The 53464-nt window shown below is 69.2% G+C and carries 49 protein-coding genes and 4 pseudogenes (1 of these 53 only partly in view); 27 read left to right on the top strand and 26 right to left on the bottom strand.

Annotation, left to right across the window (positions count from 1 at the left end):
- The first annotated feature begins 359 nt into the window (after nt 1–359).
- The 3 genes from fusA (at nt 360) to QMO76_RS22010 (ending at nt 4965) form a co-directional block, all read left to right on the top strand.
- The gene (gene fusA / locus QMO76_RS22020; RefSeq protein WP_306363203.1) at nt 360–2378 is read left to right on the top strand and encodes an elongation factor G; all 2019 of its coding nucleotides are present in this window, start codon (nt 360–362) and stop codon (nt 2376–2378) included.
- A 972-nt stretch (nt 2379–3350) separates the two neighbouring features.
- A complete protein-coding gene (locus QMO76_RS22015) occupies nt 3351–3983 on the top strand; it encodes a TetR/AcrR family transcriptional regulator (RefSeq protein ID WP_306363202.1) in 633 nt (210 codons plus the stop codon).
- Nucleotides 3984–4104: 121 nt separating this feature from the next.
- Nucleotides 4105–4965: an alpha/beta fold hydrolase gene (locus QMO76_RS22010; RefSeq protein ID WP_306363201.1), complete on the top strand. Its 861-nt coding sequence runs from the start codon at nt 4105–4107 to the stop codon at nt 4963–4965.
- Here the strand turns inward: QMO76_RS22010 and QMO76_RS22005 are convergent, their stop codons facing one another.
- Nucleotides 4966–7017: a prolyl oligopeptidase family protein gene (locus QMO76_RS22005; RefSeq protein ID WP_306363200.1), complete on the bottom strand. Its 2052-nt coding sequence runs from the start codon at nt 7015–7017 to the stop codon at nt 4966–4968.
- A 92-nt stretch (nt 7018–7109) separates the two neighbouring features.
- Between QMO76_RS22005 and QMO76_RS22000 the strand changes: the two genes are divergently transcribed.
- Nucleotides 7110–8084, top strand: coding sequence for a dipeptidase (locus QMO76_RS22000; RefSeq protein ID WP_306363199.1), 975 nt, complete (start codon nt 7110–7112; stop codon nt 8082–8084).
- Nucleotides 8085–8121: 37 nt separating this feature from the next.
- On the opposite strand, the gene QMO76_RS21995 is transcribed toward QMO76_RS22000, so the two are convergent.
- A complete protein-coding gene (locus tag QMO76_RS21995) occupies nt 8122–8868 on the bottom strand; it encodes a TetR/AcrR family transcriptional regulator (protein ID WP_306363198.1) in 747 nt (248 codons plus the stop codon).
- A 99-nt stretch (nt 8869–8967) separates the two neighbouring features.
- Between QMO76_RS21995 and QMO76_RS21990 the strand changes: the two genes are divergently transcribed.
- Together QMO76_RS21990 and QMO76_RS21985 are read left to right on the top strand one after the other, a co-directional pair.
- On the top strand, nt 8968–9927 hold the full coding sequence (locus QMO76_RS21990; RefSeq protein WP_306363197.1) for an ATP-binding cassette domain-containing protein: 960 nt from the start codon (nt 8968–8970) through the stop codon (nt 9925–9927).
- A complete protein-coding gene (locus QMO76_RS21985; protein WP_306363196.1) occupies nt 9927–10748 on the top strand; it encodes an ABC transporter permease in 822 nt (273 codons plus the stop codon). Before QMO76_RS21990 ends, QMO76_RS21985 begins: the two co-directional genes overlap by 1 nt.
- Nucleotides 10749–10824: 76 nt before the next feature.
- Here the strand turns inward: QMO76_RS21985 and QMO76_RS21980 are convergent, their stop codons facing one another.
- Nucleotides 10825–11154 (bottom strand): rhodanese-like domain-containing protein, encoded by a 330-nt coding sequence (locus tag QMO76_RS21980; protein ID WP_306363195.1) that lies wholly within the window; start codon nt 11152–11154, stop codon nt 10825–10827.
- A 92-nt stretch (nt 11155–11246) separates the two neighbouring features.
- Between QMO76_RS21980 and QMO76_RS21975 the strand changes: the two genes are divergently transcribed.
- Complete coding sequence (locus QMO76_RS21975; RefSeq protein WP_306363194.1) at nt 11247–11705, top strand: MarR family winged helix-turn-helix transcriptional regulator; 459 nt, start codon at nt 11247–11249, stop codon at nt 11703–11705.
- 86 nt (nt 11706–11791) lie between these two features.
- Here QMO76_RS21975 and QMO76_RS21970 read toward each other — a convergent pair whose 3' ends face one another.
- Both QMO76_RS21970 and QMO76_RS21965 read right to left on the bottom strand, forming a co-directional pair.
- Nucleotides 11792–12847 (bottom strand): NADP-dependent oxidoreductase, encoded by a 1056-nt coding sequence (locus QMO76_RS21970; protein WP_306363193.1) that lies wholly within the window; start codon nt 12845–12847, stop codon nt 11792–11794.
- Nucleotides 12848–13110: 263 nt separating this feature from the next.
- Nucleotides 13111–14127, bottom strand: a complete 1017-nt coding sequence (locus QMO76_RS21965; RefSeq protein WP_306363192.1) for an AraC family transcriptional regulator ligand-binding domain-containing protein — start codon at nt 14125–14127, stop codon at nt 13111–13113.
- 161 nt (nt 14128–14288) lie between these two features.
- On the opposite strand from QMO76_RS21965, the gene lpdA reads away from it, so the two are divergent.
- From lpdA to QMO76_RS21950, 3 genes are all read left to right on the top strand, one after another.
- Complete coding sequence (gene lpdA, locus QMO76_RS21960) at nt 14289–15692, top strand: dihydrolipoyl dehydrogenase (protein ID WP_306363191.1); 1404 nt, start codon at nt 14289–14291, stop codon at nt 15690–15692.
- 101 nt (nt 15693–15793) lie between these two features.
- Nucleotides 15794–16495 carry a DUF2993 domain-containing protein gene (locus QMO76_RS21955; RefSeq protein WP_306363190.1) on the top strand — a complete coding sequence of 234 codons (702 nt, stop codon included), beginning with the start codon at nt 15794–15796 and terminating at the stop codon, nt 16493–16495.
- Nucleotides 16496–16856: 361 nt separating this feature from the next.
- Nucleotides 16857–17252 carry a nuclear transport factor 2 family protein gene (locus QMO76_RS21950; protein ID WP_306363189.1) on the top strand — a complete coding sequence of 132 codons (396 nt, stop codon included), beginning with the start codon at nt 16857–16859 and terminating at the stop codon, nt 17250–17252.
- 17 nt (nt 17253–17269) lie between these two features.
- Here QMO76_RS21950 and QMO76_RS21945 read toward each other — a convergent pair whose 3' ends face one another.
- Nucleotides 17270–17674: a helix-turn-helix domain-containing protein gene (locus QMO76_RS21945; protein ID WP_306363188.1), complete on the bottom strand. Its 405-nt coding sequence runs from the start codon at nt 17672–17674 to the stop codon at nt 17270–17272.
- Nucleotides 17675–17771: 97 nt separating this feature from the next.
- Here QMO76_RS21945 and QMO76_RS21940 point away from each other — a divergent pair, with 97 nt between their 5' ends.
- Nucleotides 17772–18620, top strand: a complete 849-nt coding sequence (locus QMO76_RS21940; protein ID WP_306363187.1) for an SDR family oxidoreductase — start codon at nt 17772–17774, stop codon at nt 18618–18620.
- Here the strand turns inward: QMO76_RS21940 and QMO76_RS21935 are convergent.
- The gene (locus tag QMO76_RS21935) at nt 18617–18739 is read right to left on the bottom strand and encodes a hypothetical protein (RefSeq protein ID WP_306363186.1); all 123 of its coding nucleotides are present in this window, start codon (nt 18737–18739) and stop codon (nt 18617–18619) included. The genes QMO76_RS21940 and QMO76_RS21935 overlap by 4 nt on opposite strands.
- 22 nt (nt 18740–18761) lie before the next feature.
- A complete protein-coding gene (locus QMO76_RS21930; protein WP_306363185.1) occupies nt 18762–19139 on the bottom strand; it encodes a VOC family protein in 378 nt (125 codons plus the stop codon).
- 126 nt (nt 19140–19265) lie between these two features.
- Between QMO76_RS21930 and QMO76_RS21925 the strand changes: the two genes are divergently transcribed.
- Both QMO76_RS21925 and QMO76_RS21920 read left to right on the top strand, forming a co-directional pair.
- The gene (locus QMO76_RS21925) at nt 19266–20033 is read left to right on the top strand and encodes a TetR/AcrR family transcriptional regulator C-terminal domain-containing protein (protein ID WP_306363184.1); all 768 of its coding nucleotides are present in this window, start codon (nt 19266–19268) and stop codon (nt 20031–20033) included.
- A 136-nt stretch (nt 20034–20169) separates the two neighbouring features.
- Nucleotides 20170–21036: an alpha/beta fold hydrolase gene (locus QMO76_RS21920; protein WP_306363183.1), complete on the top strand. Its 867-nt coding sequence runs from the start codon at nt 20170–20172 to the stop codon at nt 21034–21036.
- A gap of 13 nt (nt 21037–21049) precedes the next feature.
- Here the strand turns inward: QMO76_RS21920 and QMO76_RS21915 are convergent, their stop codons facing one another.
- From QMO76_RS21915 to ramB, 9 genes and pseudogenes are all read right to left on the bottom strand, one after another.
- Entirely contained in the window at nt 21050–21589 is a 540-nt protein-coding gene (locus QMO76_RS21915; RefSeq protein ID WP_306363182.1) for a carboxymuconolactone decarboxylase family protein, read from the bottom strand.
- 54 nt (nt 21590–21643) lie between these two features.
- Complete coding sequence (locus QMO76_RS21910; RefSeq protein WP_372342038.1) at nt 21644–22396, bottom strand: FCD domain-containing protein; 753 nt, start codon at nt 22394–22396, stop codon at nt 21644–21646.
- A 111-nt stretch (nt 22397–22507) separates the two neighbouring features.
- Nucleotides 22508–22795, bottom strand: a pseudogene (locus QMO76_RS21905) (GntR family transcriptional regulator); the annotation flags it as partial.
- 13 nt (nt 22796–22808) lie between these two features.
- Complete coding sequence (gene urtE / locus QMO76_RS21900) at nt 22809–23501, bottom strand: urea ABC transporter ATP-binding subunit UrtE (protein WP_306363181.1); 693 nt, start codon at nt 23499–23501, stop codon at nt 22809–22811.
- A complete protein-coding gene (gene urtD, locus QMO76_RS21895; protein ID WP_306363180.1) occupies nt 23501–24322 on the bottom strand; it encodes an urea ABC transporter ATP-binding protein UrtD in 822 nt (273 codons plus the stop codon). Before urtD ends, urtE begins: the two co-directional genes overlap by 1 nt.
- On the bottom strand, nt 24319–25506 hold the full coding sequence (gene urtC, locus QMO76_RS21890; RefSeq protein WP_306363179.1) for an urea ABC transporter permease subunit UrtC: 1188 nt from the start codon (nt 25504–25506) through the stop codon (nt 24319–24321). The genes urtD and urtC overlap by 4 nt, the downstream gene beginning before the upstream one ends.
- 70 nt (nt 25507–25576) lie before the next feature.
- Nucleotides 25577–26461 (bottom strand): urea ABC transporter permease subunit UrtB, encoded by an 885-nt coding sequence (urtB, locus tag QMO76_RS21885; protein ID WP_306363178.1) that lies wholly within the window; start codon nt 26459–26461, stop codon nt 25577–25579.
- Between the two features lie 75 nt (nt 26462–26536).
- Nucleotides 26537–27817, bottom strand: a complete 1281-nt coding sequence (gene urtA, locus QMO76_RS21880; RefSeq protein WP_306363177.1) for an urea ABC transporter substrate-binding protein — start codon at nt 27815–27817, stop codon at nt 26537–26539.
- Nucleotides 27818–28034: 217 nt separating this feature from the next.
- Nucleotides 28035–29444, bottom strand: a complete 1410-nt coding sequence (gene ramB / locus QMO76_RS21875) for an acetate metabolism transcriptional regulator RamB (RefSeq protein WP_306363176.1) — start codon at nt 29442–29444, stop codon at nt 28035–28037.
- Between the two features lie 94 nt (nt 29445–29538).
- Here ramB and QMO76_RS21870 point away from each other — a divergent pair, with 94 nt between their 5' ends.
- On the top strand, nt 29539–31107 hold the full coding sequence (locus QMO76_RS21870; RefSeq protein ID WP_306363175.1) for an ATP-dependent DNA ligase: 1569 nt from the start codon (nt 29539–29541) through the stop codon (nt 31105–31107).
- A 155-nt stretch (nt 31108–31262) separates the two neighbouring features.
- Here the strand turns inward: QMO76_RS21870 and QMO76_RS21865 are convergent, their stop codons facing one another.
- Nucleotides 31263–31703, bottom strand: coding sequence for a DUF4254 domain-containing protein (locus QMO76_RS21865; RefSeq protein ID WP_306363174.1), 441 nt, complete (start codon nt 31701–31703; stop codon nt 31263–31265).
- Between the two features lie 520 nt (nt 31704–32223).
- On the opposite strand from QMO76_RS21865, the gene QMO76_RS21860 reads away from it, so the two are divergent.
- From QMO76_RS21860 to QMO76_RS21845, 4 genes are all read left to right on the top strand, one after another.
- On the top strand, nt 32224–33390 hold the full coding sequence (locus QMO76_RS21860) for an N-acetylglucosamine-6-phosphate deacetylase (RefSeq protein ID WP_306363173.1): 1167 nt from the start codon (nt 32224–32226) through the stop codon (nt 33388–33390).
- Between the two features lie 82 nt (nt 33391–33472).
- Nucleotides 33473–34414 carry a hexose kinase gene (locus QMO76_RS21855; protein WP_306363172.1) on the top strand — a complete coding sequence of 314 codons (942 nt, stop codon included), beginning with the start codon at nt 33473–33475 and terminating at the stop codon, nt 34412–34414.
- Between the two features lie 521 nt (nt 34415–34935).
- Nucleotides 34936–35340 (top strand): hypothetical protein, encoded by a 405-nt coding sequence (locus QMO76_RS21850; protein ID WP_306363171.1) that lies wholly within the window; start codon nt 34936–34938, stop codon nt 35338–35340.
- A gap of 48 nt (nt 35341–35388) precedes the next feature.
- Nucleotides 35389–35583 carry a hypothetical protein gene (locus tag QMO76_RS21845; protein ID WP_306363170.1) on the top strand — a complete coding sequence of 65 codons (195 nt, stop codon included), beginning with the start codon at nt 35389–35391 and terminating at the stop codon, nt 35581–35583.
- Here QMO76_RS21845 and QMO76_RS21840 read toward each other — a convergent pair.
- The 3 genes and pseudogenes from QMO76_RS21840 to QMO76_RS35395 all read right to left on the bottom strand — a co-directional run.
- Entirely contained in the window at nt 35576–36628 is a 1053-nt protein-coding gene (locus QMO76_RS21840; protein ID WP_306363169.1) for an XdhC family protein, read from the bottom strand. The two genes, QMO76_RS21845 and QMO76_RS21840, sit on opposite strands and share 8 nt — an antisense overlap.
- Nucleotides 36625–36981: pseudogene (locus tag QMO76_RS35400) on the bottom strand (NTP transferase domain-containing protein); the annotation flags it as partial. The pseudogene QMO76_RS35400 and the gene QMO76_RS21840, both read right to left, overlap by 4 nt.
- Nucleotides 36982–37245: 264 nt before the next feature.
- A pseudogene (locus tag QMO76_RS35395) lies at nt 37246–37566 on the bottom strand (NTP transferase domain-containing protein); the annotation flags it as partial.
- A 79-nt stretch (nt 37567–37645) separates the two neighbouring features.
- Here QMO76_RS35395 and uraD point away from each other — a divergent pair.
- Nucleotides 37646–38140: pseudogene (gene uraD, locus QMO76_RS21830) on the top strand (2-oxo-4-hydroxy-4-carboxy-5-ureidoimidazoline decarboxylase); the annotation flags it as partial.
- Nucleotides 38132–38488, top strand: a complete 357-nt coding sequence (uraH, locus tag QMO76_RS21825) for a hydroxyisourate hydrolase (protein ID WP_306363221.1) — start codon at nt 38132–38134, stop codon at nt 38486–38488. The pseudogene uraD and the gene uraH, both read left to right, overlap by 9 nt.
- Before the next feature lie 45 nt (nt 38489–38533).
- Here uraH and QMO76_RS21820 read toward each other — a convergent pair whose 3' ends face one another.
- Nucleotides 38534–41167 (bottom strand): tetratricopeptide repeat protein, encoded by a 2634-nt coding sequence (locus QMO76_RS21820; protein WP_306363167.1) that lies wholly within the window; start codon nt 41165–41167, stop codon nt 38534–38536.
- A gap of 219 nt (nt 41168–41386) precedes the next feature.
- On the opposite strand from QMO76_RS21820, the gene QMO76_RS21815 reads away from it, so the two are divergent.
- Nucleotides 41387–41839: a hypothetical protein gene (locus tag QMO76_RS21815; protein WP_306363166.1), complete on the top strand. Its 453-nt coding sequence runs from the start codon at nt 41387–41389 to the stop codon at nt 41837–41839.
- On the top strand, nt 41839–42072 hold the full coding sequence (locus tag QMO76_RS21810) for a hypothetical protein (protein WP_306363165.1): 234 nt from the start codon (nt 41839–41841) through the stop codon (nt 42070–42072). Before QMO76_RS21815 ends, QMO76_RS21810 begins: the two co-directional genes overlap by 1 nt.
- Nucleotides 42073–42085: 13 nt before the next feature.
- Here the strand turns inward: QMO76_RS21810 and QMO76_RS21805 are convergent, their stop codons facing one another.
- Nucleotides 42086–43219 carry a lipase family protein gene (locus QMO76_RS21805; RefSeq protein ID WP_306363164.1) on the bottom strand — a complete coding sequence of 378 codons (1134 nt, stop codon included), beginning with the start codon at nt 43217–43219 and terminating at the stop codon, nt 42086–42088.
- Between the two features lie 481 nt (nt 43220–43700).
- Here QMO76_RS21805 and aceA point away from each other — a divergent pair, with 481 nt between their 5' ends.
- From aceA to QMO76_RS21785, 4 genes are all read left to right on the top strand, one after another.
- On the top strand, nt 43701–44990 hold the full coding sequence (gene aceA / locus QMO76_RS21800) for an isocitrate lyase (RefSeq protein ID WP_306363163.1): 1290 nt from the start codon (nt 43701–43703) through the stop codon (nt 44988–44990).
- A gap of 268 nt (nt 44991–45258) precedes the next feature.
- Nucleotides 45259–46143: a 3-hydroxybutyryl-CoA dehydrogenase gene (locus QMO76_RS21795; protein ID WP_306363162.1), complete on the top strand. Its 885-nt coding sequence runs from the start codon at nt 45259–45261 to the stop codon at nt 46141–46143.
- A 275-nt stretch (nt 46144–46418) separates the two neighbouring features.
- Nucleotides 46419–48761, top strand: a complete 2343-nt coding sequence (gene metE / locus QMO76_RS21790; RefSeq protein ID WP_306363161.1) for a 5-methyltetrahydropteroyltriglutamate--homocysteine S-methyltransferase — start codon at nt 46419–46421, stop codon at nt 48759–48761.
- Between the two features lie 254 nt (nt 48762–49015).
- Entirely contained in the window at nt 49016–49216 is a 201-nt protein-coding gene (locus tag QMO76_RS21785) for an antitoxin (protein ID WP_306363160.1), read from the top strand.
- Nucleotides 49217–49366: 150 nt separating this feature from the next.
- On the opposite strand, the gene QMO76_RS21780 is transcribed toward QMO76_RS21785, so the two are convergent.
- Nucleotides 49367–50578 carry an AI-2E family transporter gene (locus QMO76_RS21780; protein ID WP_306363159.1) on the bottom strand — a complete coding sequence of 404 codons (1212 nt, stop codon included), beginning with the start codon at nt 50576–50578 and terminating at the stop codon, nt 49367–49369.
- 74 nt (nt 50579–50652) lie between these two features.
- Complete coding sequence (locus QMO76_RS21775) at nt 50653–51705, bottom strand: NAD(P)-dependent alcohol dehydrogenase (protein WP_306363158.1); 1053 nt, start codon at nt 51703–51705, stop codon at nt 50653–50655.
- 128 nt (nt 51706–51833) lie between these two features.
- On the opposite strand from QMO76_RS21775, the gene QMO76_RS21770 reads away from it, so the two are divergent.
- Nucleotides 51834–52922 carry a S1C family serine protease gene (locus QMO76_RS21770; RefSeq protein ID WP_306363220.1) on the top strand — a complete coding sequence of 363 codons (1089 nt, stop codon included), beginning with the start codon at nt 51834–51836 and terminating at the stop codon, nt 52920–52922.
- Here QMO76_RS21770 and QMO76_RS21765 read toward each other — a convergent pair.
- Nucleotides 52919–53464: the 3' portion of a vitamin K epoxide reductase family protein gene (locus tag QMO76_RS21765; protein WP_306363157.1), read on the bottom strand. 24 nt of this gene lie beyond the right edge of the window; the window shows 546 of its 570 coding nt (coding positions 25–570); its start codon lies off the right edge, out of view — the gene reads right to left on this strand; it ends in the stop codon at nt 52919–52921. The genes QMO76_RS21770 and QMO76_RS21765 overlap by 4 nt on opposite strands.

The following is a 53464-nucleotide window of genomic DNA, read 5'->3' as shown; positions in this document are numbered from 1 at the left end:
TTCACCACCCTCCCGCTGCACCCCCGGCAGAAGAACCGCGCCCGGAAATTCGGTTTCCTCCGACCGGGCTGGTGCGTACTCTCGCAGTGCGTCTCGTGCCACACGGCACGTCGAACCAGGAGGGAGCCGGTGATGCGTGGTCAGCACACAGTCGCCGCTCGTCCGCGGTTCGAGGTGATCCTGGTGTCTTCGCTGGTCCGGTACCGGCTGCGCGGCCGGTACTGAGTCACCCGGACCCTTCACACGCACCGACCTCGTCGAGGTCGAGTCGCGCCGTCCCGACGCACACCGTGTCGGCACCGCCCCCGTCCGGGAATCGCGCTGTAGTGACCCTGCTCAGCACGAAGGACCGAATTTCCGTGCGTACCACTGTTTCCCGCTCCCAATCCGCCCGTGTCCGCAATCTCGGCATTCTCGCCCACGTGGATGCGGGCAAGACCACCGTCACCGAGCGGATGCTCTTCCTCACCGGCGCCACGCACAAGCGCGGTGAGGTGCACGAGGGCACCACCGTCACCGATTTCGATTCGCAGGAACGCGATCGCGGCATCACCATCTTCGCCGCCGCGGTGAGCTGCGAGTGGAACGGTCACCGCCTGACCGTGATCGACACCCCCGGCCACGTGGACTTCTCCGATGAGGTGGAGCGGTCCCTGCGGGTGCTGGACGGTGCCGTCGCGGTATTCGACGCCGTCGCCGGGGTGGAGCCGCAGAGCGAATCGGTGTGGCGTCGCGCCGACCGGTACGCCGTGCCGCGTATCGCGTTCGTGAACAAGATGGATCGCACCGGAGCCGATTTCGACGCGGCGGTGGCGGCCATCCGGGAGCGCCTGCACCCGGTTCCGCTGGCCGTGCAGCTGCCGATCGGCAGCGAGTCGGACTTCACCGGTGTGGTGGACCTGGTGCGCATGCGCGCACTCGTCTGGAACGCGGACGGGCTCTCGGAGCAGCCGATTCCCGACGCGCTCGCCGAGGTGGCGCGGCGTCGTCGACGTGCCCTGGAGGAGGCCGTCGCGGAGCGGCATGCGGCCGCCCTGGACGAGTTCGTCGACCGGTCGGAACTGTCGGCGGCGACGATGTCCGCGGCCTTGCGTGAACTGACGCTCGGCGGTGAGATCGTGGCGGTGCTGTGCGGTGCCGCCTATCGCGATCGCGGCATCGAACCGCTGCTCGACGCGATCGTCGCGTATCTGCCCGCGCCGCTGGATCGCGCGCCGTCGGCCGGCACCGGTCCGGTCGCCGATCCGACGGAACCGCTTGCCGCCCTGGTGTTCAAGGTGCAGGCGACCGCGACCGGACGCCTCACCTTCGTCCGCGTGTACGCGGGCGTTCTGCGCAAGGGGGACACGGTGTCGGACGTCGGAACCGGTCGCCGGGAGCGGGTGGCGCGGGTGCTGCGGGTGCAGGCCGACCGCCACGTGGAGGTGGACGCCGCGATGGCCGGTGACATCGTGGCCCTCGTCGGACCGAAGGCCGCGGTGGGCGCGACCCTCGCGGCCCCGCACGCGCCGGTGCTGCTGGAACCGCCGACGGTGGCCGATCCGGTGGTCTCGGTGGCGGTCGAACCGCGGGTGAACGCGGATGCCGAGCGACTGCGGCTGGCCCTGGCGCGGCTGGTCGACGAGGATTCCTCGCTGGTCGTGCGCACGGACGCGGAGACCGGGCAGACGCTGCTGTCCGGGCTCGGCGAACTGCACCTGGAGGTCGCGGTGGAGAAGATCCGCCGTGACCGCGGTATCGGGGTCCGCGTGGGCCGTCCGCAGGTGGCTTACCGGGAGACGGTGCTGCGCGGGGTGTCGGGAATGAGCTACCGGCACGTCAAGCAGGACGGCGGCAGCGGACAGTGGGCGCATATCGTCTTCGATGTGGAGCCGCTGGACGCCGCGGATCCGGGTGCCGAGGGGATGGAGTTCCGCTCCACGGTGGTGGGCGGCCGCGTCCCGGCCGAGTTCGTGCGTGCGGTGGCGGCAGGCTGCCGGGATGCGCTGGCGGCCGGTCCGCTCGGCGCTCACCCGGTGACGGGTGTGCGCATCACGCTGACCGACGGCATGACCCACGTCAAGGACTCCTCGGAGCTTGCCTTCCGAGCGGCCGCGCGACTCGGGGTCCGAGAAGCGCTGCGCGCCAGCGTGATGCGGCTGCTGGAGCCGATCGCCGAGGTGACCGTCACGGTTCCGGAGGAGTTCGTCGGCGCGGTGCTCGGTGACCTGGCGGCCCGCCGCGGCAGGGTCGGGGGGTCGGCGACCCGCACCGGAGTCGTGGTGGTGACGGCGACGGTGCCCCTGGCCGAGTTGTTCGGTTACGCGACTCGTTTGCGCAGCCGCACCCGGGGGCGTGGTGAATTCACTTCGCGGCCGGTGGGTTACGCGCCCGCGTGAGCTGGAGTGAGTCGAAATGCGCGGTCCCGCACCCGAACCGGGTGCGGGGCCGCCGCCGCGGGCGCGTCACCGGGTGGTGGGCACGACGGGGAGTTCGGGTGCGCACCGGCAAATTCCGAGCGGATGTCCTGGTCCCGGTCCGGAACGTCCCGGTCGCGTCCTGGACGTGCTGGCGGACCGCTCACTCCGCTCGGCTGCCGAGCGACCGCGCCCACGGGCCGGACACGAGTGTTTCACATGGCTGGAAGGGTCGTCGGGGGTGCTGCGGCAAACATGGCGAAACGGCTGTTCGCGGCCCCCTGTCCTATCCATGAAATAGTCCTAGAAAGATCCTTCAAAACGCTGCTGCACCTGTTGGACGCTCGGTATTGTCCCGATGGCAAACAGCCAGTGACAGACGCCGGCACAGTCATCGAATCGGAGTTCCCCCATGACCGACATCATCTCGGACATCCGCGTGCGGACCATCCTCGAGCTGTTGGCCTCCGGGTCGGCGGGCGGTTCGGCGAAGTAGCCGGATGATCGCCAGCTTCCGATGCTCACGCGGAAGTGCACGATGCGGTGGGGGGCTCGGTCCATGACGAGATGGACCGGGCCCTTCCTGTTTTCCGGGCGGTGCGCTGCCCGGCACTGGCGGTCGTCCCTGCTCCGCCGTGGTGCGCGACCATCGCGCCCAAATAAATTCTAGAAAAATCAGACAAAAGTATTCCGCTCGGAGCGGCCGCTCGGTATCGTGTGGAACGGCAAATGATCAGTGATCACCGGGCCACAGCGACACGGCGGCCGGGCCTCCCCCCGGGCTCGGCCGACGAACCCCGGCAGTTCCCCTGCCAATTCCCGACTGCCGTTGGGCTGGTCGCAATGCTCCGGTGCGCTGAGCCAACTTTCGGCAATCGCGCGGTATGCCGAAGGTGCAAACGAAGGGGCCGATCCATGACGAGGGGATCGGCCCCTTCGGTATTGTCTGGCGCAATGTCTCAGGAAACGAACGCGGGAAGAATGTACGCCGGGCAGCCCGTAGAAGACCGGCAGCGGCAGCGACGTGCGCGTTTTCTGGAGTCCGGGCTGACGGTATTCGCGCGGGACGGGTACGCCAACAGCTCCGTCGGTGCCATCTGCAAGGACGCCGGGCTCTCCTCTCGGCAGTTCTACGAGGAGTTCACGGGGCGCGAATCGCTGCTGCTCGAACTCTACGAACAGATCGACCGGGAATCGCGGGAAGCCGTGGCGGCCACCATCGCCGAGCATGCGGACGCCAGCGCGATCGAGATCATCGACGCCGCCGTACGCGCCTACATCGAGTCGATCGGCCGAGATCCCCGCAAGGCGCGGGTCTCGCTGGTCGAGGTGGTCGGCGCGGGCCCCAAGGTCGAGAAGTTCCGACTGGAATTGCGCCGCGCCTGGGGAGCGCTACTCGCCAGCGCCGCCGAGGATGCCGCCATGCACGGCGAAATCCCGCCCGGCGATTACGAAATGCGCGTGCTGGCCATTATCGGCGCCGTGAACTACGTGGTGGACGCCTGGAGCGGCTCCGACCCCCGCCAGCCGCTGGACGACGTCATCCGCGTGCTGCGCCGCATCATCATGGGCGCGGTCAGCGCCTGACACTCACCCACGCCCGCCACCGTGAAGACCACCCCGGCATCCGGGATGTGCGCTGCCCGGCGGGCGTGGAGCCGCGCGGCGTCGTGGACACGAATCCGCGGTGGAGCGGTAGCGTGCGCGTATGGAGACTGTGCCGATCCAGATGCCGGACGGGACCACCGTGCCGGTCCGATTGGTGCCCGCGCACGGTGCGCACCGGCATGCGATCACGCCGGACACCCCGCGCCCGGTGGTGGTGATCGTGCCGGGGCTCGGGGTGCCGGCCGCCTACTACGAGTTCTTCGCGAAGGATGTGGCGAGCCGGGGATTCGATGCCGCCATTCTGGAATTGCGCGGCAACGGCGACAGCCGCCCGAAGCCGAGTCCGTCGAGTGCCTACGGATATCAGGAACTCGTATCCGTGGATTTTCCGGCCATGTTCGAGGTGGTGCGGGAGCGGTTCCCGGACTCGACGCCATTTCTGCTGGGGCACAGCCTCGGTGGGCAGTTGGGCGTGCTGTACGCGTCGCGGATCCGAGGCCGGCTGGGCGGGTTGATTCTCATCGCCTCGGGCACTCCCTACCACCGCGGTTACGGCGGTCTGGCATCCACCGGACTGCTGCTCGGCAGCGCCGCGGTCTCGCTGACCGCGAATCTCGCCGGTTTCTGGCCGGGGGACCGGATCACCGCGGGCGGCTTCGGCCGCCAGTCGAAGGTGCTCATCTCCGACTGGGCGCGATTGGCCCGCACCGGCAGATTCGAACCCGCCGGTGCGGACATCGATTACGAGGAACGCATCGCGCGGCTGAAACTGCCGGTGCTGTCCATCACCATGACCGGTGACGACCTCACCCCGCGAGGTTCGGCCGCACACCTGCTGGAGAAGCTGCCCGGCGCCGACATCACCCGGTGGCACAATCCGGAATCGTTGGGGCACAACGGCTGGATTCCGGATTCGCGCGGCACCGTCGACTACATCGAGAAATGGTTGCGCGACCGCTGATCAGTTTCCCATGAGCCGCTGGGTGAAGAATTCGAAGATGAGCGCGGCCTGGAACGCCGACTGCTTGTTGTCGGCCGCGCCGCCGTGCCCGCCCTCGATATTCTCGTGGTACCACACGGGGTGACCCTGGGATTCCAAGAGCGCCGCCATTTTTCGCGCATGCCCCGGATGCACCCGGTCGTCGCGCGTGGACGTGGTGAGCAGGATCGGCGGGTAGGCCGCGTCCGCCCGGGTGTTCTGGTACGGCGAGTATTCGCTGATGTACTTCCACTCCTCCGGCTTGTCCGGGTCGCCGTACTCCGCGATCCAGGACGCGCCTGCCAGCAGCAGGTGATAGCGCCGCATATCCAGCAGCGGCACCTGGCAGACGATGGCCCCGAACAGTTCTGGGTACCGGGTGAGCATGACGCCCATGAGCAGGCCGCCGTTGCTGCCGCCCACCGCGCCCAACCGGTCGTGGGTGGTGATGCCGCGGGCGACCAGGTCCTTGGCCACCGACGAGAAGTCCTCGTACACCTTGTGCCGGTTGGCCTTCTGCACCGCCGTGTGCCACTGCGGTCCGTACTCGCCGCCGCCGCGGATATTGGTCATCACCCAGGTGCCGCCGCGCTCCAGCCAGCCCATGCCGGACGCTCCGCTGTAGGCGGGCGTGCGCGAGACCTCGAATCCGCCGTACCCGGACATGATGGTCGGGCCGGGCCGCCCGACCCGATCCCGGTGGCGGATGACGAAATACGGGATCATGGTGCCGTCGTCGGAGCGCGCGAAGTACTGCTCGGTCTCCACACCCGCGGCGTCGAAGAACTCGGGCTCCTTCTTGAGCAGTGCGGTCGGACCGCCCACGGAGCCGGAGAGCAGGGTGGTGGGCGTGGTGAAGCCGCTCGTGGTGAGCATGAATTCGTCACCGCCCTCGAGCGGGTCCAGATTCATGACGCTGGTGGTGGCCATGCGCGGGGCGTCGGCGAGCGGTTCGCGCACCCAGCCGTCCGCGCCGGGCGTGACGACGTAGAGCCTGGTCTGCACGTCCTCGAGCGTGATGAGCAGCAGATGGTTCTCGGTCCAGCCGTAGCCGTGCAGGGCGGTGTGCGCGTCGGGTTCGAAGATCACCTCGAAATCTCGTGCACCGCCGAGGAATTCCTCGAAATCGGTGGCAAGCAGCGCACCCGCCGGATATTCGCGGCCGCCGACCTCCCACGGCGACTTGAGCCGGACCAGCAGCCAGTCCCGGTACCAGGATTCCGAGGCGTCGGTGGGCAGCTCGAGCCGCCGCAGCGTATCGCCGCCGGTGAGCAGGTACACCTCCTCATTGAAGAAGTCGGTGGCTCGGCCGACGAAATGCCGTTCGTAGCCCGGGGTCCGGTCGTATCCGGCGGATACCGCCACATCGCCGGGCTCGCCCTCGAAGACGGTGTCCGCCGCCGCCAGCGGCGTGCCCCGTCGCCAGCGCTTGGCGATGCGCGGATAGCCGGAGTCGGTGAGCGAGCCGGGTCCGAAGTCGGTGCCCACGTACACGGTGTCGATATCGATCCAGCGGATCTCGGACTTGGCCTCCGGCAGGTAGAAGCCGCCGTCCTCGGGCGCGATGAAATCTTTTGTCTCGATCGCGAATTCGCGGACCACCTTGGCGTCCGCGCCGCCGCGCGACAGGCTGATCAGCGCCCGCTGCTGCTCCGGGCGCAGCACGGCCGCGCCGCCCCACACCCAGTTCTCGTCCTCGGCTGCGGCCAGGGCGTCGAGATCGATCAGCACCTCCCAGTCGGGTTCCTCGGTGGCGTATTCGGCGAAGGTGGTGCGCCGCCACAGGCCCTTGGGGTGTTCGGCATCGCGCCAGAAGTTGTACAGCCAGCGCCCGCGCCGTCCTGGATAGGCGATGCGGGTGTCGGTGTCGAGCATGGCGAGGATGCGCGACTCCAGGTCGGTGAAGCGGTCCGACGAGGCGAATTTCTCGACCACCACGTCGTTGTGTTCCCGCGCCCAGTCCAATGCGCGATCGCTGGTGACCTCTTCGAGCCACAGGTAAGGATCCGTCACGCTCTCGTCAACACCGCTCATGGCCCCATTGTTGCCGAGGGCGCGTCGGTGTGACCGGGAACCCTGCTCAGTACGATTGCCGGACGGATGCCGATACCGCTGAGGAGGTGTGGATGCGACCCGCACTGTGGGAACAGCACTGCTGCCTGCCGCTGCTGCCCAGCGCCGACATCCTCGCGCTGAGGCGGTACCCGGTCGGCAGTTACCTGTCGGTCAATGTCGGCTATGCGCCGCATGCCACGGCCGACGCGCTGGCGCTGGTGCGGCAGTTCCGCCGCGATGCCGCGGCCGAGCCGTGGTTCCGGCTGGTGGAGTCGTTCGCCGACACCCAGGCGGACGGGGTGATCGCGCTGGCCTTCGATCTGGAGGATTCCGGGCCGCTCGGCGGCGATCTCGACAATGTCGCGGTCTTCCACGACCTGGGGGTCCGTTCCCTGCTGCCGACCTACAACCACGCCAATGCGGCGGGCTGCGGGTGCCTCGATACCGAGGACACCGGGCTCACGGCATACGGGCGCGATCTGGTGCGCACGCTCAACGAGGTGGGCGTATTCGCCGACGGCTCACACTGTTCGGCACGCACGGGGCTGGACATCGCCGCGACCACGAGCGTTCCGATGATCTACAGCCACTCGAACTTCGCGGCGCTGTGGGCGCATCCGCGCAACATCACCGACGATCAGGCGCGCGCGTGCGCGGAGACCGGCGGTGTCATCGGCATCAACGGGGTCGGAATCTTCCTGGGGCGTAACAAGGCCGAGGACCGCGCCGCGCGGGTGGCGGCCATGGCCGACCACGTCGTCTACGGTGCGGAGTTGGTCGGCGTCGAGCACATCGGCGTCGGCTCCGACTTCTCCTTCGACGGTGCCCAGTTCAATGCCGAGATCGCCGCGAATCCGGAGAGCTTCTCCGAGGACTACACGCGCTGGGGCCCGTTGCAGTGGACGCCGCCGGAGGATCTGTTGGGGCACAGTGAGGTTCGCGGGCTGCACGAGGAGTTGGCGGACCGCGGCTTCGCGGAGTCCGAGATCGCGGCGGTATTCCGGGGCAACTTCGCCCGGGTGGCGCGACAGGTGTGGCGCGACTGACGCGGGCGTCGCACGGACCGTGCCGCGGCCTGCCCTGTCAGTCGCTCACGACCGCTCGCTCCAGTCCGTCGAGCACCCGCTGCAACCCCCAGTCGAAGTGGTCGTAGTTCGGGTCGAAGGTGTTCTCACCCATTCCCGCCAGGATCGGATAGCGCCCGGTCGCCATGGCCTGGTTCAGCGCCGGCCCCTGTGCCTGCCAGAATTCGAGGTCGGTCATGCCGGTGCGGCGTTCGGCCTCCAGCGCGTACAGCTGGGTGCGGGCGGCTCCGACCACGTAGTTGTCGATCAGCAGCACCGTGGAGATGAGTTCGCGGTCGGACAGTCCCATGGGTTTGATGCGGGCGAGGATGCGCTCCATGCCCTCCACGGCGCTCGGGCCCATGACCGGTCGGCTCTGGTTGACCTGGATCAGCCACGGATGTCGTTGGTACGTGGCGAGTGTCGAGTAGGCCACGGCTTCCAGCGCCGCGCGCCAGCCCGCCTCCGGTTCGGGCAGTCCGTCCAGTTCGGGGTCCTGTACGCGGTCGAGCATGAGATCGAGCAGCTCGGCCTTGCCGGGCAGATAGCGGTAGAGCGTCATGGTGCCGGTGCCCAGTTCGGTGGCCACCCGGCGCATGGTGACGGCGTCCAGGCCCTCGGTGTCGGCGACGTGGATGGCGGCCTCGACGATGCGGTCCAGGGACAGTCCTGGCTTGGGGCCGCGGCTGGGGCGTGGGCCGGTGTTCCACAGGAGCTCGAGAGTCCGTGCGAGATCACCGCTGCCACTGGTCTCGGTGCTGCTCATAGTCTCGAGCGTAGCGGCCGGAGAAAAAACTGGGTACGTTGTACTCGAAATGGGGTACGATGTACCCGGTTTAATCGCGAGCGATAGCGGAGGACGACGGTGGCCGACTATGCGGTACTGGCCGAGGGGCTGACCAAGAGATATGGGGAGAAGAACGCACTCGACGGATTCGATCTGACGGTTCGCGCGGGCACGGTGCACGGCCTGCTCGGACCGAACGGCGCGGGCAAGACCACGGCCGTGCGCATTCTGTCCACCCTGCTGCGGCTGGACGGCGGGCAGGCGCGGGTGGCCGGATTCGATGTGGCCCGCCAGCCCGGGGAGGTGCGGGCGCGCATCGGGCTCACCGGCCAGTACGCCGCCGTGGACGAGGTGCTCACCGGGCAGCAGAACCTCGAGATGTTCGGGCGGCTGTTCCATCTGGGCGGTCGGCGGGCGCGATTGCGGGCGCGGGAACTGCTGGAGCGCTTCGACCTCACCGACGCCGCCGACCGCGGCGTCGGCAAGTACAGCGGCGGCATGCGCCGCCGCCTGGACCTGGCGGCATCCATGATTCTCGCGCCGGAGGTGCTCTTCCTCGACGAGCCGACCACCGGCCTGGACCCGCGCAGCCGCAACGAGGTGTGGGAATCGGTGCGCGCCCTGGTCGCCGACGGCACCACGGTCCTGCTCACCACGCAGTATCTGGAGGAGGCGGATCGCCTCGCCTCCCACATCACCGTCATCGATCAGGGACGCGCCATCGCCGACGACACCCCCGACGGATTGAAGAACATCGTGGGCGGCGACCTCATCGAGGTGGTGGCCCTGGAGGTCGCCGATCTGCCCGTCGTGGCGAAGATCGTTGCCCGCGTGAGCGATACCGAACCGGAGATCGTGGAGGTCGAGCGGCGCGTGCACGCGCCGGTGGCCGACCGGGTCATGGCGCTCACCGAGGTGGCGCGCACCCTGCAGGACGAGGGCATCGCCGTCGAGGACATCGGCCTGCGCCGTCCCAGCCTCGACGATGTCTTCCTGCATCTCACCGGTCACCGCACCGCTACCGAGGAGGCCGCCTGATGAGCGCCGTCGATCTGACCCCCGCGAACCGTTCCCGCGCCTACTGGGCGGTGGCCGACTGCTGGAACATCGTGCGGCGCGGGCTGACCCACTATCAGCGCCAGCCGGTGAATATCGCTTGGCAGTTGGGGTTTCCGATCGTCTCGGTGCTGTTGTACGGCTATGTGTTCGGCAGCGCCATGGTGGTGCCGGGCGGTGGTGACTACCGCAGCTTCCTCATGCCGGGCATGTTCACCATGACCATGGCCTTCAGCTTCGTGAATACCGCGACGGTCGTGGTGTACGACGCCACCAAGGGGGTGATCGACCGGTTCCGGTCCATGCCCATGTCCGCCTCGGCGGTGGTCTCCGGCCGCGGTGTCACCGATCTGCTCGTCGCCTGCGTGGAACTGGGCATCCTCATGCTGACCGCCTTCGCCATCGGCTGGCGGCCCACCGGCGGACTCCTGAGTGTGGCGGCGGCATTCGTGCTGCTGCTGTGGCTGCGCTTCGCGCTCATCTGGGTGGGCGTGTGGCTGGGGCTGATGGTGCCGAATCCGGAGGCGGCGGGCGGATTGTTCGCGGTCGTCTTCCCGCTCACCATGATCTCGAGCATTTTCGTCGCACCGCAGTTGATGCCGTCCTGGCTCGGCACGATCGCGGCGTGGAATCCCATCTCCTCGACGGCGGCGGCGACCCGCGAGCTGTTCGGCACCCCGGTGGGCGGCGGGGATTCCTGGGTGGAGCAGCACGCCGCGCTCATGGCGGTGGTCTGGCCGCTGGCGCTCACCGCGATCTTCCTGCCGCTCGCGGTGCGGCGGTTCCAGCGGCTCAGCCGCTGACCGGATACCGCTGCGCCCCAGCGGTTATCCGACGGCCGGTGCGTCGCCTGACGGTGACGCACCGGCCGCGTCCGCGTCAGCGCCCGGATTCGACGGTCAGGCCCGCCTCCGTCCAGTCCTGGATGCCCTCGCGGTACTTGCGGACATTGGTGTAGCCCAGCGCCTCCAGCTTGCCGGCGACGGCCTGGCTGTTCTGGCAGGCCGGATTGGAGCAGTAGGTCACTATGGCGGCGTCGCGATCCGGCAGCAGGCGCGCGGCTTCGGTGTCCACCTCGGCCTCGACGAGCGCGATGGCGCCCGGCAGGTGCGCCTTGGCGTAGTACTCGCCGCCCAGCGCGTCGATCACCGTGACGGTGCCCGCGGCGATCTCCTTCTCGAGTTCCTCGCGGGTGATGAGTGCGGTCATGGGGCAACCTCGATTCTTCTCACGCACATTTTTATGTGCGTGTGCACGCTACTATTTGTGTGCGCACGCACGCAACCCGGTACGCTGGGCCGGTGCCCCACTCACCGCCCACCCCCCGCCCGGCCGCGGCCGCCTGGTCGGCGCTGCTGCGGGTGCACGCCACCCTCGTCCCAGAACTCGACGCGGAACTGCGCAGAACCGTTGGGCTGCCGCTGAACTGGTACGACGTCCTACTCGAGCTGGACGGCGTCGACCGCCTGCGCATGAGTGATCTGGGCGAGCGGGTGGTGCTCAGCCGCACCCGCGTGAGCCGGTTGGTCACCGAATTGGAAACGCACGGGCTGGTCCGACGGGACACCAACCCGGACGACGGCCGATCCGCCTTCGTCTCCATCACCGACCGGGGCCGCGAACGCTTCCGTGCCGCCGCACCGCACTACCTCGGCGGCATCGAACGCCGACTGGGACAGCGCCTGGAGTCGCACGAACTCGCGGCGCTCACCTCCGCACTCCGAAAAGTGCTCGGCCCCACCGATCTCGATATCGGATAGGGCCGAGCCGTTCGGTCCGCCCGGCCGTGACGCGCGTCCGCCGCCGGAATCCACCGGAACGCCGCGAATCCGGGCTCGCGGTTCATTCACAGCCGGACGAGCATCTTGCCGGTGTTGGCCCCCGACAGCACACCCAGGAAGGCGGCCGGAGCCTGATCCAAGCCCTCGTACACCGTTTCGCGGGTGCGAACGGTGCCGTCCGCGAGCCAGGCTGCGGCCTTGGCGATGTATTCGCCGAAGATCGGGAAGTAGCTGCTCACCAGCATGCCGCGCAGGGTGACCTCCTTGGTCGCGGCGAGATACAGATCCGGTCCGGACGACGCGGCCTCGCCGTTGTAGCCGCTGATGGCTCCGACCAGCGCCACCCGGCCACGAGGCCGCATGGCCGCCACCGCCACCCGGAGGTGTTCGCCGCCCACACTGTCGAGATAGACGTCGATGCCATCCGGAGCCGCCGCCGCGAGCTGTCCGGCCACATCTCCGGCCCGATAGTCGATCGCCGCGTCGAATCCGAATTCCGCCAGCAGCAGCCGGGTTTTCGCAGGCCCGCCCGCCGAGCCGATCACCCGGCCCGCGCCCAGTTCGCGGGCGAGCTGTCCGGCCACGCTGCCCACCGCGCCCGCGGCGGCGGAGATGAACACGGTGTCGCCGGGACGAACCGGAGCCACCTCGGTGAGGGCCGCGTACGCGGTCAGCCCCGTGGTGCCGAGCGCACCCAGATAGTGGTGCGGCGCGGCGATCGACAGGTCGATCGGGGTGGCCGCGGCGGCGTCCAGCACCGCATGCTCCCGCCAGCCCGCGAAGTGCGTGACGGCCGTGCCGACCGGGAAATCCTCCGCCCGGGAGGCGATCACCTCACCCACGGCCGAACCCTCCAGGGCCGCGCCGATTTCGAACGGTGCGATATAGGAGGGCTTGTCGTCCATCCGCCCCCGCATGTACGGATCGACCGACATCCAGGTATTGCGCACCAGGAGCTGCCCCTCGGCCAGGGGTGGGAGTTCACGCTGCACGAAGGTGAAGTTCGCGGCGGTGGGCACGCCGTCGGGGCGGGACGCCAGGTGGATCTCGCGGGTGGTGGCGGGTGTGGCGCCGGTGTCGGCGGCTGCCGGGGTTTCGCTGTCGCTGGATTGAACAGTCATGTCGCACTGACCTTTTCGTCTCCTCGTCGGGTATCTCCCGGGTCGGTGCCGATGACATTACGAACGGTGCGCGCCCGCTCCCAGGTCTTGCGACGCCAGCACCCGGTCCGAGCGCGCCACGCTGATGCGCTCGAACGCGGGTGCGCTCGAACGCGGGCCGCGCGGCCCTCGTTCCCGTGGTGCCGTGGCCGGTCGTCACGCGCTCGGCCGATGTCGCGCAGCGGTCCGGTAGTTCACCGGCACGCCCGACACGTGCGCCCCGGCTACTCCGCCAGTTCGGAGCGCAGCTGTGATGCGGTGCCGCCCGTCCACCGCCGCATGGCTTTTCGCAGCGCGCGGTCGTCGGTGAAGCCCAGGCGGGTGGCGATGGCCGCCGTGGACAGGCGGTTCTCCGCGAGTAGGCCGCGGGCCTGCGCATAGCGGGCGCGGTCGTATTCCGCGCGCCAGGTGGTGTGCTGCTCGGCCAGTTGCCGTTGCAGGGTGCGGGTGCTCACGGCCAGGCGGCGGGCCACCGCGGCCGGAGTCGGATCGCCAGCGGAGATGGCCGCGGTGAGGGCGGTGCGGAACCGCTCCAGCGGTCCGGGAATCGCACGGGCCGAGGCCAGCACCAGGTCGGCGTGGCTGCGCAGCAGATCGCCCAGCATGGGGTCGGCGCGGGACAGCGGGGCCTCGGCGTCCTCGGCCCGGAAGGTGATGCTGTCGGCCGGGGCGTCGAATTCGATAGCGCCGGTGCCGAAGGCGTCGATCAGGGCCGAATGGTCGGGCGGTGCGGGATGTCCGAAGGTGACGCGGGTCGGGACGACCCGTCGCCCGGTGGCCTCTCGCGCTCGCCGCAGGTAGTAGGCGAGCACATATTCGTTGACCACGGCCGCGACCTCTGGATCGGCCGCGGTGGTGCGGTAGCCGACGGTGAGATCCCGGTCGTGGGTTAGGTCGAAGCCCTCGGCCGACGCGGTGACCAGGCGGTGGTACGGCTGCGCGGCACGCAGCGAATCGGCCAGCGTCGGTCCGGTCGTGACCAGATAGTCCCAGGTGGTGAGGGTGCCCAGCGGTGCGGCCGCGGCGACGGCGAGTCCCGCCCCCGGCCCGGATTCGGCGATGAGCGACCACAGCCGCAACAGCGAATCCAGCGGTATCCGGTTCAACTCCCCGGCGAGCACGCTGTCGGCGGTTCCGGGGACGGCGGCTATCCGGGCGGGGTCGGCACCCAGGCGCAGCGCGCTGTCACGCACCAGGCGGAGCAGATGGCTGGATGTCGTCGCGTCGACCGGATCGTGCATCGGTCCCTCCTGCACCACACGTCCAGTCTGCCCGATGGGTGATGTGCGCGGTCACCGTCGGCGGCCCGCGCCGCCCGGCCGTGCGCGCGGTGTGTGCGAGATCTCACCGTAGCGGGGGATCGGGTGCGTGCGCCCGGGGGAACGGAGTTAGGCTCGAAGCCGTGACTTCCCACTACGATGTCGTCGTTCTCGGCGCTGGTCCCGGCGGATACGTCGCCGCGATCCGCGCCGCTCAACTCGGCCTGCGAACAGCGATCGTCGAGCAGAAATACTGGGGTGGCGTGTGCCTGAACGTGGGCTGCATCCCGTCCAAGGCACTGCTGCGTAACGCGGAACTGGCCCATATCTTCACCAAGGAGGCCAAGACCTTCGGCATCAGCGGGGAGGCGAAGTTCGATTTCGGCGCCGCCTTCGATCGCAGCCGCAAGGTGGCGGACGGCCGGGTCAAGGGCGTCCACTTCCTGATGAAGAAGAACAAGATCGACGAGTTCGACGGTCTGGGCACCTTCACCGGGCCGAACTCTCTCCAGGTCGCACTCACCAAGGGCGGCGCGGAGAACATCACCTTCGACAACGCCATCATCGCCACCGGCACCGTCACCAAGCTGCTGCCGGGCACCTCGGTGTCGCAGAACGTGGTCACCTACGAGGAGCAGATCCTCACCCGCGACCTGCCCGGCTCGATCCTCATCGTCGGCGCGGGCGCGATCGGCATGGAATTCGGCTACGTCCTCAAGAACTACGGCGTGGACGTGCGCATCGTGGAATTCCTCGACCGCGCGCTGCCGAACGAGGACGCCGACGTCTCCAAGGAGATCACCAAGGCGTACAAGAAGCTCGGCATCACCATCACCACCGGCGCGTCGGTGCAGTCCATCGACGACGACGGCTCCAAGGTCACCGTCTCCATCAAGGACAACAAGTCCGGCAATGTCGAGACCGTCACCGTCGACAAGGTGTTGCAGGCCGTCGGTTTCGCGCCGCGCGTGGAGGGCTACGGCCTGGAGACCACCGGCGTGCAGCTGACCGACCGCGGCGCCATCGCCATCGACGAGTACATGCGCACCAATGTGCCGCACATCTACGCCATCGGTGATGTCACGGCCAAGCTCCAGCTCGCGCACGTCGCAGAGGCGCAGGGCGTGGTCGCGGCCGAGACCATCGGCGGCGCCGAGACCATGCCGCTGGGCGACTACCGCATGATGCCGCGCGCCACCTTCTGCCAGCCCCAGGTCGCCTCCTTCGGCCTGACCGAGCAGCAGGCCAAGGACGAGGGTTACGACGTCAAGGTCGCCACCTTCCCGTTCACCGCCAACGGCAAGGCGCACGGCCTCGGCGACGCCCAGGGCTTCGTCAAGCTCATCTCCGACGCCAAGTACGGCGAACTCCTCGGCGGCCACCTCATCGGCCCCGACGTCTCGGAGCTGCTGCCGGAACTGACCCTGGCCCAGAAGTGGGACCTCACGGTCAACGAACTCGCCCGCAACGTGCACACCCACCCGACGCTGAGCGAGGCCCTCCAGGAGGCCATCCACGGCCTCGCGGGGCACATGATCAACTTCTGATCGCCGAGCAACGGCCCGGTACCCGGCGAACCCGCCGGGTACCGGGCCGCTTTCGTGTGCTCGACCGGGCATGATGGTGGGATGACCGGACGGGTGAGCGTATGCGCGCATTGCTGATACTGATCATCGTGCTGGCGATCGCGCTGATCGCCGGTGACCGCGCCGCGGTGACGCTGACGCAGAACGAGATCGGGCGTGCGATCGCCGGCGAGTACGAACTTCCGCAGCGGCCGCGGGTGGCGATCGGCGGTTTCCCGTTCCTGACCCAGGCGGTCGACGGGCGATACCGGGAGATCGATGTCGAGGTCGGCGACTGGCAGGACCAGGACATCCGCGTCCGCGACCTGGATGTGACGCTGACCGATGTCTCCGCCCCGCTGCGTGACCTGCTCGGCCGCCGCACCTCGAATCTGGTCGCGGCCACGGCGACGGCCACGGCCCTGGTGCCCTACGACGTCGTGCGCGATTTCGCCCCGTCGGGAGTGGAGACCATCTCCCACGGCCCGGACGGCCTGCGCGTCACCGGAACGTTCTCGGTGGAGGGCATCCCGGTCCCCGCGACCCTCATCGTCACCGTCGTACCGACCGAGGACGGCATCGAGGTCACCCCGGTCTCGGTCCAACCCGCGGCGGGCGGCCCCACGATCCCCCTCGCCCTCCTGCGCAACTCCCTCGCCTTCACCGTCCCCCTGCAACGGCTACCGCTCGGCGCGCGGCTGACCGCTATCGAGCCGACCACCGCCGGCCTCCGAGCCACCGCCGTCGCCCACGACATCCGCTTCTCCGACCTGCCACGCGCCTGACAAGACCACAGCGCGACGCTGCACCCGACGAGCATCGCCATTCGGTTCGCGTTGTCTCGGGTTCTCGACCGCCGGGTGCAGATGCCGATTGCTGATCGGCGCGACGTTGTGGTCCGCTGGCGGGCTGCTAGATGACGAGGCAGGAGCTGCCCGCGTTGATGCCGGTGCCGACTGTCAGGACGATGTCCTTGGCGGCTGCGTTCTGGGTGACGCGGATGGTGTGCGTTCCGGGGGTTGCCGGAACCCAGGTGGCTACGTGGGTTTTCGGTTCGGGGTCGGTGAGTCTCGGCAATCCGTGGCGTGGCGGCCCGCACACCGCTACCGTTCATATGCAACTAGTTGAGTATGAGAGGTGGTCGGTATGCATCCCTTCCGGGCGGCCGTCGAGGCTCGCGATGTGGACGCGATCGAGGCGCTGTTGGCCGACAATGTGGTGTTCACCAGTCCGGTGGCGTTCAAGCCGTATCCGGGCAAGGCGATCACCGCGGCCATTCTGCGCGGGGTGCTGCGGGTGTTCGAGGACTTCCGCTACGTGCGCGAGATCGCGGATGCGAACGGGCGCGATCACGCGTTGGTGTTCGAGGCGACCGTGGACGGCAAGCGGCTCACCGGGTGCGACTTCCTGCATGTCGACGACGAGGGCCGGATCGACGACTTGATGGTGATGGTGCGTCCGCTGTCGGCGGCGCAGGCGCTCGCCGCGCGCATGGGGGAGCAGTTCGAGCGGATCACGGCGGAGGCCGCCGCGCGGCAGTGAGCGGCACCGGCCGCGCGTCACTCCCGGTGGTACTCGGCCTGGGCGGCCGTGATCGTGTCGATATTCGATTCGAGGATGTGGATGAGGCCCGCGAGCTGCTCGGCCACCGCCGCGCCGAGTTCGGTGAGGGTGTACTCGACGTGCGGGGGGATGGTCTGCTGGACCTCGCGGTGGATCATGCCGTCGCGTTCCAGGGTTTGCAGGGTCTGGGAGAGCATGCGCTCGCTGATGCCGTCGACGCGACGGCGTAGCGCGCTGAAGCGGTAGGGACCCGCGCGCAGCGCGACGAGGGCGAGGACGCCCCAGCGGCTGGCCACGTTCTGCAGGACCGGGCGGGAGGCGCAGTCTCGCGCGAAGACGTCGGCTTCCAGGATGGGGTCCGGGTCCGGTTGCCGCGTGCTCATGGGGTCGAGGTTACTCATCCTGCCGAACCTTCAGGTATTGCGGGAATAGCCTGTACTAACTAATAGTTAGTACAGCTCGAAACGGTAGTTCGTTCCCGTCAACCTGGAGGTAGTCATGACCGTCGCCGTCACCGGAGCCAGCGGACAGCTGGGTCGTCTCGTCGTCGAGGCGCTGTTGCGGAAGGGGGAGCCGGTCGTCGCCGTGGTGCGCGATCCGGCCAAGGTCGCCGATCTGGCCGAGCGCGGTGCGCAGGTGCGGGCGGCATCGTACGACGATCCGGACGCGCTGGACGCGGCGCTGGCCGGTGTGGACCGGGTGCTGCTGGTCTCAGGCAACGAATTCGGCAAGCGAGTGGAGCAGCACACCAACGTGATTCGCGCCGCCGAGCGCGCCGGGGTGGAACTGCTCGCCTACACCAGCATTCCGCATGCCGAGCGCAACGAGCTGATCCTCGCGCAGGAGCACCGCGGCACCGAGGCCGTCCTCGCCGAGGCGACGGTGCCGACGGTGCTGCTGCGCAATGGCTGGTACTGGGAGAACTACACCGGCGGCCTGGCGCACGCGGTGGAATCCGGTGTGCTGCACGGCGCGGCGGGCGAGGGCCGGGTGGCCGGCGCCGCCCGTGCCGACTACGCCGAGGCCGCCGCCCAGGTGCTCACCACCGACGGTCACGCCGGGCGGGTGTACGAGCTGGGCGGCGACGAGCGGCTCACCTACGCCGAACTGGCGCAGGCCATCTCGGCGGCCGCGGGCAAACCGGTGCGCTATGTGAACCTGGCGCAAGACGATTACGCGGCGGCACTCGAGAAGGCCGGTCTGCCCGCGGGTTACGCCCAGGCGCTGGCCGACGCCGATGCCGGTATCGCCACCGGCATCCTCGATGTCGACAGCGGCGATCTGCACAAGCTGCTCGGCCGCGCCTCCACGCCCGCCGTCGAGGTGTTCCGCGCCGCGCTGGGCTAGGCCCAGCCGCCCTGCACCATCGTCTGGAACTTCCACTCGCCCCGGCACTTCACCAGCAGGTCGCCGTAGCGCACCTGCTGGCTGAAGTCACCGATCGCGATGGTCGCGTCCGTGATCACGAACACCAGGTTCTCGTCTTGTTCAGACCCACTGCACGAGTTGGATGACGATGCCGTTGGGGTCGAGTGTCTGGAAGTAGCGTTCGCCCCATTCCTCGGTTTCGATGGGTGTCACGATCTCCACGCCCGCGCCGCGCACGCGCTCGTATTCGGTGTCGATGTCGTCGACGACGAAGGCGACCAGCAGTCCCTGGCCGGCGCTGCCCGCGACGCGTTCCGGCTTGAAGGTGGACAGGCCGGTGCGCAGGTAGATGATGTTGAATCCGGCGTCGGGGCGGCTGAGCGAGACGAATCCCTCGGCCGACATCTCCTCGGCGAAGCCGAAGTGGTCGATCAGGAAGCGGGCCGACGCCCGCGGGTCCGGCACATTCAGGGAGATGGCGGAAGCGGTGATTTTCATGGGTCCTCCTCGGCGTGCCGGCTTATTGCTGTACTTAGTACACTGTACTTTGTACTGGAATTCCCGCCCGCCCGCATCGTGATGTGAGTCACAGGGATACGATCCCCGGTGGAGGTGGTGCTCGGAATGGGAGAGCGGAGCAGTGCGGGCGATCCGGCGCGCACCCTCGAACTGCTGTGGCGCGAACCCGGTCGCGGTGGCTCCGCGCGCGGTCCGAAGCAGCGGACGACCGTGGACGCGGTGGTGGCGGCGGCCATCGAGATCGCCGATGCCGAGGGCCTGGGCGCGCTCACCATGCGCTCGGTCGCGGCCGGGCTGGGGCTCACGCCGATGGCCACCTACACCTATGTGCCGGGCAAGGCGGAACTGCTCGACCTCATGCTCGATTCGGTCTACCTGCACATGGCGCGCGGCGATCTCGCCGGGAAACCTTGGCGTGAAAGGGTTTCCGTCATCGCGGCGGAGAACCGGGAGATGCTCGCCGCGCACCCCTGGGTGGCCTATGTGCCGACCACCCGCCCGCCGCTCGGTCCGGGGGTGGCGGCCAAGTACGAGCACGAGTTGAGCGCCTTCGACGGTCTCGGCCTCACCGATCTGGAGATGGACTCCGCGCTGACCTACGTGCTCGGTTTCGTGAACTCGGTGGCGCGCATCGCGATCGATACCCGCAATGCCGCCGCCGACAGCGGAATGAGCGACCACGAGTGGTGGGAGCGCGCCGCACCGGTGCTCGAGCGCGTCTTCGACGCCGAGCGCTTTCCACTGGGGGCCCGGGTGGGGGCCGCGGCGGGGCAGGCCCACGATGCCGCCTACAGCGCCGAGCACGCGTACGCGTTCGGACTGGCGCGCGTGCTGGACGGGTTGGCCGCCCTCATCGAGAAGCCCTCGCGCTGAGCCACCGACATGTTGCCCCACGCGCGCGCCATCCGTCGTGGAAAGTCGCGAAGCGACTGACTTCTCACATCCTCTTGCCGGTCGGTTCGGCATGCGGTGCAATGGCTACTCGGGGCGCGACAGGACTGGAGGGGTCGTGCGAGCGGAACTCGAACACTGGCTCACGGCGGGAAAGTTCTTCCCGTTCTCCGGATACCGCGTGTTCTATCGGCGGTCCGGCCGCGGTCCGGCGCTGCTGCTGGTCCACGGCTATCCGTTCAATTCCTTCGACTGGCACCGCATCTGGTTCCGGCTCACCGAGCGTTACGACGTGCTCGCGCCGGACATGCTGGGAATGGGCTTCTCCGACAAGCCGCTTCGGCATCACTACAGCGTGCTCGAGCACGCCGATATGCACGAGGCGCTGCTGCGGGCGCAGGGGGTCGAGGAGACGCTGATCCTGGCGCACGATCTGGGCGTCAGCGTGGTGCAGGAGATGCTGGCCCGCCGTATCACCGATCCGTCGCTGCCGCGGATTCGAGCGGTGGCATTCCTCAATGGCGGCCTCTTCCCGGAGGTCTACCGTCCCCGCCTGGTGCAGCGGGTGCTGTCGTCGCCAGCGGGCGACGTCCTCGGCCCGCTGCTGCCGCCGCCGCTGCTGCGGCTGGCCGTGCGCGAGGTGTTCGGTCCCGATACCAAGCCCAGCGCGGCCGATATGCGCGACTTCCTGGATATCGTCGAGTACAACCACGGTCGCTGGGTGAACCACAAGGTCGGCCGCTTCACCCTGGAGCGGGTGCGGTACCGCGAGCGCTGGGTGGAGCCGCTGGCCAAAGCCAGTGTGCCGCTGCGGTTCATCAATGGACCGCTCGATCCCAATTCGGGTGCGCACATGGCCGCGCGCTACCGGGAGGTGGTGCCCGACCCGGATGTCGTCTCCCTGGACCGGATCGGCCACTGGCCGCAGCTCGAGGCCCCGGAAGCCACGTTCGAGGCGGCCGACGCCTTCTTCACCGGCCGCTGACCGCGGGTGCGCGTCAGTGATCGGGCTGGATGCGCAGCGCGGTGATGGTGCTCGCCAGGCCCTCGTACTGGTTGACGAGTAGTACGAATTCGATGAGCTTGGGCTCGGAGTAGTGCTCCGCCAGCGACTTCCACGCGGCGTCGTCGAGGTCGCGGGTGGTGACAAGCTGGTCGACGGCGGTGAGCAGCGCGCGCTCCTTGGCGCTCCAGCCCGCCGCGGCGGGGCCGCGGCGCAGGCGTTCGAGGATTTCCTGGGTGATCCCCGCGCGCTTGCCCAACCGGATGTGGTGGTCGGTCTCGTATTCGCAATCGCGCAGATGGGCGACGCGCAGGATCACCAGTTCGGTGTCGTAGCGGGGCAGGGAGCCGCCCGGCATGAGTCGCCCGGAGTAGTGCAGCCAGCCGCGGAACAGGCCCCTGGCCTGGCCGAGGGTGCTGAACAGGTGCGCGTCGTCCGTGCCCGCGGCGCGGGAGAGAAGCTGCCAGACCAGCCAGTTGACGGGGCCCAGCTCTCGGAAGCGACCGGGGGCGATACGCGGCTGACTCGACACCATGCCACACGCTAACAAACTGTCCCAGCCAGCGCCTACCAACCGGTAACCTTTGGCTCAATCACGCAGTGCGCGGGCGAGTTTCGTCAGTCGAAGCGCGTGTTCGGCACGGGCCAGCACGTGATCGCGCGAGGCGGTGATATGCGTGACCAGCACCGACAGCCCCTGATCGAGCTCGCCCGCGAGCAGATGCTCCGCGATGGCGATGTGCTCGGCGGTCATGGTGGCGATCCGCTCCGGGGTGGGGATGTCGAGCGCCCGGATCGGCCGCACCCGAGCGTGCACCGTCGCCAGCGCGTCGGCCAGCGCCGCATTGCCGGACGCCGCGAGCAGCCGGGAGTGGAACCGCTCGTCGGCGGCAATGAGCTCGGCCCCCGGCTCCGGCGGATACGCGCGGAGGTCGTGCCAGATCTCGAGCTCACGTTCGATCACCGCCGCGTCGTAGCGCGGACCCGCCGCCCACCCCCGCGGTGGCCCCGGGGCACGTGGCGTCGGCTGGCGCGTCGTCGCCGCACTCCGGACGCGCGGTGCCGGGTGGGCCGCGTCCGCCGTACCGACGTCACCGGCCGCCACGCGCTGCCCGCCCGCCGGGTCGGCCAGGGCCGTGCCCGTGCGGGGCGCGGCATCCGCCGCTTGTTCCGAGCAGGCGAACGTGGGCGACGGCAGGGTGGTGGCCGATTCCGAGACAGCGGGCCACGCCGACGCGCCTGCGGTGGTGGGCCGCGCCGTTGTCTCGGTGGTTGGCCGCGCTACCGCGCCCGGGGTGGTGGGCCGCGTTGTTGTTGTTGTCTCGGGGGTCGTCGGCCGCACTGTCTCGGCGGGTGGTGCCGACGGTGGGTCGGTGGGCCGCGCGGCTGTCTCGGCGACGGTGGTCGCGACCGTATTCGGTTCCGCCGCTACGCCGACCGGCTCGCGGGTGCGGAGCCGGTGGATTCCGTGCGATTCCAGCAGGATTCGCAGTTCGTACAGGTCCGCCAGTTCGTCGAGGCGGGGTCGGTGCGGGTAGAGCCCGTCCGGCAGCCGTTCGATCAGGCCGTCGGCGAGCAGCCGCGCCAGCGCCTCGCGGACGGGGGTGCGGGACACCCCGTAGATCTCCGCGAGGCGTTCCTCGCGGAGTCGTTCGGTGGGTACCAGCACCCCCGCCGCCAGGTCGCCCTGTAGCGACCGGTACACCCGCTCGGACAACGGAATACGCCCCCTGCGCGCCATGCCGTATGTCCGATCAGATGGCCATGGCCGTGCGGACGTCGGATTCGGCTCCCGCACCGCCCGCGCCGGAGGAGGTGATCCGTCCGGATCGCAGTACGTAGTACTGCTGGGCGGCCTGCAGCGCGAAGCCGATGTGCTGCTCGACCAGCAGCACGCTCAACCCGCCGCGACGGGTGAGATCGATGATGGTGCGCTCGATCTCGGCCACCACCGACGGCTGGATGCCCTCGGTGGGCTCGTCGAGGATGAGCAGTTTCGGCTCGGTGATGAGCGCGCGGGCGATGGCCAGCTGCTGGCGCTGGCCGCCGGAGAGCAGCCCGGCCTTGCGGCTCAGCAGCTCACGCAGGGCCGGGAACAGGTCCAGCGCCTCGGCCACGAGTTCCTTGCCGCGTTTGCGCCCGTCCGCCACCACCTGGAGATTCTCCATGGTGGAGAGCTGTCCGAACGACTGCTGTCCCTGCGGCACGTAGGCGATGCCGTGGCGCACCCGTTTGGACGGCGGCAGCTTGGTGATGTCCTTGCCGTCGAAGGTGATCCGGCCCGACTTGGTTGGCAGCAGACCCACGGCGGCGCGCAGCAGCGAGGTTTTGCCGGCGCCGTTGTGGCCCATGATGGCGGCCACGCCGTCGTCCGGAACCGTCAGCGACACACCGTGAATCACCTCGGTGCGCCCGTATCCGGTGTGGATGTCCACGAGTTCGAGCATCAGCGTGCCTCCTCCGGTTCGGCGGCGCCGGAGTGCTCGGCCACCGTGGCGGTGCCGAGGTACACCTCCTGCACCTTGGGGTCGTCCTGCACCTCGGCGACGGTGCCCTCGGAGAGCACCCGCCCACCGGCCAGCACCGTCACCGAGGTGGCGAAGGAGCGCATGAAGTCCATGTCGTGCTCGACCACGACGACCACGCGGTCACCGCCGATGCGGCGCAGCAGGTTTCCGGTCTCCTCGCGCTCCTCGGAGCTCATCCCGGCGACGGGCTCGTCGAGCAGCAGCACCGAGGCGTTCTGCACCAGCAGCATGCCGATCTCCAGCCACTGCTTCTGGCCGTGTGCCAGCACCCCGGCGGGTTTGTCCCGCAGTGCGGTCAAACCCGTTGTCTCCAAAGCCTCTTCGATGCCGGGCAGGACCGATTTGCGACGCCGCAGCAGAGTGAGCGCCGACCGCCCGGCCCCGGCGGCGATATCCAGGTTCTGCAGCACCGTGAGCTGCTCGAAGACGCTCGCGGTCTGGAAGGTGCGCCCGACGCCCATCCGGGCGATCTGGTGCACCTTGCGGCCGATGAGTTCCCGGCCGGACTTCTGCGCCGATCCGGTGGCGGGGACCAGTCCGGTGATGGCGTCGATGAGCGTGGTCTTGCCCGCGCCGTTGGGGCCGATGAGGAAGCGCAGATCGCCCTGGAGGACGGTCAGGTCCACATCGGAGACGGCTTTGAAACCGTCGAAACTCACCGACAGCCCCCGAATTTCGAGGTATTCGCTGTCCATTCCGGCATTGCCGCCGAATTTGGGTTCGTGCGCGACGGTGGTCATCGTGGGAGCACCTTCTCTTCCTCCGCCGGGGATTCGGGGTCGCTCGTCGCCGCGGTGTCGGCGGCTGCGACCGAGGTGACGGCGGTGTCGGAGGCCGCTCCGCCGGACGCCCGGGACGCGGGCCGCCACCGCCCCGCGAACTGCTTTGCCAGCGGACCGAATCCGGCCAGACCGGCGGGCAGGAAGCCGACCACCACGATGAACAGCACACCCTGCAGATAGGTCCAGCCGGAGGGGAACTGTTCGGAGAACGTGGTCTGCGCCCACGCCACGCCGATGGCTCCGAGCACGGGACCGAGCAGCGTGGTGCGTCCGCCGATGGCGACGCCGATGAGGAAGGCGATGGAGGGCACCACCCCGATGTCGGCGGGGGAGATGATGCCGACGATGGGCGTGAACAGCGCTCCGGCGATACCCGCGAAGAAGGCCGCCACCACATACGCGACGATCTTGATATTGGCGGGGTCGTAGCCGAGGAAGCGCACCCGCTCCTCTTGATCGCGCACCGCCACCAGCAGTTCGCCGTACCGGCTGTGCATGAGCTGGCGCGTGATGGCCACCACCGCGAGCAGCGCACCGGCCGCGATGAAGAACAGCATCCGCCGGTTCACCGGATCGTCGAGCCGGAACCCGAAGAAGGACCGGAAGTCGCTGAGCCCGGTGAAACCGCCGATGGTCTGCTGCCCGGTGAGCAGGATGGCCAGCGCCGCGGCCAGCGCCTGGCTCAGGATGGCGAAGTAGGCGCCCTTGACCCGGCGCTTGAACACACCGAACCCGAGCGCGGCCGCCAGCAGCGCGGGCAGGATCAGAATGCCAAGCACGGCGACCGAAGGCGAGGCGAAAGGCTGCCAGTACGAGGGCAATTCGGGAATTCCCGCGATCACCATGAACTCCGGCACGTCCTCGCGGGAGCGGGCGGCATCGGCCATCTGCATGTGCATGGCCATGATGTACGCGCCGATGCCGAAGAACACGCCCTGCCCGAGGGTGAGCATGCCGCCCCGGCCCCAGGCCAGGCCGATGCCGACCGCGACGATGGCGAAGCACAGGAACTTCGCCAGCAGGCTCAACCGGAAATCGCTGAGCGCCACCGGCGCCACGCCGAACAGCAGAACGGCGGCGACGGCGAAGCCCGCCAGCGGTTTGATGGAGGAATTCGCGCTGAGACGCCCGATGATACTCATGCTGTGTCCTTTCTGGCATGACGGGGGCGCTGCGTGGTTACGCGCTGCTGCCGCCTCCGCGCCTGACCGTTCATGCCAGGCTCCTGGTGCGGACGGTGAACAGGCCCTGCGGACGCACCTGCAGGAACACCACGATGACGATGAAGACGATCACCTTCGCCACCGAGGCCGTGGTGGAGTACTCGATGAACGAGTTGAGCAGGCCCATGCCGAAGGCGGCGATGACCGTGCCCTTGATCTGTCCGAGGCCGCCGATGACCACCACCAGGAACGCGTCCACCAGATAGCTCTGCCCGATGGTGGGGCTGGTGGAGCCGATCAGGGTGAGCGCCACCCCGGCGACGGCGGCGAGGCCGGAGCCGATGAAGAAGGTGGACATGTCGGTGAACCGGCTGGAGATGCCGGAGGTCTCCGCGAGACTGCGGTTCTGGACCACGGCTCGGATGCGCCGGCCGAGCGGGGTGGCCTTGAGCGCGACGGCGAGCGCGATGACCGCGGCCACCGCCAGCACCATGATGAAGATGCGGGTCTTGGGGACCACCGTCCCGGCGATGGAGATGCCGCCGGACAGCCATTCCGGTGCGACCACGTTCTTGGCGGGAGCGCCGAAGATGTTGCGCGCCAACTGCTGTAGCACCAGGCCGACACCGAAGGTGACCAGCAGGGTGTCCAGCGGACGGTCGTACATGAAGCGGATCAGGCCCGCTTCCAGGGCCGCGCCGAGCAGGCCGCCCACGATGAATCCGACGATCAGCGAGACGATCAACGCTACGCCGGTCGCGGAGATGACCTGTTGCACGACGAAGGTCGTGTAGCAGCCGGCCATGATGAACTCACCGTGCGCCATATTGATGACGCCCATCTGACCGAAGGTCAGGGACAGGCCGAGCGCGGCGAGCAGCAGAATCGAGCCCAGGCTCAATCCCGTGAAAAGCTGTGCGACAGCTACATCCATTGCGATACCTCGATTTCGCCTCTACGGCCGGGCGCGGAATACCGCGCCCGGCCGCCCCTCATCGAAGGCTGTCGGTTACTTCAGGCCCTTGGCCCAGTCGTAGGACTTCAGATACGGGTCCGGCACGATCGGCTGGCCCGAGTCCCAGACGGTGTAGATGAGGCCGTCGGCCCGGATCTCACCGATGCGGGCGGTCTTGGTGATGTGGTGGTTGTCGCCGTCGATCACGACCGTGCCCTCGGGGGCGTCGAAGCTCACGCCGTCGGCCGCGGCCTGGATGTCGGCCACCGCGAAGGAGTTCGCCTTCTCGACGGTGTTCTTCCACAGGTAGACCGAGGTGTAGGCGGCCTCCATGGGATCCGAGGTGGGCTTGTCCGCGCCGAAGGCGGCCTTGTAGGCGTCGACGAACTTCTTGTTCGCCGGGGTGTCCAGCGTCTGGTAGTAGTTCCACGAGGTCAGCTGGCCGACGATGTTCTGCACGCCGATGCCCGCGACCTCCTCCTCCGCGATGGAGACCGAGACCACCGGCATGGTCTCGGCGTTCAGGCCCGCATTGGCGTACTCGCGGAAGAACGCGACATTGGAATCACCGTTGAGGGTGTTGAACACCGCGCCCGCGCCCGCGCTGCGGACCTTGTTGACGATGGTGGAGAAGTCGGTGGAGCCCAGCGGCGCGTAGTCCTCGCCCTTGATCTCCATGCCGTTGGCCTCGGCCCACGCCTTGATCTCGCGGTTGGCGGTCTGCGGGAAGACGTAGTCCGACCCCACCAGGTAGAGGGAGGTGACGCCCTGCTGCTTCAGGTAGTCCAGCGCCGGGAGGATCTGCTGGTTGGTGGTGGCGCCGGTGTAGAAGATGTTCTTGCTGTCCTCCAGGCCCTCGTACTGAACCGGGTAGTAGAGCAGCGAATTCAGCGATTCGAACTTGGGCTTCATGGCCTTGCGGCTGGCCGAGGTCCAGCCGCCGAAGACCGCGGCCACGCAGTCGGAGCTGATCAGCTTCTCGGCCTTCTCCGCGAAGGTCTTGGGGTCCGAGGCGCCGTCCTCGAGCACCAGCTCGATCTGCTTGCCGAGCACACCGCCCGCGGCATTGATCTCGTCGACCGCCATCTTGGTGGAGTTGGCGACGGTGACCTCGCTGATGGCCATGGTGCCGGTCAGCGAGTGCAGTGACCCGACCTTGATGGTGGGGGCGCTGGTGTCTACGCAGGACGTGGCGTTGGAGCCGGAGGCCGTATCGGTGTCCCGGGAGCCGCATCCGGCCAGCAGCAGCGCGGACAGCGCCAGCGCGGTCGGGACGGCGATCGCCTTGCGCAGGCGCCGGGACGTATCTCGGCCGAGGTCTCGAGAATCTTGCATGGGGCGGACCCTTCTCACTTCACGGTGTACCGCGGCAAGTGGCATGCCGCGACGAATACGTGCCGCGTATACAGCGGCTGTATTCGTGGCGTGAACGGTAAACGGGAAGTGTTGCGCCCGAATGTCTCTTGATGTCTGTCCGATTTCCCAGGTTGCGTACGGGTGAATTCTTCCTCACCGCGGTCGTATCACGCGGTGAGAAAGCGGTCCTACCTGGTCAGAGGATCACGTACGGAGATATGGAACTTCGGTGCTCGCTGATGTCGAGCGATTTGCCCAGCGGCGGGAAGGCGCGCTGCGGGCAGTTGGTGCGTTCGCAGACCCGGCAGCCCGCGCCGATCGGGGTGGCCTTGGGGTCCTGCAGATCCAGGCCGTCGGCGTACACCACGCGGGTGGCATGGCGCAGTTCGCAACCCAGGCCGATGGCGAAGGTCTTGCTCGGCTCGCCGTAGCGGGTGGCGCGGCGCTCCACCGTGCGGGCGATCCAGAGATATTTGCGGCCGTCGGGCATCTGGGCGATCTGCGTCATGATGCGGCCCGGGTAGGCGAAGGTCTCGTACACATTCCACAGCGGGCAGGTGCCGCCGCTCGACGAGAAATGAAAACCGGTGGCGGACTGCCGTTTCGACATATTCCCCGCGCGGTCCACCCGGACGAACGAGAACGGGACGCCGCGCAGTTTGGGGCGTTGCAGGGTGGACAGACGGTGGCAGATGGTTTCGTAGCTCTGCGTGAAGAAGGCGGACAGGCGCTCGATGTCGTAGCGGAAGTCCTCGGCCACCTCGTGGAAGTGCGTGTAGGGCAGTACCGTGGCGGCGGCGAAGTAGTTGGCCAGTCCGAGCTTCGCCAGCACGCGGGTCTCGTCGTTGGTGAAATTGCCTTCCTCGACCAGCTTGTCGATGAGTTCGCCGCATTCCAGATAGGCGAGTTCGGCGGCGAGCTTGAAGACGCGCTGGCCGCCGGACAGGTGCGGCGCGATCTCCAGGCGGCGGTTCTCCTCGTCGTAGCGGTGCAGCACGCCCTCGCCGAGGTCGATGCGCTCCACGATCTGCACACCGTGCGCGGTGTTGAGGCGGCGGGCGATCTCGCGCTTGAGGTCACCGCCGTGGAAGCGCATGCGGGTGGCGAGTTCCTCTGCGGCGGTGTCCAATTCGTGAATGTAGTTCTGCCGCTGGTAGAAGAAGTCGCGCACCTCCTCGTGCGGGCGGGAGATGGCTCCGGAGCCGCTGCCGTCGGCGAAGCGGTCCTCGGTGGCGGCGGCCAGCTGCGCGGTCGTATTGCGGTAGCGGCGGTGCATATTCACCATGGCGCGCGCCAGCGTCGGGTGCGCGGACACCATTTCGGCGATCTCGGCGGCGTCCGCCTCGATGCCGAGTTCCTGGTCCATCACGACTTCCTGGAGTTCGGCGATGAGCCGGGTGTCGTCCTGGGAGGAGAAGAAGCTGGCGTCGACGCCGAACACCTCGCTGATCCGCAGCAGCACCGGTACCGTGAGCGGACGCACATCGTGTTCGATCTGGTTCAGGTAGCTCGCCGAGATCTCCAGCTTCTTGGCGAGAGAGACCTGGCTCAGCCCCCGTTCGGTGCGCAGCTGCCGTAGGCGCGCCCCGACGTAAGTCTTGGCCATATGTCCAGGTTATGCCGGGTTTAGCAGAGCTGCCAATGGGAATTTCACAGAACTGCTGAGCAATGTGTCACACCCCCGGGTTACCGTCGAATCCGTGCTGTTGTCGGATGTGGTGCGGGCGTCGGAGTCGGTGCGCTCGACCACCTCGCGCAAGACCAAGATCGCCACGCTCGCGGCGCTGCTCGAGCGGGTGACGACGGATGAGTTGGCGCAGGTGGTGGCGTGGGTTTCGGGTGATCTGCCGCAGGGGCGCGTGGGGGCGGGCTGGCGCACGCTGACCGCCGTCGCGGTGGACCCGGCGACGGAGGCGACCCTCACCGTCGGCGCGGTGGACGGCGTGCTGAGCGAACTCGCCGCCACCTCCGGGGCCGGGTCGGTGGAGCGGCGGCGCGAACTGCTGGTGGAGCTGCTGTCGGCGGCGACCGCCGCGGAACGGGACTTCCTGCTCCGGCTGCTCACGGGGGAATTGCGGCAGGGGGCCTTGACGGCGGTGGTCGCCGAGGCGGTGGCGGTGGCGTTCGAGGTCCCGGTGGCGGCGGTGCGGCGGGCGCACATGCTCTCCGGGCGGCTGCCGGTGACGGCGGTGGCGGCCAAGACCGGCGGGGCGGCGGCGCTCGCGGCCTTCCGGCTGGAGGTGGGGCGGCCGCTGCAACCCATGCTGGCCTCGCCCGGCTCGGCCCTGGACGCCGCCCTGGCGGAGTTCGAGGGTGAGGTGAGCGTCGAGCACAAGATGGACGGAGCGCGGATTCAGGTGCACCGCGACGGTGAGCGGGTCTGGGTGTTCACCCGCACGCTGCGCGACATCACCGCCGGTGTGCCCGAATTGGTCGGGCTGGTGCGGGGATTGGACTGCACCAGTGTGGTGCTCGACGGTGAGACGCTGGCGCTGAACGACTCCGGGCGGCCACGCCCGTTCCAGGAGACTATGAGTCGCTTCGCCTCCGATCCGGCGCTGGTGGCGAGCGATCCCGGACTGGCGCGGGCGAACTCGACCCGCGATCTGCTGCTGCACCCGTACTTCTTCGACTGCCTGCACCTGGACGGGGACGACCTGCTCGACGCGCCGCTGCGGGACCGGCGTGCCGCATTGACGAAAGTGGCTCCCGGGCACAGTATTCCGGCGCTCATCGCGCCGGATGCGGAGGCTGCCGCCGAGTACTTCGACGGTGCGCTGGCCGCCGGGCACGAGGGGATCATGATCAAATCCCTGGATTCGGTGTACGCCGCCGGGCGGCGCGGTCGCGCCTGGCAGAAGATCAAGCCCACGCACACGCTCGACCTGATCGTCCTCGGCGCGGAATGGGGCTACGGCCGCCGCACCGGCTACCTGTCCAACCTGCACCTCGGCGCGCGCGACCCCGACGGCGGCGAGCCGGTCATGGTCGGCAAGACCTTCAAGGGCCTCACCGATGCGCTCCTGCACTGGCAGACCGCCGAATTCCCGCGTCATGAACGCGACCGCGACAGCACCACCGTCTACCTGCGCCCCGAACTGGTCGTGGAGATCGCCATCGACGGCGTCCAGACCAGCTCCCGCTACGCCGGTGGGGTGGCCCTGCGCTTCGCCCGCGTGGTCCGCTACCGCCCCGACAAGGAACCCGCCCAAGCCGACACCATCGACACCGTGCGAGCCCTCCTGCCGGGCACCCCGCCCGCCCCGTGAGCCAACGCGGCCGAGGTACCGCGCTGTCCAGCGCGCTCACCCGGGTCGCGCGCCCGGGCAGCCGACCGGATGGGCCGCTCCTGCCTCGACCCGTCCGTCGCACGGTCGGCGGCGCCCACCCTCTCGCGGGCGCCGCCGATGGCGGCGCGGCGCGGCTACTCGTAGTCGCTCTCGACCAGGAGGTTGGGGAGGCGGCGGCGGCCCGCGGCGACGTCTTGGGCGAGGTCCTCGTAGGCGGTGGCGAGTTCGGTGAGGCGGGTGGAGGCGTCGTGGACGGCCTCGTCGGGGCAGGTGGTCAGGGTGAGGTAGGCCAGTGCCGAGAACTGGGCCAGGCGGTCGACGACCGTGCCGACGGTCTCGGTGTGCAGGCGAGCGTCTCGTTCGGCCTTCGGTGACGCGGTGGCGACCCAGCGGTCGATATCGTGCACGAGGCGGGCGCGGTGGTGGTCGATGGCGGCGGTAGCGCCGGGGCGGGCGGCTAGGCGGCGCTCGTGCAGGTCCGCGAGCAGACCGGCGTACCGCAGCACCGGATGGTCGTCGGGAGGCAGGCCGCGGCAGGCCCGCAGCAGCAGGTTCTTGGTTGGGAGCGGGTGCACGGCGGCCATCCTGCTACGTGAATATCTCCGATCGGCAACGAAATTCGCCACCACGGAGAGTGCCGCCGACCGCCTCGTTCATGATCATCTGTCCATTCCGGGGTATCGCGGTGTTCGATCGGCGGCCGGTCCGGGGCGGCCGGACCGGCCGGATCGCCGCCGGTCGGCGGCCTGCGGAGCGGATTCGGGGCGCCTGTGGTCCTTGTCGCGGCCGAGATGTTGTATTCCCAAGGGCGAGTGCGGATGTCGCGGTGCGCATACGGTGGGAGGCGGAGAATGGGACGGTGGATGCACGGGATGGGTTGTCGCCGGGTGCGGCGGCATCGAATGTGGTGGGCGCACCCGCCGATGGACTGCTCGGTATGGTTCATCCGGTGTGCCCGGAGCCGATCGCGCGGCGCGGCGAATTCGCCCCACGCGCGCGGCGGGACTCTTGGCGCATGTGCGGATCTGTCGGGGACCGCACTGTTCGCCGGATACGGGGGAATGTCATGAATACGAAGAAGCACGGGGCGTCGCAGTGAGTGCCGAACTACATCTCGAGTTGCACCTGCGGGGCCGGGTCGTCTCCACCGGATATCCGTTCGAGGACGGCGTGGTGACGGTCTCCGGAGAACGCATCACCGCCGTGCGCTCCTTCACCGACTGGAAGGCGCAGCGGCCCTACTCGCCCACGCCGCTGCCGGTCGGCACGCTGCTGCCGGGCCTGGTGGACATCCACAACCATGGCGGGGGAGGGCACGGATTCGACACCCTCGACGCCGAGGAGGCGACGGCGGCCGCCGAATACCACCACGCGCTGGGCACCACCACGATTCTCGCGAGCATCGTCACCGCGCCCGCCGACGAGATGGTGGAGCAGGTCGCCCTGCTGCGCGAACTCGCCGCCGTCGGCCTGATCGGCGGCATCCACGTGGAAGGGCCGTTCCTGGCGCACGCCCGCTGCGGCGCGCACGACCGGCGCCATCTGCTCGCGCCCGATCCGCGGCTCACCTCCCGGCTGCTCGACGCCGGGGGCGGGCATCTGCGGATCATGACGCTCGCACCCGAACTGCCCGGGTTCGACACGGTGGCCCGGACGCTCGCCGACCGCGGCGCGATGGTGGCCCTCGGGCACAGCGAAGCGGACTTCGACGCCTTCTCGAAGGCATTGCGGCCCAACGGGTTCGCCACCTCGGTGACCCACTTGGGCAATGGCATGCCGCCGATCCACCACCGCGCGTCCGGTGCGGGCGCCGCCGCGCTCACCGCCGCCTCGCGGGGACAGATCATCGTGGAGCTGATCGGCGACGGGGTGCACGTCGACGCCGGATTCGGCACCATGGTCTTCGCCGTCGCGGAGGACCAGATCGCGCTGGTCACCGATGCCACGCGGGCCGCCGGGATGCCCGACGGGCGCTACCGGCTCGGCACGCGCGAGCTGGAGGTCCGCGGCGGCGTGGCGCGGACCGAGGACGGCTCCATCGCGGGCGGCACCTCGCATCTGCTCCAGGGCGTGGCCTGGGCGGTGCGGGAATGCGGCATATCGCTGGCCGAGGCGGTACGGGCGGCGAGCCTCACCCCGGCGGTAGCGCTGGGGCTGACCGACGTCGGCGATCTGTGCCCCGGCCGGTACGCGGACGTGCTCGTGGTGGACGACGAACTGGGACTGCGGCGGGTGCTGCGCCGGGGCCGCTGGCTGTCGTGATCCGCGGGGGTTCCCGCGCTGCCGCGGCCCCTATCCGAATCAAGGGCTTGCATCGGCCCGCGAGACGGGCAGAGTTAGCAGGGTGATCCTCACCGTGACCATGAACCCGGCCTACGACATGACCTATCGGGTCGAGCGTTTCGACCGTGGCCGGGCCCATCGGGTGCGATCGGTCGATCAGCGCATCGGCGGTCGCGGTATCAATGTCACCCGGGTGCTCAATCAGCTCGGCCGGTACGCGCGGGCCACCGGCTTCTCCGACCACTCCTTCGCGGCCGCCGCCGAACTGGAGATGCCGGTGGATTTCGTGCACGCGCTGCCCTGGGTGCGGCGCACGGTGGTGATCAGCGAATCCGATGACGGCACCGCCACCGCGCTGTGGGAGCCCGGTGCCCGCATCTCCGACGCGCACGCGGTGGAACAGCTGCGGGTGCGGGTGAGCGGGCTGCTCTCCGACAGCAGCGGCGTGGTGATCGCGGGGTCGCTGCCCGGCGGGGTGGATGTGAGCGTTCCCGCCGAGCTGGCGCGGCTGGCCGCCGATGCGGGCGTGCCCGTGGTCTGCGATGTGGACGGGCCCGCACTGGAACTCGCGGCCGGTGTGCCCGGCGTCGTTCTCATGCCGAATGCCGAAGAGCTGGAGCGGCTCACGAGGCAGCCCGCGACCACGCCCGCCGATATCCTGGCCGCCGCCGAGCCGCTCGTCGCGCGTGGTGTGGGCGCGGTGATCGTCACCCGCGGCGGTGCGGGCATGGTCGCGGTCACCCCGACCCGGGCGTGGTCCGCGGCCCTGCCCGAACCGCTCGCGGGCAATCCCACCGGTGCGGGTGACGCCGCCGCGGCGGCCGTCATCGCGGGTCTGTCCCGTTCCCGCGAACCCGACTGGCCCGCCCTGCTCATCGACGCGGTAGCCACTTCGGCCGCCGCCGTCGTCATCCCGGTCGCCGGCGAGATCGACCGCGCGTTGCGCGACCGGCTCGCCCCGACCGTCCGCGTCACCGAACTGGAAGCGGTCCGCGCCGGCTGAACAATCCGTTCGCACCCGGCGCTCCGCCCCGGTGGTGCCGATGCGCTGCCCCCACCCATGCCGGGGTGCGCCGCCCCGCAGCGTCGGCGCGATGCCTCCACTCGTGGCCGGTGTGCTGTCTCCGCTCGTGTCGGCGCGATGCCTCCGCTCGTGCCGGTGCGTTGTCTCCGCTGGTGTCGGTGCCGACTTCGCCCGCATTGGCGCTCCGGCCCGGGAAGTGCGGGTGTGCCGTCCCCGCTCGTGCCGGTGCGCTGTGTCTGCCGTGCGGGTTGGTCGACTGCGCCACTACCAGCGTGGACCGCGTCCGTCGTGCGAGGCGTCGGGTTCGTCGGGTGCGTCGCGATGGGCGGGTGTGGCTGGGTCCTTGCTCCCGTGTCCGGGGTGACGTGTTCGGCATCGGCGCGGTGTCGGGGAACCGGCCGGTCGGGGGGTTACGCTGGCGATCGGAGTCGCCGAGCCGGGCGGGCGGTCCGGCTCGCTGTTCCCGGCGCGGCAGGTCACCTGCGGCAGGGGAGGAGCTGATGTCCGAGCAGTGGTTTCCGGCGGAGTACTCGGCGGCGACCGAGTACGAGTACCGGATGCCGCGGTCGGTGCGGGCCGCGCAGGTGATCGTGCTGGGTTTCGCGGCGGTCGGCGTGGTGTGCACGGCCGCCTCCGGCTGGCTGCTCGGCACCTCGGCGGCGGTGACGACCGCGCTACCGTTCGTACCCGGATTCCTGATGGGGCTGGTGGGTCTCACCTTCAACTCCGAGGGCCAGTCGGTGCGCATCGCCGCGATCCTGCTGGCGGTGCTCAATATGCTGTGGACGGTGCCGTCCATCACCGACGGCCGCCCGCCCGGCCCGCTCGGCATCGTCGCCTCACTCGCGGTGATCGTGCTGCTCTTCCGTCGCGAGGCCCGCGACTGGTTCGAACCGACCTGGTGAGCCCGCACCCGTAACGTTCGCGCGGTTCGACGCCGCCGAGATCAGCAGGTGGAGTGGACCGAGGAACGGCCCGCGAGCGTATCCGCCGATACCGCGGCCGACGGGCTGTTCACCAGGGCGGACAGCCTGATCGAGCGAAACATCGCCGCGCCGACCGCATCCGGGATCGATATCGAGGCCGATCGGCTGTTCGCCATGTCGGTGCCGGCGGAGGTCTACGCGGAGCAGCCGGACCTCAGGTGAGGGAATGACTCTCCGGCCCCCGCGCCCCGGTGCGTGCTTCGGCGGTGGTCGGGTGGATCGGGCCGGTGCGGACGGAGAGGGGAGCCGCGGAGGTTCCGTTGCGTGCCGCGAGGAGTTCGGCGGTGATGGCGAGGGCGGCTTCGGGGGCGGTCCGTCCGCCCAGGTCCAGGCCCGCGGGGGCGTGCAGGCGGGACAGCGTGGCGGCGTCGAAGCCGCCGGCCTGGAGCGCCTCCAGGCGGCGGGCGTGGACCTGTCGGGAACCCACGGCGGCCAGGTAGCCGAGCTCGGGTAGTCGCAGTGCCACGGTGAGCAACGGGATCTCGAACTTGGCATCGTGGGACAGCACGACTATCGCTGTGCTGCTGTCGATTTCACCTGCCGCGGACTGGGTGTTGAGGTAGCGGTGCGGCCAGTCGACGACCACCTCGCACCGCGGATACGCCTCGGGGCTGGCGAAGGTGGGGCGGGGGTCGCAGAGCGTCACACGGTAGCCGACGAGGCGTGCCTGTGTCGCCAGTGCGGCGGCGAACGCGTTGGCCCCCACCAGAATCAGGCGCGGCGGCCGGGTGAAGGAGGAGACGAACACATCGGAGTCGGGCAGGGAGACCAGTTCGGTGCCGTGCTTGCGGTCGGTCACCAGATGCTGGCCGATCACGTCCGGATCCGAATGCCACACCACCGTGAACACGGTGACCTGTCGCTGCGCCACGATATCGGCGGCCACCGTCGGGAATTCGGGAAAGTGGTTGCGCGAGAACGGCTCCGCGAACACGTCGATGGTGCCCCCGCAGTCCATGCCGGTGGCGGGGCCGAAACGGTGCATGGCCCGGTGTCCGGTCTGCGCCGCCGCCAGGGCGGCCTGGTACACCTCGGCCTCGGCGCAGCCCGCCGACACCGATCCGAACGCCCGGCCCTCGGCGTCGACCATCATGGCCGAGCCGACCGGCAGGGGCGTCGATCCCACCGCGCGCACCAGGGTGGCCAATCCGGCGGTGCGGCCGCTGTGCCACACGCGCAACAGATCCTCGACGATATCCCGCATCATTTGCTCCCACTCGGCGTGTGTCCGTGCCGGGGATGGTCGTGGTCCCACCCCGTCGCCACATCGCCACACGTGACGCACACCATATCGGCTCGTTCGCGCAAATAAGAGGCCGCGCCCGTTTTTCCGGTCGATGCCACAGTCACGCCCGCCCAATGCCCGCGACCGATCACCACCGGATGGCCCGGCCGCCCGTCGAACACCGCCCGCGCCAAGCCACTCTCGGCCCCCCGTGCGGCGGTGATGACCCGGGAAACCACCTCCGGCCCGACGTCCGGCGTATCCACCGGCATGATCGCCACGAACTCGGGTGGGCCGCCGAATGCGGCCGCCGTAGCCCCGGACTCGGGCGTCCCGCTCGTGCCGGTGGGAGCCGCGGGGCACGCATCGGCCTCGGCCGCCCGGCTCGCGCTCGCGTCGAGTGGGCGGAACCCTGCCGCTTCGGGTCGACCGAGTCCGGTCTCGCCACCGGCCGCTGCGATGTCGGCTTCCCCGCGCGCGGATCCGGTACCCGCCGGTGTGCCGTCGACGTGCCCACTCGGCGGCCGGGACAGCGCGACCGTGCTGTCGGCATGCCCGCCGCCTCGCCGGGGCCGCACCCGCGGGCTGATCGGGTGTGCGACGACGGCGGCCAGACCCGCGCGGAGTGAGGCGCTCATACCCGTCGCCCAATCGCCTGCCCATACCGGCCGGGCGACGGCGGGGATGAGGATGCCGTGCGTTTGCGAGACCTGCCATCGCGGAAGGGGGGAGTCGTCGTGGGTGCGGTGGGGCGGTCCGGTCGCGCCGAGGACCACATACACCCGCTCGCAGCCGCCCGCATGCAGGGCATGGACCGCGCCGCGCAGCCACGCACCGTCCTCGGCCAGGACTTTCGGCATGCCGTAGCGGGTACCGGCACCGGCCGCCAGCAGGATGCCGTCGCAGCGTCCGCGATTCATGCCGCCGACGGTAACGCGCGACGGGCCCGGCCGCCGTCCGACTGGCGGCCGGGCGGCGCGTGGCCGATGCTGGAGGGCGATGACGGAGAACACGATCGGCCTCGAGGAATTCGCCGCACTCGACGAGACGGCGGCCACGGAACTGTTGCTGACGGTGTGCTCATCGCCCCGATGGGCCGCCAGGGTGGCGGAGCGCAGGCCGTTCGCCTCGCTCGACGAGCTGCTGCGCGCCGCCGACGCCGCCCTGGCGGACCTGCCGGAGGACGAGATCGACCGCGCCCTCGCCGGACACCCCCGCATCGGGGACCGTCCCGACAGCGCCGCCTCCGCTCGCGAACAGGCGGGCATGGCCGCGGCCGACGACCGCATCCGCGCCGCCATCGTCGCGGGCAACCGCGCCTACGAGCAACGGTTCGGGCACGTGTACCTGGTGCGCGCCAGCGGCCGCACCCCCGCCGAGCTGCTGAACATCCTCACCGAGCGCCTGGCCAACGATCCGCCGACCGAACGGCGCATCGTGCGCGAGCAGCTCGCCGAGATCAATCGCCTCCGCCTGCACCACCTGGTGGACACCGGGCGGCGCGAGACTTCCCCGGCCGCCGCGGCGACGCTGAGCACCCATGTCCTGGACGCGGTGCGCGGCCTCCCCGCCACCGGCGTGCGGGTGACGCTGTTCGACGCCACCGGAGCCGAATCGGCCTCCGACACCACCGACGCCGACGGCCGGATCAAGGGGCTCGGCGGCACACTCGGCACGGGTACGTACCGACTGCGGTTCGAGACCGGCGCGTACTTCGCCGCCCAGGCGGTGGACAGCTTCTACCCCGAGGTGACCATCACCTTCAGCATCGCCGAGGAACGCCACTACCACGTGCCGATCCTGCTCTCGCCGTTCGCGTACTCGACCTATCGGGGCAGCTGATACGACCCGCGTCGGCGACCGCGCGATGGCGCATCGGCGACGCGGCTAGGCGTGGCTGTCGCAGTCGAGCCGCCGCATATCCACCCGCACCTGTTCGGCCAGCGCCTTCACCCCCATGCTCGTGTACAGGGCCAGCGCTTTGCGCAGGAATTCGCAGGCGCGGGGGCGATGCCGCCGGCCGGAGGTGGCCGCGATCGCGCCGAGGGCCCGCCAGGCGTCGGCCTCACCGTGCGGATCGCCGTTGCGCCGCGCCGCGTCCAGGGAGTCCGAGTAGAAGCCCTGTGCCGCATCGAGATCCCCGAGATCGCGCTCGGTATGGCCCAGTCCGCGCAGGGCGTCCGCCACCAGCAGGGCGTCGTCCAGTTCGCCGCCGATCTCGTGAGCCTGCTCGAAATGCTCACGGGCGGTGGTGAAATCGCCCGCCATGCGGATCACATTGCCCAGCCCCCACAGGGTCCAGCCACGGCTGTAGTCGTCGGAGATCTGCGCGGCGATGTCCAACGCCGCCTCGTAGTAGTGCCGCGCCGCCGCCGGATCGCCGCCCATGCGTTCGATATGCCCGAGCCCGCGCAGCGAATCGCCCTCGAACTCGAGGTTCTGCAACTGCCGCGCGATGCCGAGCGCGTCCGCGTAGGCGTGCCGCGCCCGGTCGTAATCGCCGATATGCCTGGTGACTTCGGCATAACCCCACAGCCCCGACGCCATCCGCAGCGGATCGTCGATGCGGGCGGCGATGGCGTGCGCCTCCCGGAAGCAGGTGGAGGCCGTCTCGTAGTCGCAGGCCAGCCGGTGCACCGTGCCCAGCCCGTAGAGCACGTCGCATTCCGCCGTGGCGTCCCTGTCGCCCCGGGCCACGTCCAGCGCCCGCACGAACAGCCACCGTGCGTCCGACCAGTGCCCCAGTCCCGACAGATGCGAGGCCAGCAGTCGCGCCAGCTCTCCGGCCTCGGTCGTCGGACCGGCCACCCGGATGCAGCCGAGCAGCACCTCCTTCTCCCCGGTCAGCCACTCCCGAGCCCGGTCGACCGCGTCGGAGGGCCCGGGGACCGGCATATTCGGGAAGCTGCCGGCCAGATCGAAGGGTCGGGGCGCGCCCACCCGCCGGGCAATGGCCAGGCAGTATCGCACCAGCCGCCCGATGGCGGCGGCGCGCTCGCTCGGCAGGTCCTCCTGATCGGCCTGTTTGCGGGCGAACAGCCGGGTCACATCGTGGATCCGGTACCGCTGCCCGGAGGGTCCGTTCACCGCCGGATCCAGCAGCCCCACCTCGAAGATGCGGCGTATCAACGCGTTCGCGGCCAGGGTCGACACATCCGCCATGGGCGCCAGGGTCTCCGCGGTGATCTCCGAACCGGGGAACAGCCCGAGCAGCCGGACCGCGCGGCGCAATTCCGGCTCCCACAATCGCTGGTACGACAATTCGAATGCGGCGGCGAGGGATTCGCCCTCGGCCGCGAAGAAGTCCAGGATGGGCGCGGCCGGTGACTCCTCCGACGGCGTCCCGATCGGCGCGTGCTGCACCCGGTCGGTCAACTGCTGGAAGTCCCGGTCGGCGGCGGCGAGCATGTCCGGGCCGTGATGGGCGATCTGCCCGGCGACCAGGCGGATCGCCAGGGGCAGCCGCCCGGCCGTCTCCAGAATGCGCCGCACCGCCCCCACGTCGTAGCCGGGCGGCAGATGGCTGAGCCGCACCAGCAGCTCCTCGGCCTCGGCGGCGCCCATGGCATCCAGTTGCAGCGGGGCCGCGCCCGACAGCCCGGTCAGCTTGTGGCGGCTGGTGATCAGCACGAAGCTGCCGGGGGCGTGCGGCAGCAGATCGCGAACCTGCTTGCTGTCCAACGCATTGTCGAAGACGATGAGCATGCGGCGGCCGCGCATCTCGGCCCGCCAGCGGTCGGCGCGCCGCGCCGCGTCGTTCTCGATGGTCTCGGGCGGGACCCCGATCCGCAGCAGCAGCTGTTCGAGCACACCAGCCGGAGTGCGCGGGGTGCGGCCGTCGGAATGCCCGCGCAGGTCCTCCCAGATCCAGCCGTCCGGGTAGCGATCCCGGTATTCCTCGATCAGGTAGCGGGCCAAAGCGGTCTTGCCCACTCCCGCCAGGCCGCTCACCACGTGCACCCCGGGTCCGCGCCCGCCCGCATGTTCGCGCACCCGTCGGTGCAGTTCCGCGCGCTGATCGTGGCGGCCGATGAAAGGCACTATGTCCGTGGGCAATCCGTGTCCATCCAGAACCGGCGGCACGGTGCGGCGCCGGGCCACCGCCTCCCGGTAGGCGGTGATGTCGCGCCCCGGCATCTTCGCCAGATCCGCCACGTCCACCAGCTGCTCCCAGTCGGTGCGGTAGACGGTGGCCAGCACCTTCAGGGTGGCTACCGTGGGGCGCGGCCGCTCGCGCCCGTTGCCACGGCTCTTGGGCCAGGACTCGAACTCCGAGACGCGGGCGGCGGTCATCCCCGCCCGCTCGTCCCCGGTGCTCCGGTTGTATTCGCGCGCGGCGGTTTCCAGCGTGTACCCGTTGGCCAGCCGCCACGCCTTGCGGGGGCGGCAGCCGTGCCGCTGCAATTCCGCCGCGAGCGGTTCCACCAGCTGGTGTTCGGCCAGCCCGGTACCGAGTAGAATGCCGCGCAGGCGCTTTCGTGTTTCCGCGCCGTAGTCGTCGAAATCACCGTTTCGTGACACGGTGTGCCTCCCCGAGCGGCCGCCGCACGAGAATCTCGGTCAGCCATTGTGAATATTTCCTTGGTACCGCTGAAATTTCACCTGGTCAAGGGCCTGTCCGCCGCCAAGAATTCCGGCAGATCGCTGGGATTCACCCCGCGGTTCCCGCTCGCGACCATTGAGCCATCACCGGATCCGGACCCCGAGCGGGGGACGGGTCGAGCGAGAAGGGATGGGTCGATGGCGATTACCGCTTCGGATTGGCTGATCACCAGCGATGTGGCGCACGAGGTCGCCTTCCGGGTCGACGTGCCGGAACCGCAGTGCGGCCGGTGGGTGCTGTCGTATCTGCCGACCTCCCTGCGGCTGACCCGGGAACAGGCCATCGCCGGCGTGGTGCTGGCCGAGATGATCCTGATGGGGCTGCTGCGTCCCGGCGGCGAGTTCGACGACGAGATGGCGGCGCTGCACGCCGGGATCCTGGGCCTCACCGTCACCGATGCCATGTGCCTGCTGGCCCTGCGCGCCGGCGACGGGGAACCGAAACCGCTGCGGCTCGGTGCGACCCGCTCCGGCGCGAGCGCCGCGGCGGGTTCCGGCGCGAGCGCCGCGGCGGGTTCCGATGCGAGGGCCGCGACGGGTTCCGATCGGGTCTGCCGCCACGGCGGCGTGCGCCGGGAGGTCAGCCGATAATGCTGCTGGGATTCGGACCGGTCCTGTTCCCGCTGCCGCGCACCAACGCGGCCTGGTTCACCGGATTGTTCGCCGCCGTGGTGGGTTTCGCGGTCCTGGTGCTGCTGCTGGTGGTCGGCAACTGCGGTACCGCCACCACCGGCCCGCACCCCGACACGTCGGGCGGCACGCAGGTGACGGTCGACTGCTATCCCTTCTGCGTCGTGACGACCGATGCCGCCCCGCCGGGCTGAGGCCGCGCGCGGATCAGCGGAACAGGTCGCGGACGAAGGGGATCGAATCCACCAGGGACGCGTTCACCGCGCCGCTGTGGTCGGTGTCGTAGGTCCGCAGTGTGACCGGTTCGCGTGCCGCCTGGAGTTTGGCGGCGAAGGCCAGCGTGAACGGGGTCAGCACATCGGTGTCGGCCAGGCCCTGACCGAGGAACACCGGCTTGTCGTAGCCGGATTCGGGCAGACCCATGTACCGGCGCAGCAGACCGGACAGATTCGGGATCTGGGCGAGCGGTCGGGCGAACAGGTCGCCCAGGACGACGTTTCCGGCGGTCAGCTCGTCGCCGAACGGTCCGAGGCAGGAGGTGTTCGCGCGGCGCAGCCAGTCCCGGCCGGATTCGTTCAGGTAGGAGTCGATATCGAGCTCCGGGTAGGTGGTGCGCAGGCCGTTGAGGATGTACAGCACGTAGGCCGTGGTGTGCGCGCCCAGTTCGATCGGCGGCAGGTTCGGGCCCAGCGGCAACAGGATGTCCTCGATGTAGGCGGGCACCCCGGTGCCGACCGCGCCGCGGTAATCCAGTTCGGGCCCGCCGAATTCGGTGGCGTAGCGGGCGGTGGTGACGGCCGCGCCACCGCCCTGCGACTGGCCGACCACCACCCATTTCGGTGCCAGCGCCGGGTACTGCCGGTTCGCGGCCCGCACCGCGTCCACCACGTTGTGCGCCTCGACGACGCCGTTGAGGTAGGGGTGGTCGCCCGGCGTGCCGAGGCCCGCGTAGTCGGCGGCCACGATGGCGTAGCCCTCCCGCAGCCACGCGCCCAGATAGGCCCAGTCGCGTTCGCGCGCGCCCGGTCCGGCGATGCTGTAGGCGCACTCGTCGCCGAGCCCGACGGTGCCGTGCGCCCAGGCGATCACCGGCCAGCCGCCCGCGGGGGCGGGGCCGGGCGGGAAGTACACGGCCGCGCTGGCGATCGTCGGTTCGTCGCGGACGGTGGTGGTCCGGTAGAGGATGCGCCGGGAATTTTCCGCGCCCGGCAGCGTGGCTTCGGGGGCGAGCGGTTCGACGGCCGTCACGGTGCCGACCGGGATATCGGCCGGATCCGGTGCCGCCACCGCGAAAGGCGTCCCCATCAGGCATAGGACCGATGCGACGGTTGTCGCCGCCATGGTCGTCCACCGTGTCCGCATCGGTACCTCCCTGCGCGATCCCCATCCGCTTCGGACGTGCGATCAGCGTAGGCCGCCGCGTCGGGGGCCGGGAGAGTGGCTGCCCTCACGCTCGGTCGGCGCGGTTTTCGATGTGAACGTGCTCACATGAACCCGCGGTCGGGCGTGTCGGATGTCGGTGGTCCGGATCACCGAAACAGTACGGGCGTTATGCAAAACCGCACGTCAGCACTACCGGCGAGTAGGATGGGGTGTGGCAATTCGCACGCAAATTTCGCAGAGTTAGCAAACTATGATCGGAAGCTAGCTGAGATTCGCATTAGCAACAGGTAGACGGCGATTTTTTCCTGTGCCATCGTGTGGAAGTAACCACCGCAGGACTTGCAAGCCTGCAAATTGCCGCTCCAGCAGAGTTCGGACACCGCGAGAGTTCGAACTCTTCAGGGGGCAACCGAGACCGAATCAGGAAGTGGAGTCACAGATGTCGACTGTCGGCACTCCGAAGACCGCCGAAGAGCTCCAGAAGGACTGGGACACCAACCCCCGCTGGAAGGGCATCACCCGCAACTACACCGCCGAGCAGGTTGTGAAGCTGCAGGGCACCGTTGTGGAGGAGCACACCCTCGCCCGTCGCGGCGCCGAGATCCTCTGGGATCTCGTCAACAACGAGGACTACATCAACTCCCTGGGCGCCCTCACCGGTAACCAGGCGGTGCAGCAGGTCCGTGCCGGCCTGAAGGCCATCTACCTGTCCGGTTGGCAGGTCGCCGGTGACGCGAACCTCTCCGGCCACACCTACCCGGACCAGTCGCTGTACCCGGCCAACTCGGTGCCCGCCGTGGTCCGCCGCATCAACAACGCGCTGCTGCGCGCCGACGAGATCGCCAAGGTCGAGGGTGACACCTCGGTCGCCAACTGGCTGGCCCCGATCGTCGCCGACGCCGAGGCCGGCTTCGGTGGCGCGCTGAACGCCTACGAGCTGCAGAAGGCCATGATCGCCGCCGGCGCCGCCGGCGTGCACTGGGAGGACCAGCTGGCCTCCGAGAAGAAGTGCGGCCACCTGGGCGGCAAGGTGCTCATCCCCACCCAGCAGCACATCCGCACCCTGACCTCCGCGCGTCTGGCCGCCGACGTCGCCGACGTGCCGTCGGTGATCATCGCCCGCACCGACGCCGAGGCCGCCACCCTCATCACCTCCGATGTGGACGAGCGCGACCGCGAGTTCCTGGACGGCACCCGCACCGCCGAGGGCTTCTTCGGCGTGAAGAACGGCATCGAGCCCTGCATCGCGCGTGCCAAGGCCTACGCCCCCTACGCGGACCTGATCTGGATGGAGACCGGCGTGCCGGACCTCGAGGTCGCCCGCAAGTTCGCCGAGGCCGTCCGCGGCGAGTTCCCGGACCAGCTGCTGGCCTACAACTGCTCGCCGTCCTTCAACTGGAAGGCGCACCTGGACGACGCGACCATCGCGAAGTTCCAGCGTGAGCTGGGTGCCATGGGCTTCAAGTTCCAGTTCATCACCCTGGCCGGCTTCCACTCGCTCAACTACGGCATGTTCGACCTGGCCTACGGTTACGCCCGCGAAGGCATGACCTCCTTCGTCGAGCTGCAGGAGCGCGAGTTCAAGGCCGCCGCCGAGCGTGGCTTCACCGCCATCAAGCACCAGCGTGAGGTCGGTGCCGGCTACTTCGACACCATCGCCACCACCGTGGACCCCAACACCTCCACCGCGGCGCTGAAGGGCTCCACCGAAGAGGGCCAGTTCCACTGAGAACTCCCGCCTGAGGACACGCCTCGGGACGGCCGTCGCATCACACCTTCGACCGCTCCCGGGGACACCGAACCCGTCGGGGGGATCGCCTGATCCCCCCGACGGAGTTCTCCGCCCTTCCCGTCGACAGCCCCGGCGGGGAGGGCGTTTCCTATAACTGGATATCGAAAGACCTTAAGAAGGCGCAGGGTCAGCATCAGTCCGACGCCTTCACACAGCGGTTATCAGCCGCCCGCAGCAGTTGCGGGGAGGCGGAATGGAGCGGGACGTGAGCAGCGAGAAGATTCAGCGCGTCGGAGTCATCGGCGCCGGACAGATGGGCGCGGGCATCGCGGAGGTCTGCGCGCGGGCACACGTCGATGTGCTCGTGTTCGAACAGACCCGGGAGCTGGCCGCCGCGGGTCGCGCCCGCATCCTGCGGTCCCTGGATCGCGGCGTCTCCAGCGGCAAGATCACCGAGCGGGAGCGCGAGCAGGCCGCCTGGCGACTGCGCTTCACCTCCGACCTCGGCGACTTCGCCGACCGCCAGCTGGTGGTCGAGGCCGTGCTGGAGAACGAGGACGTGAAGACCGCCATCTTCGCCGAACTGGACAAGGTCGTCACCGATCCCAATGCGGTGCTGGCCTCCAACACCTCCTCCATCCCGATCATGAAGATCGCCGTGGCCACCAACAACCCCGAGCGGGTCGTGGGCATGCACTTCTTCAACCCGGTGCCGGTGCTGCCGCTCGTCGAACTCGTCACCACCCTCAAGACCAGCGATTCGGTCTCCAAGCGCGCCGAGGCGTTCGCCTCCGACGTGCTCGGCAAGCAGGTCGTGCGCTCCGCCGACCGCTCCGGCTTCGTGGTCAACGCGCTGCTGGTGCCGTACCTGCTCTCGGCCATCCGCATGGTCGAATCGGGGTTCGCCACCAAGGAAGACGTCGACAAGGCCATGGTGCTCGGCTGTGCCCACCCCATGGGCCCGCTCGCGCTGACCGACCTGGTGGGCCTGGACACCGTGAAGTCCATCGCCGACTCCATGTACGCCGAGTTCAAGGAGCCGCTCTACAGCGCGCCCCCGCTGCTCATGCGCATGGTCGAAGCGGGCCTGCTGGGCAAGAAGGCGGGCGCGGGCTTCTACCAGTACTCGTCCGCCGCTGCGCGTACCTAGCGGGAGACCGAGAGCCGTCGACCGTTGCGCACCCGTGCCGGCGGTCGGGTGCCGAACCGATTCTGGGCGTACCCGGTGAGTTACCCGCACACGTGCGAGATCAGTCGTCTCGTCGCGACGGGCTCACCGGGTCTGCCGTCCGGGACGTTGGCGAGGGTCGAGCGTCCCACCCCACTGATGGGCGTCTCCACACCGATGGCGGGCGTCCCTCGCTCACGGGCATAAGCTGCAATCAGGTCTGAACGACCGGCAGCTCGGAAGGAGTGTCCCCGCTCATGGTCAATGTCAGCGAAGGCTTCGGGTCGAGCATCCTGGGTTATCCGAGGATCGGACCGCACCGGGAACTGAAGCGTGCTCTGGAGTCCTACTGGCAAGGCTCCTCGTCCCGGGAGGCCCTGCTCGCGGTCGGGCGGGAGATCCAGGAGAGCCAGTTCCTCGAGCTGGCCGCCACCGGGCTCACCCAGGTCCCCGGCAACACCTTCTCCTACTACGACCACATTCTCGACAACGCGCTGCTGTTCGGCGCGGTGCCGAAGCGGTTCGAGGCGTATCGCGAGGAACTGCACCCGCTCGACTTCTACTTCCTGATGGCGCGCGGTCGCCCGGACCTGCCGCCGCTGGAACTGGTGCGCCTGCTCAACACCCAGTACCACTACCGGCAGCCCGAACTCGACGCCGACACCAGGTTCTCGCTGCACCCCGAGGCGCTGCTCGACGAATTCGACCGCGCCGAGGAACACGGCATCGAACTGCGGCCCGTGGTGCTCGGCCCGCTGTCGCTGCTGCTGCTGTCCAAGACCGGGCATGTCCCGGGTGAGACCGAATTCGACAAGCTGGAACTGCTCGACCGGCTGTTGCCGGTGTACGAGGAGCTGTTCGAGGTGCTCGCCAAGCGCGGCGCGACCTGCGTGCAGCTCGACGAGCCGTGCTTCACCAGCGAGCGCTCCCCGTCCACGCTGGAACTGTTCGAGAAGACCTACGAGCGACTGTCCAAGGCGCCGCTGCGGCCGCGACTGCTGGTGACCGGACAGTACGGCGATTTCGGTGCGGCGCTGGAGATTCTGGCGCGCACCAAGGTGGAGGCCATCGGCCTCGACCTGGCCAGCTATCGGATCACGCCCGACGAGCTCGCGAAAATCCCCGGCATTCAACGCAAGCGGCTGTACGCGGGCGTCATCAGCGGCACCAATGTGTGGCGCGCCGACCGCTACGTGACGCTGGAATACCTCAACGCCATCGCCGAGGTGTGCCCGGATCTGGTGGTCTCCACCGGCACCACGCTGCTGCACGTGCCCTACGACCTGCTCGTGGAATACGAGCTCGAGGAGCATGTGGCCGAGCGGCTGGCCTTCGCGAAACAGAAGGTGCTGGAAGTGGTTTCGCTGGCGAAGGCGTTGACCGAAGGCCGCTCGGGTGGGGACGTGGGCGACGTGACGGCGAAATGGCGCAAGCGCCCGCGCGAGGTGCACTTCAAGCAGAAGCACGCGGTGCGGCACCGGGTCTACAACATCACCCCGGATATGCGCGAGCGGGAGCCGTACGAGATCCGCCGCGTCGCCCAGCAGGAGCGGCTGAACCTGCCGCTGGTGCCCGCCACCACGCTCGGCTCCTTCCCGCAGACCAATGCGATCCGCCAGGCGCGCTACGACCTCGGTCAGGGACGGCTGTCCTACGAGGAGTACCGCAAGCGCATCGAGGCCGAGATCGAGGCCACCATCCGCTTGCAGGAGGACATCGGACTCGACGTGCTGGTGCACGGCGAGCATGAGCGCAACGACATGATCCAGTACTTCGCGGAGCTGCTCGACGGCTTCGCCACCACCCACTTCGGCTGGGTGCAGGTGTACGGATCCCGTTGTGTGCGACCGCCGATCCTGTACGGCGACGTGGCGCGGCCGAAGCCGATGTCGGTCGAGTGGATCACCTACGCGCAGTCGCTCACCGACAAGCCGGTCAAGGGCATGGTCACCGGCCCGGTCACCATGCTGGCGCGTTCGTTCGTGCGCCAGGACCAGCCGCTGTACGAGACGGCGGACCAGGTGGCGCTCGCGATTCGGGACGAGGTCGTGGATCTGGAGAAGGCCGGGATCGCCATCATCCAGGTGGACGAGCCCTCCATTCGCGAACTGCTGCCGCTGCGTCCGAAGGGTCGCCCCGAATACCTGCGCTGGGCGGTCGGCGCGTTCAAGCTGGCCACCTCCGGTGTCAAGCCGGAAACCCAGATCCACACCCACATCGGCTATTCCAGCCGTGAGGACGTGGTGGCGGCCATCGACGAACTCGACGCCGACGTGACCGCCATCGTGGCGACGCGCTCCATCGAATGGGTGCTCAATGCCCTGAAGGAGGATTGCGCCGAGGGGGTGGGGCTGTCCCACGGCGTCGGCCCCGGCGTCTACGAGAGCCGCTCCGCCCGCATCCCCGATATCGACGAGCTGGACGAACTGCTCTCCGCCGCGGCGGAAGCCGTGACACCCCAGCGTCTCTGGGCCAACCCGGACGGCGGCCTGAAGACCCGCCACCACTGGCAGCTGGACCCGTCCCTGCGCAACCTGGTCGCCGCGGCCCGCCGCGTCCGCCGCCGCGCGGAGGCGGCCGCCGCGGAGAAGCCCGCGTAGGCACGGAAATCACGCAACGGCGCGCGGACTTTCGTCCGTGCGCCGTTCGCGTCGGCTCGGGCACCGGTCCCGTTGGCGTCGCAGGCATTCTCGTACCGCAGCGGGGGTCCGGCGGCTCCCGGGTCGCGGTGTGAACCTGGAAACTCGAGTGCACTCGAGGTCGAGATCACCGCTGCGGCGCGTGGCGAGGTCCACCCTCCGGGGGTGTGCGCGGGTTAGCCTGCTGTCGCACGTTTTCGAGGTAGGAGGCCGAGATGGGACTGTTCGACAACTTGAAGGATGCCGCGGGGAAGGCCGCCGATCTGGCGGCGCAGCATGCCGACAAGCTGGAGCCGGTGGTGGACAAGGCGGGGGATGTGATCGACCAGAAGACCGGCGGCAAGTACGCCGCGCAGGTCGACACGGCGCAGGAGGCCGCCAAGAAGGCGCTGCGCGAACAGGCGGGCAAGCATTGACGTCCTCCCCGGCCTGAGGGCCGGGGATTCCTCCTGCGGCGCTGCGCGCCGCTCCGGTAGGTTCCCGCTTCACCGGGACGCGCTTCCGCACGCGTTGTGCTCGCCTGGCTCCCTGCCCATCAGCGCCGCGCTCGTCCGGTCCGTGCTCGATCAGTCCTTCCGCGCGGGAGCCGGATGCTGCCGCCGCAGCCACTCCCGCCACGGTTTACGCTGTGCACCACCGGTTTTCAGTGAGTCCGTCGGCTCGTTCACCTCGTAGCGGCGGATGTAGGCGCCGATGAACGCCTGCGCCGTCGCCGTCACCGGGATGGCCAGCAGGGCGCCGGTCGCGCCGAACAGCGCCGCGCCCGCCAGCACCGCCCCGAAGGCCACCGCCGGATGCATATCCAGCGTGGTCGCCGTGATCCGCGGTTGCAGCACATAGTTCTCGAACTGTTGGTACAGCACGATGAACAGCAGGATCCACAGCGCGGTGCGCGGACTCTGCGCCAGGGCGACGATCACCGGCAGCGCACCCGCCAGATAGGTGCCCACCGTCGGAATGAACTGGGACACCACGCCCACCCACAGCGCCAGCGCGAACGCCGAGGGCAGATCGAGCACCCGCATGGCCGCGTAGTGCGCGAGCGTCGACGCGAGGGCGAGCAGCGCGCGGGAGTACAGATACCCGCCGGTCTTCTCCACCGCGATATCCCATGCCCGCAGCACATGCTTCTGCTTCTGCGGCGGCAGCAGTGAGCACACCGCATTGCGGAACCGCGGTCCGTCGGCGGCGAAATAGTAGGTGAACAGCAGCACGCCCAGGGCCTGGAACAGCACGCCGACGGCGGTGGTGCCGATACCCCACACATCCCCGGCCAGCCCGACCACGTACTTCTCCAGCGAGGTGCTCATCTCGGCGGCCTTGCGCTGGATGTCGGTGCCCGAATAGTCGGTGTGGAAGGTCGAATTGATCCACCGGACCGCGTCATCGGCGAACTGCGGCGCATTGTCGACCAGCGCCGACACCTGCTCGACCACCAGTTCGCCCAGCGTCCAGACGAAACTGACCAGCACCACCAGCACGCCCAGGAACACCACCCCGGTCGCGGGTCCGCGCCGCCAGCCCCGCGCCGCCAGCCAGTTCACCGCCGGTTCGATGGCGAAGGCCAGGAACAGCGAGACGACCAGAATCGTCAGCAGCCCCTTGAGCTCCTGCAACATCCAGAAGGTGACGACCAGCGCCGCCACCGTGACCGCCGCGAGCAGATACGCCCGCGGCAGCCAGCCCGGCAGCACCGACGAGACGGGTACAGGCGCGGATTCGTCGCCGCTCTCGGGCTCGCGGCCCGCCTGTTCGGAAACACCTTCATGCTCGGACACAACGGCAAACGTAGCCGCGTATCACCCTCCGGCGCCGGGAGACCCGCCGCGTGTCACCGCCGCTCGGCGCGAACTCACATGGTGGCGGTGTCGATGACGAAGCGGTAGCGCACATCGCTGGCCACCACCCGCTCGTACGCCTCGTCGATGCGGTCGGCGGATATGGTCTCGATCTCCGCGCCGATGCCGTGCTCGGCGCAGAAATTCAGCATCTCCTGGGTCTGCGCGATGCCGCCGATCATGGAGCCCGCCAGCGAACGCCGGTAGCCCGCGATGGTGAAGGGCTTGACCTGGAGCGGGTTCTCGGGCAGGCCCAGGATCACCAGCGTGCCGTCCAGGCGCAGCAGCTTGAGGTAGCTGTCGATGGGCAGATCGGCCGACACCGTATTGATGATCAGATCGAAGTGGCCGCGCAGGTCGCGGAAGGTCTGCTTGTCGCTGGTGGCGTAGTAGTGGTGCGCGCCGAACTTGCGTCCGTCGGCCTCCTTGCTCAGCGAATGGCTGAGCACGGTGACCTCCGCGCCCATGGCGGCCGCGATCTTCACGCCGACATGTCCGAGCCCGCCCATGCCGATAATGCCGACGCGCTTGCCGGGACCGGCGTTCCAATGCCGCAGCGGGGAGAACAGCGTGATGCCCGCGCACAGCAGCGGCGCGGCGACATCGAGCCCGATGCCCTCGGGAATGGACACCACGAAGTTCTCGGTCACCACGATCTGGGTCGAATAGCCGCCGAGGGTGTACCCGCCGGGCTGGAACTCCTCCGGCACGGGCGTGTTGTAGGTCATGGTCGCGCCCGGGACGCAGTACTGCTCCTCCCCGGCCAGACAGGGTTCGCACTGTCCGCAGGAATCCACCATGCAGCCCACGCCCACCCGATCCCCGGCCTGGAACCTGGTGACGGCCGAGCCGACCGCGGCGACATGGCCCGCGATCTCGTGGCCGGGCACGCACGGGTACTTCGCGCCGCCCCATTCGTCCCGGGCGGTGTGGATGTCGGAGTGGCAGATGCCCGCGTACTCGATATCGATGAGCACGTCGTGCGGACCGAGGTCACGGCGTTCGATGGCGACCTTCTCGAAGTGGCCATCCGGTGCGGAAACGGCATAGGCGGCAGCTGTGGTCATAGGTACATGCCTACTCCCGCATGCCACGATGAGCCAACTGTTCGTCTGTTATGTCACCTCGGTGCGTTGTGCTGGTACTACTGGAAGTACAAACGCCGGGCCCACGGGCACACGGGAGGCGGGTGGCAATGCACGAACGGGAACGAACCGGGGCCGGACGGTTCCTCGCGCTGGTGGTCGCCGCCGTGCTGGCCGTCGGCGCGCTGCTCGGCTACCAGGGTGAGCTGCCCCGCTGGCCCCTCCGTGAAGACGCCGTCGAGCACAGTCTGCTCGGCCCGCCGCTGCCGCCGCTGGACGCCACCGTCGTCTCACAGGTCGTCGAGCCCGCACTGGTCAATGTGAACGCGAGTGTGCGGCCGTTCGGACTCGGGGCCGCCGGATCGGGCATCGTGCTCACCGCGGACGGTCAGGTGCTCACCAGCCATCACGTCATCAAGGGCGCGGAGAGCGTGCGGGTCACCGATATCGGCACCGGCGCGGTGTATCCGGCCACCGTGCTCGGCTACGACTCGAGCGCGGATATCGCACTGCTGGAACTGTCCGGCGCGGAGGCGCTGCCGGTCGCGCGCCTCGGTAGTTCGATTGCGCTGCGGATCGGTGACGAGGTGCTCGCCATCGGCAATGCGGGCGGCACCGGTTCACCGACCGCGGTCGGCGGCACCATCACCGGCCTGGACAGCACCATCGTGGCCCGGGATGCGGCCGATCTGTCCCGCAAGAACCTGACCGGCATGATCGAGATCGCGGGCGCGGTCAGTGCGGGGCAGTCCGGCGGCGCGCTGGTCGACCGGTACGGGGCGGTGGTCGGCGTGGTCGCCGCCGCGTCGGGGGAGGTGCGGCAGCTGCTCGGCCGGGACCCGAGCGGCTACGCCGTGCCGATCGACGACGCCATGGCCGTGGTGCGGCAGATCCGTTCCGGCACACCGACGGACACCGTGCAGGTCGGGCCGACCGCCACCCTCGGCATTCTCACCACCGACGACCGTGACGGGGGCGCGCGCATCGACCTCGCCATCCACGGCCTCCCCGCCCACGCCGCGGGCCTGAACGAGGGGGAGGTCATCGTCGCGGTGGACGGTCGGCCCGTCGCCACGGCCAAGGCGCTGCGCGCCGCGCTCAACGTCCGGAAGCCGAACGACGTTGTGCGCCTGGACCTGACGGGGCCCGGCGGACAGCGCACGGTGTCCGTGACGCTGAGCGCCGGGCCGCCGAACTAGACCAGATCCAGCCAGTAGTCCTGGAACTGGAGGAACAGGATCAGCACCACCACGGCGTAATAGACGGCGACCACGGTCCACCGCCACTCCACCACGATCTGCAGGATTCCCCGCGACCGCTCGAACAGCTGCCCCGTGGTGACGGCCAGCAGCACCGGCGTGGCCGCCCACACCACCATGCACCACGGGCACATGGCGTGAATCCGGTACGCCGCCTGGAAGATCAGCCAGCCGATGAAGACCATGCCCAGCACCAGACCGAACCACAGCCCACCCCAGAACCAGCGCGGGAAGCCGATTCCGGCGATGCCGAGCACCGCCAGCGTCACCACAACGGAGAAGCCGACGATGCCGATGAGCGGATTGGGAAATCCGAAGGCGGAGGCCTGATCCGACTCGATGACGGTGGTGCAGGCCACCACCTGGTCGATACTGCACAGCGGCTTGAACCCGGGCTCGGTGAGCAGCTTGAACTTGTCCACCGTCAGCACGATCGACGCGATCCAGCCCGCCAGGCCGCCGATCAACAGCGCCCAGGCGGC

This window comes from Nocardia sp. CC227C, assembly GCF_030767025.1.
Taxonomy (GTDB): domain Bacteria; phylum Actinomycetota; class Actinomycetes; order Mycobacteriales; family Mycobacteriaceae; genus Nocardia.
The sequence above is the reverse complement of the archived record's forward strand: the minus strand, read 5'-3'. Positions and strand labels throughout refer to the sequence as shown.

Bases quoted from the DNA above. Each gene is read 5' to 3' on its own strand.
- QMO76_RS22015 (WP_306363202.1), top strand. From the start codon at position 3,351: ATGTCTCAGGAAACGAACGCGGGAAGAATGTACGCCGGGCAGCCCGTA.
- QMO76_RS22010 (WP_306363201.1), top strand. From the start codon at position 4,105: ATGGAGACTGTGCCGATCCAGATGCCGGACGGGACCACCGTGCCGGTC.
- QMO76_RS22005 (WP_306363200.1), bottom strand. From the start codon at position 7,017: ATGAGCGGTGTTGACGAGAGCGTGACGGATCCTTACCTGTGGCTCGAA.
- QMO76_RS22000 (WP_306363199.1), top strand. From the start codon at position 7,110: ATGCGACCCGCACTGTGGGAACAGCACTGCTGCCTGCCGCTGCTGCCC.
- QMO76_RS21995 (WP_306363198.1), bottom strand. From the start codon at position 8,868: ATGAGCAGCACCGAGACCAGTGGCAGCGGTGATCTCGCACGGACTCTC.
- QMO76_RS21985 (WP_306363196.1), top strand. From the start codon at position 9,927: ATGAGCGCCGTCGATCTGACCCCCGCGAACCGTTCCCGCGCCTACTGG.
- QMO76_RS21980 (WP_306363195.1), bottom strand. From the start codon at position 11,154: ATGACCGCACTCATCACCCGCGAGGAACTCGAGAAGGAGATCGCCGCG.
- QMO76_RS21970 (WP_306363193.1), bottom strand. From the start codon at position 12,847: ATGACTGTTCAATCCAGCGACAGCGAAACCCCGGCAGCCGCCGACACC.
- QMO76_RS21965 (WP_306363192.1), bottom strand. From the start codon at position 14,127: ATGCACGATCCGGTCGACGCGACGACATCCAGCCATCTGCTCCGCCTG.
- QMO76_RS21955 (WP_306363190.1), top strand. From the start codon at position 15,794: ATGCGCGCATTGCTGATACTGATCATCGTGCTGGCGATCGCGCTGATC.
- QMO76_RS21950 (WP_306363189.1), top strand. From the start codon at position 16,857: ATGCATCCCTTCCGGGCGGCCGTCGAGGCTCGCGATGTGGACGCGATC.
- QMO76_RS21945 (WP_306363188.1), bottom strand. From the start codon at position 17,674: ATGAGTAACCTCGACCCCATGAGCACGCGGCAACCGGACCCGGACCCC.
- QMO76_RS21940 (WP_306363187.1), top strand. From the start codon at position 17,772: ATGACCGTCGCCGTCACCGGAGCCAGCGGACAGCTGGGTCGTCTCGTC.
- QMO76_RS21930 (WP_306363185.1), bottom strand. From the start codon at position 19,139: ATGAAAATCACCGCTTCCGCCATCTCCCTGAATGTGCCGGACCCGCGG.
- QMO76_RS21925 (WP_306363184.1), top strand. From the start codon at position 19,266: ATGGGAGAGCGGAGCAGTGCGGGCGATCCGGCGCGCACCCTCGAACTG.
- QMO76_RS21915 (WP_306363182.1), bottom strand. From the start codon at position 21,589: ATGGTGTCGAGTCAGCCGCGTATCGCCCCCGGTCGCTTCCGAGAGCTG.
- urtE (WP_306363181.1), bottom strand. From the start codon at position 23,501: ATGCTCGAACTCGTGGACATCCACACCGGATACGGGCGCACCGAGGTG.
- urtD (WP_306363180.1), bottom strand. From the start codon at position 24,322: ATGACCACCGTCGCGCACGAACCCAAATTCGGCGGCAATGCCGGAATG.
- urtC (WP_306363179.1), bottom strand. From the start codon at position 25,506: ATGAGTATCATCGGGCGTCTCAGCGCGAATTCCTCCATCAAACCGCTG.
- urtB (WP_306363178.1), bottom strand. From the start codon at position 26,461: ATGGATGTAGCTGTCGCACAGCTTTTCACGGGATTGAGCCTGGGCTCG.
- urtA (WP_306363177.1), bottom strand. From the start codon at position 27,817: ATGCAAGATTCTCGAGACCTCGGCCGAGATACGTCCCGGCGCCTGCGC.
- ramB (WP_306363176.1), bottom strand. From the start codon at position 29,444: ATGGCCAAGACTTACGTCGGGGCGCGCCTACGGCAGCTGCGCACCGAA.
- QMO76_RS21850 (WP_306363171.1), top strand. From the start codon at position 34,936: ATGTCCGAGCAGTGGTTTCCGGCGGAGTACTCGGCGGCGACCGAGTAC.
- QMO76_RS21840 (WP_306363169.1), bottom strand. From the start codon at position 36,628: ATGATGCGGGATATCGTCGAGGATCTGTTGCGCGTGTGGCACAGCGGC.
- QMO76_RS21815 (WP_306363166.1), top strand. From the start codon at position 41,387: ATGGCGATTACCGCTTCGGATTGGCTGATCACCAGCGATGTGGCGCAC.
- QMO76_RS21810 (WP_306363165.1), top strand. From the start codon at position 41,839: ATGCTGCTGGGATTCGGACCGGTCCTGTTCCCGCTGCCGCGCACCAAC.
- QMO76_RS21805 (WP_306363164.1), bottom strand. From the start codon at position 43,219: ATGGCGGCGACAACCGTCGCATCGGTCCTATGCCTGATGGGGACGCCT.
- aceA (WP_306363163.1), top strand. From the start codon at position 43,701: ATGTCGACTGTCGGCACTCCGAAGACCGCCGAAGAGCTCCAGAAGGAC.
- metE (WP_306363161.1), top strand. From the start codon at position 46,419: ATGGTCAATGTCAGCGAAGGCTTCGGGTCGAGCATCCTGGGTTATCCG.
- QMO76_RS21785 (WP_306363160.1), top strand. From the start codon at position 49,016: ATGGGACTGTTCGACAACTTGAAGGATGCCGCGGGGAAGGCCGCCGAT.
- QMO76_RS21775 (WP_306363158.1), bottom strand. From the start codon at position 51,705: ATGACCACAGCTGCCGCCTATGCCGTTTCCGCACCGGATGGCCACTTC.
- QMO76_RS21770 (WP_306363220.1), top strand. From the start codon at position 51,834: ATGCACGAACGGGAACGAACCGGGGCCGGACGGTTCCTCGCGCTGGTG.